Source organism: Pseudomonas sp. NPDC090752, from assembly GCF_055584805.1.
The window spans coordinates 111,206-167,609 of the sequence record NZ_JBVJLI010000012.1 but is presented as its reverse complement, the minus strand read 5'-3'; the positions used below and the strand labels follow the sequence as shown (position 1 = coordinate 167,609).

Annotated in this window: 50 protein-coding genes (2 of these 50 cut by a window edge); 20 read left to right on the top strand and 30 right to left on the bottom strand. The window is 63.0% G+C overall.

Annotation, left to right across the window (positions count from 1 at the left end):
- Together ACZ6YA_RS17585 and ACZ6YA_RS17580 are read right to left on the bottom strand one after the other, a co-directional pair.
- Positions 1 to 63 carry the 5' portion of an acyl-CoA dehydrogenase family protein gene (locus ACZ6YA_RS17585; RefSeq protein ID WP_465898375.1) on the bottom strand. 1,101 nt of this gene lie to the left of the window's left edge, so the window shows 63 of its 1,164 coding nt (coding positions 1-63); it begins with the start codon at positions 61 to 63; its stop codon lies beyond the left edge, outside the window.
- 21 nt (positions 64 to 84) lie between these two features.
- Positions 85 to 912 (bottom strand): HTD2 family dehydratase, encoded by an 828-nt coding sequence (locus ACZ6YA_RS17580; RefSeq protein WP_465898374.1) that lies wholly within the window; start codon positions 910 to 912, stop codon positions 85 to 87.
- Positions 913 to 1,039: 127 nt separating this feature from the next.
- On the opposite strand from ACZ6YA_RS17580, the gene ACZ6YA_RS17575 reads away from it, so the two are divergent.
- A complete protein-coding gene (locus ACZ6YA_RS17575; protein ID WP_465898373.1) occupies positions 1,040 to 1,927 on the top strand; it encodes a LysR family transcriptional regulator in 888 nt (295 codons plus the stop codon).
- On the opposite strand, the gene ACZ6YA_RS17570 is transcribed toward ACZ6YA_RS17575, so the two are convergent.
- On the bottom strand, positions 1,924 to 2,643 hold the full coding sequence (locus tag ACZ6YA_RS17570; protein WP_465898372.1) for a TorF family putative porin: 720 nt from the start codon (positions 2,641 to 2,643) through the stop codon (positions 1,924 to 1,926). The two genes, ACZ6YA_RS17575 and ACZ6YA_RS17570, sit on opposite strands and share 4 nt — an antisense overlap.
- Before the next feature lie 72 nt (positions 2,644 to 2,715).
- Complete coding sequence (locus ACZ6YA_RS17565) at positions 2,716 to 2,967, bottom strand: hypothetical protein (RefSeq protein ID WP_465898371.1); 252 nt, start codon at positions 2,965 to 2,967, stop codon at positions 2,716 to 2,718.
- Between the two features lie 181 nt (positions 2,968 to 3,148).
- Here ACZ6YA_RS17565 and ACZ6YA_RS17560 point away from each other — a divergent pair, with 181 nt between their 5' ends.
- Together ACZ6YA_RS17560 and ACZ6YA_RS17555 are read left to right on the top strand one after the other, a co-directional pair.
- Positions 3,149 to 4,504: a DUF3300 domain-containing protein gene (locus ACZ6YA_RS17560; RefSeq protein ID WP_465898370.1), complete on the top strand. Its 1,356-nt coding sequence runs from the start codon at positions 3,149 to 3,151 to the stop codon at positions 4,502 to 4,504.
- Positions 4,501 to 5,397, top strand: coding sequence for a DUF2950 domain-containing protein (locus ACZ6YA_RS17555; protein WP_465898369.1), 897 nt, complete (start codon positions 4,501 to 4,503; stop codon positions 5,395 to 5,397). The genes ACZ6YA_RS17560 and ACZ6YA_RS17555 overlap by 4 nt, the downstream gene beginning before the upstream one ends.
- Before the next feature lie 4 nt (positions 5,398 to 5,401).
- Here the strand turns inward: ACZ6YA_RS17555 and ACZ6YA_RS17550 are convergent, their stop codons facing one another.
- Positions 5,402 to 6,256, bottom strand: coding sequence for a LysR family transcriptional regulator (locus ACZ6YA_RS17550; RefSeq protein ID WP_465898368.1), 855 nt, complete (start codon positions 6,254 to 6,256; stop codon positions 5,402 to 5,404).
- A 93-nt stretch (positions 6,257 to 6,349) separates the two neighbouring features.
- On the opposite strand from ACZ6YA_RS17550, the gene ACZ6YA_RS17545 reads away from it, so the two are divergent.
- The 5 genes from ACZ6YA_RS17545 (at position 6,350) to hemB (ending at position 11,038) form a co-directional block, all read left to right on the top strand.
- Complete coding sequence (locus tag ACZ6YA_RS17545; RefSeq protein ID WP_465898367.1) at positions 6,350 to 6,781, top strand: multidrug/biocide efflux PACE transporter; 432 nt, start codon at positions 6,350 to 6,352, stop codon at positions 6,779 to 6,781.
- 155 nt (positions 6,782 to 6,936) lie between these two features.
- Complete coding sequence (locus ACZ6YA_RS17540) at positions 6,937 to 8,145, top strand: MFS transporter (RefSeq protein ID WP_465898366.1); 1,209 nt, start codon at positions 6,937 to 6,939, stop codon at positions 8,143 to 8,145.
- 114 nt (positions 8,146 to 8,259) lie between these two features.
- Entirely contained in the window at positions 8,260 to 8,940 is a 681-nt protein-coding gene (locus tag ACZ6YA_RS17535) for a TetR/AcrR family transcriptional regulator (protein ID WP_465898365.1), read from the top strand.
- Positions 8,940 to 9,833, top strand: a complete 894-nt coding sequence (locus ACZ6YA_RS17530; RefSeq protein ID WP_465898364.1) for a PA4780 family RIO1-like protein kinase — start codon at positions 8,940 to 8,942, stop codon at positions 9,831 to 9,833. Before ACZ6YA_RS17535 ends, ACZ6YA_RS17530 begins: the two co-directional genes overlap by 1 nt.
- Positions 9,834 to 10,063: 230 nt before the next feature.
- On the top strand, positions 10,064 to 11,038 hold the full coding sequence (hemB, locus tag ACZ6YA_RS17525) for a porphobilinogen synthase (RefSeq protein ID WP_465898363.1): 975 nt from the start codon (positions 10,064 to 10,066) through the stop codon (positions 11,036 to 11,038).
- Between the two features lie 63 nt (positions 11,039 to 11,101).
- Here hemB and ACZ6YA_RS17520 read toward each other — a convergent pair whose 3' ends face one another.
- Positions 11,102 to 12,436, bottom strand: a complete 1,335-nt coding sequence (locus ACZ6YA_RS17520; RefSeq protein WP_465898362.1) for an MFS transporter — start codon at positions 12,434 to 12,436, stop codon at positions 11,102 to 11,104.
- Positions 12,437 to 12,473: 37 nt separating this feature from the next.
- Positions 12,474 to 13,793, bottom strand: coding sequence for an NAD(P)/FAD-dependent oxidoreductase (locus ACZ6YA_RS17515; RefSeq protein ID WP_465898361.1), 1,320 nt, complete (start codon positions 13,791 to 13,793; stop codon positions 12,474 to 12,476).
- A 241-nt stretch (positions 13,794 to 14,034) separates the two neighbouring features.
- Between ACZ6YA_RS17515 and proP the strand changes: the two genes are divergently transcribed.
- The 3 genes from proP (at position 14,035) to ACZ6YA_RS17500 (ending at position 17,268) form a co-directional block, all read left to right on the top strand.
- Positions 14,035 to 15,537, top strand: coding sequence for a glycine betaine/L-proline transporter ProP (gene proP, locus ACZ6YA_RS17510; RefSeq protein ID WP_465898360.1), 1,503 nt, complete (start codon positions 14,035 to 14,037; stop codon positions 15,535 to 15,537).
- 34 nt (positions 15,538 to 15,571) lie between these two features.
- A complete protein-coding gene (locus ACZ6YA_RS17505) occupies positions 15,572 to 16,465 on the top strand; it encodes a LysR substrate-binding domain-containing protein (protein WP_465898359.1) in 894 nt (297 codons plus the stop codon).
- A gap of 98 nt (positions 16,466 to 16,563) precedes the next feature.
- Complete coding sequence (locus tag ACZ6YA_RS17500) at positions 16,564 to 17,268, top strand: SDR family oxidoreductase (RefSeq protein ID WP_465898358.1); 705 nt, start codon at positions 16,564 to 16,566, stop codon at positions 17,266 to 17,268.
- On the opposite strand, the gene ACZ6YA_RS17495 is transcribed toward ACZ6YA_RS17500, so the two are convergent.
- From ACZ6YA_RS17495 to ACZ6YA_RS17485, 3 genes are all read right to left on the bottom strand, one after another.
- The gene (locus ACZ6YA_RS17495) at positions 17,269 to 17,886 is read right to left on the bottom strand and encodes a riboflavin synthase subunit alpha (protein ID WP_465898357.1); all 618 of its coding nucleotides are present in this window, start codon (positions 17,884 to 17,886) and stop codon (positions 17,269 to 17,271) included.
- 196 nt (positions 17,887 to 18,082) lie between these two features.
- On the bottom strand, positions 18,083 to 20,149 hold the full coding sequence (treS, locus tag ACZ6YA_RS17490) for a maltose alpha-D-glucosyltransferase (RefSeq protein WP_465898356.1): 2,067 nt from the start codon (positions 20,147 to 20,149) through the stop codon (positions 18,083 to 18,085).
- Positions 20,150 to 20,326: 177 nt separating this feature from the next.
- Positions 20,327 to 21,244, bottom strand: coding sequence for a LysR family transcriptional regulator (locus ACZ6YA_RS17485; protein WP_465898355.1), 918 nt, complete (start codon positions 21,242 to 21,244; stop codon positions 20,327 to 20,329).
- Positions 21,245 to 21,363: 119 nt separating this feature from the next.
- On the opposite strand from ACZ6YA_RS17485, the gene ACZ6YA_RS17480 reads away from it, so the two are divergent.
- The 3 genes from ACZ6YA_RS17480 to ACZ6YA_RS17470 all read left to right on the top strand — a co-directional run bounded on the left by ACZ6YA_RS17480 (position 21,364) and on the right by ACZ6YA_RS17470 (position 24,072).
- A complete protein-coding gene (locus tag ACZ6YA_RS17480) occupies positions 21,364 to 22,122 on the top strand; it encodes a 5-oxoprolinase subunit PxpA (protein WP_465898354.1) in 759 nt (252 codons plus the stop codon).
- A 94-nt stretch (positions 22,123 to 22,216) separates the two neighbouring features.
- Complete coding sequence (locus tag ACZ6YA_RS17475) at positions 22,217 to 23,104, top strand: 5-oxoprolinase subunit B family protein (protein WP_465898353.1); 888 nt, start codon at positions 22,217 to 22,219, stop codon at positions 23,102 to 23,104.
- Entirely contained in the window at positions 23,101 to 24,072 is a 972-nt protein-coding gene (locus ACZ6YA_RS17470) for a 5-oxoprolinase subunit C family protein (protein WP_465898352.1), read from the top strand. The genes ACZ6YA_RS17475 and ACZ6YA_RS17470 overlap by 4 nt, the downstream gene beginning before the upstream one ends.
- A gap of 116 nt (positions 24,073 to 24,188) precedes the next feature.
- On the opposite strand, the gene ACZ6YA_RS17465 is transcribed toward ACZ6YA_RS17470, so the two are convergent.
- From ACZ6YA_RS17465 to ACZ6YA_RS17425, 9 genes are all read right to left on the bottom strand, one after another.
- Positions 24,189 to 24,971 carry a peptidylprolyl isomerase gene (locus ACZ6YA_RS17465; RefSeq protein WP_465898351.1) on the bottom strand — a complete coding sequence of 261 codons (783 nt, stop codon included), beginning with the start codon at positions 24,969 to 24,971 and terminating at the stop codon, positions 24,189 to 24,191.
- Positions 24,972 to 24,983: 12 nt separating this feature from the next.
- Positions 24,984 to 25,664, bottom strand: a complete 681-nt coding sequence (narI, locus tag ACZ6YA_RS17460) for a respiratory nitrate reductase subunit gamma (protein WP_465898350.1) — start codon at positions 25,662 to 25,664, stop codon at positions 24,984 to 24,986.
- Between the two features lie 13 nt (positions 25,665 to 25,677).
- Positions 25,678 to 26,409 (bottom strand): nitrate reductase molybdenum cofactor assembly chaperone, encoded by a 732-nt coding sequence (gene narJ / locus ACZ6YA_RS17455; protein WP_465898349.1) that lies wholly within the window; start codon positions 26,407 to 26,409, stop codon positions 25,678 to 25,680.
- Positions 26,402 to 27,958 carry a nitrate reductase subunit beta gene (gene narH / locus ACZ6YA_RS17450; protein ID WP_465898348.1) on the bottom strand — a complete coding sequence of 519 codons (1,557 nt, stop codon included), beginning with the start codon at positions 27,956 to 27,958 and terminating at the stop codon, positions 26,402 to 26,404. Before narH ends, narJ begins: the two co-directional genes overlap by 8 nt.
- The gene (locus ACZ6YA_RS17445; protein WP_465898347.1) at positions 27,955 to 31,719 is read right to left on the bottom strand and encodes a nitrate reductase subunit alpha; all 3,765 of its coding nucleotides are present in this window, start codon (positions 31,717 to 31,719) and stop codon (positions 27,955 to 27,957) included. Before ACZ6YA_RS17445 ends, narH begins: the two co-directional genes overlap by 4 nt.
- A 31-nt stretch (positions 31,720 to 31,750) precedes the next feature.
- Positions 31,751 to 34,387, bottom strand: coding sequence for a nitrate/nitrite transporter (locus ACZ6YA_RS17440; RefSeq protein ID WP_465898346.1), 2,637 nt, complete (start codon positions 34,385 to 34,387; stop codon positions 31,751 to 31,753).
- Positions 34,388 to 34,709: 322 nt separating this feature from the next.
- Positions 34,710 to 36,812: a TonB-dependent siderophore receptor gene (locus ACZ6YA_RS17435; protein ID WP_465898345.1), complete on the bottom strand. Its 2,103-nt coding sequence runs from the start codon at positions 36,810 to 36,812 to the stop codon at positions 34,710 to 34,712.
- A 335-nt stretch (positions 36,813 to 37,147) separates the two neighbouring features.
- On the bottom strand, positions 37,148 to 37,990 hold the full coding sequence (locus ACZ6YA_RS17430) for a TIGR03915 family putative DNA repair protein (protein WP_465898344.1): 843 nt from the start codon (positions 37,988 to 37,990) through the stop codon (positions 37,148 to 37,150).
- Positions 37,981 to 39,201 carry a putative DNA modification/repair radical SAM protein gene (locus ACZ6YA_RS17425; protein ID WP_465898343.1) on the bottom strand — a complete coding sequence of 407 codons (1,221 nt, stop codon included), beginning with the start codon at positions 39,199 to 39,201 and terminating at the stop codon, positions 37,981 to 37,983. Before ACZ6YA_RS17425 ends, ACZ6YA_RS17430 begins: the two co-directional genes overlap by 10 nt.
- A gap of 141 nt (positions 39,202 to 39,342) precedes the next feature.
- On the opposite strand from ACZ6YA_RS17425, the gene mqo reads away from it, so the two are divergent.
- On the top strand, positions 39,343 to 40,920 hold the full coding sequence (gene mqo / locus ACZ6YA_RS17420; protein ID WP_465898342.1) for a malate dehydrogenase (quinone): 1,578 nt from the start codon (positions 39,343 to 39,345) through the stop codon (positions 40,918 to 40,920).
- A gap of 152 nt (positions 40,921 to 41,072) precedes the next feature.
- Entirely contained in the window at positions 41,073 to 42,119 is a 1,047-nt protein-coding gene (locus ACZ6YA_RS17415; RefSeq protein WP_465898341.1) for a class I SAM-dependent methyltransferase, read from the top strand.
- Between the two features lie 45 nt (positions 42,120 to 42,164).
- Here the strand turns inward: ACZ6YA_RS17415 and ACZ6YA_RS17410 are convergent, their stop codons facing one another.
- The 9 genes from ACZ6YA_RS17410 to ACZ6YA_RS17370 all read right to left on the bottom strand — a co-directional run bounded on the left by ACZ6YA_RS17410 (position 42,165) and on the right by ACZ6YA_RS17370 (position 53,194).
- Positions 42,165 to 43,409: a saccharopine dehydrogenase family protein gene (locus ACZ6YA_RS17410; protein WP_465898340.1), complete on the bottom strand. Its 1,245-nt coding sequence runs from the start codon at positions 43,407 to 43,409 to the stop codon at positions 42,165 to 42,167.
- A gap of 33 nt (positions 43,410 to 43,442) precedes the next feature.
- A complete protein-coding gene (locus ACZ6YA_RS17405) occupies positions 43,443 to 44,540 on the bottom strand; it encodes a carboxynorspermidine decarboxylase (RefSeq protein ID WP_465898339.1) in 1,098 nt (365 codons plus the stop codon).
- Between the two features lie 268 nt (positions 44,541 to 44,808).
- Entirely contained in the window at positions 44,809 to 45,726 is a 918-nt protein-coding gene (locus ACZ6YA_RS17400) for a pyridoxal-phosphate dependent enzyme (RefSeq protein WP_465898338.1), read from the bottom strand.
- Positions 45,727 to 45,812: 86 nt separating this feature from the next.
- Entirely contained in the window at positions 45,813 to 47,516 is a 1,704-nt protein-coding gene (locus ACZ6YA_RS17395) for an amidase (RefSeq protein ID WP_465898337.1), read from the bottom strand.
- Positions 47,517 to 47,653: 137 nt separating this feature from the next.
- On the bottom strand, positions 47,654 to 48,493 hold the full coding sequence (gene yghU, locus ACZ6YA_RS17390; RefSeq protein ID WP_465898336.1) for a glutathione-dependent disulfide-bond oxidoreductase: 840 nt from the start codon (positions 48,491 to 48,493) through the stop codon (positions 47,654 to 47,656).
- A gap of 224 nt (positions 48,494 to 48,717) precedes the next feature.
- Positions 48,718 to 49,923: an NAD(P)/FAD-dependent oxidoreductase gene (locus tag ACZ6YA_RS17385; RefSeq protein ID WP_465898335.1), complete on the bottom strand. Its 1,206-nt coding sequence runs from the start codon at positions 49,921 to 49,923 to the stop codon at positions 48,718 to 48,720.
- Between the two features lie 83 nt (positions 49,924 to 50,006).
- Complete coding sequence (locus ACZ6YA_RS17380; RefSeq protein ID WP_465898334.1) at positions 50,007 to 51,062, bottom strand: GlxA family transcriptional regulator; 1,056 nt, start codon at positions 51,060 to 51,062, stop codon at positions 50,007 to 50,009.
- Positions 51,063 to 51,131: 69 nt separating this feature from the next.
- Entirely contained in the window at positions 51,132 to 51,725 is a 594-nt protein-coding gene (locus tag ACZ6YA_RS17375) for a sugar O-acetyltransferase (RefSeq protein WP_465898333.1), read from the bottom strand.
- 71 nt (positions 51,726 to 51,796) lie between these two features.
- The gene (locus ACZ6YA_RS17370) at positions 51,797 to 53,194 is read right to left on the bottom strand and encodes a purine-cytosine permease family protein (protein WP_465898332.1); all 1,398 of its coding nucleotides are present in this window, start codon (positions 53,192 to 53,194) and stop codon (positions 51,797 to 51,799) included.
- A gap of 235 nt (positions 53,195 to 53,429) precedes the next feature.
- Here ACZ6YA_RS17370 and ACZ6YA_RS17365 point away from each other — a divergent pair, with 235 nt between their 5' ends.
- The 4 genes from ACZ6YA_RS17365 to ACZ6YA_RS17350 all read left to right on the top strand — a co-directional run bounded on the left by ACZ6YA_RS17365 (position 53,430) and on the right by ACZ6YA_RS17350 (position 55,461).
- Complete coding sequence (locus ACZ6YA_RS17365; RefSeq protein WP_465898331.1) at positions 53,430 to 54,317, top strand: EamA family transporter; 888 nt, start codon at positions 53,430 to 53,432, stop codon at positions 54,315 to 54,317.
- Between the two features lie 51 nt (positions 54,318 to 54,368).
- Complete coding sequence (locus tag ACZ6YA_RS17360) at positions 54,369 to 54,689, top strand: YbjQ family protein (protein ID WP_400803349.1); 321 nt, start codon at positions 54,369 to 54,371, stop codon at positions 54,687 to 54,689.
- Between the two features lie 141 nt (positions 54,690 to 54,830).
- Positions 54,831 to 55,019: a hypothetical protein gene (locus ACZ6YA_RS17355; protein ID WP_465898330.1), complete on the top strand. Its 189-nt coding sequence runs from the start codon at positions 54,831 to 54,833 to the stop codon at positions 55,017 to 55,019.
- A gap of 142 nt (positions 55,020 to 55,161) precedes the next feature.
- Positions 55,162 to 55,461, top strand: a complete 300-nt coding sequence (locus ACZ6YA_RS17350; protein WP_465898329.1) for a hypothetical protein — start codon at positions 55,162 to 55,164, stop codon at positions 55,459 to 55,461.
- A gap of 57 nt (positions 55,462 to 55,518) precedes the next feature.
- Here ACZ6YA_RS17350 and ACZ6YA_RS17345 read toward each other — a convergent pair whose 3' ends face one another.
- Both ACZ6YA_RS17345 and ampC read right to left on the bottom strand, forming a co-directional pair.
- Positions 55,519 to 55,851 (bottom strand): hypothetical protein, encoded by a 333-nt coding sequence (locus tag ACZ6YA_RS17345; RefSeq protein ID WP_400803356.1) that lies wholly within the window; start codon positions 55,849 to 55,851, stop codon positions 55,519 to 55,521.
- Positions 55,852 to 56,150: 299 nt separating this feature from the next.
- On the bottom strand, positions 56,151 to 56,404 hold the 3' end of the coding sequence (ampC, locus tag ACZ6YA_RS17340) for a class C beta-lactamase (protein WP_465898328.1). It continues 895 nt past the right edge of the window; the window shows 254 of its 1,149 coding nt (coding positions 896-1,149); its start codon lies beyond the right edge, outside the window; it ends in the stop codon at positions 56,151 to 56,153.

The following is a 56,404-nucleotide window of genomic DNA, read 5'->3' as shown; positions in this document are numbered from 1 at the left end:
AGCGCACAAGGCGCGCACGCCTTCGCGGATGGCATTGAGGTCATCGCTGTCGTACGTATGCATGCGGGGTTCCCTGTACAGGTGTCAGTCGAAAAGCACGTCGGCGCTCTGCGCCACGCCGTCGCCATTGCCAGCCCATAGCTGCGCCTGACCTGGCTCGCTGATGTGGCCGGCCAGTTCGAATGGCGTGGGGACGGTCAGTGGCCGTACGCCGCGGTAGGCGAAGTGGCGCACACGCTTGCCGGGGTTGGCGCGGATGAAGGCGCGCAGGTTGAGGGTGGCGATCAGCGGGCCGTGTACGACCAAACCGGGATAGCCCTCGGTTTCGGTAACGTAGGGGTGGTCATAGTGGATACGGTGGCCGTTGAAGGTCACGGCGGAGTAGCGGAACAGCAAGGTCGGGGAGGGCGTGATGGCCTCGCTCCAGTCGGCTGCAGCAGTTGGCGCGGCGCTGTTCAATTTTGGGGAATTAGGTTCGCGGTAGACGATGTCCTGCTCTTCACGCACGCACAGCTCGCCGTGTTGCGAGTACTCGTGGCGCACCGTGACGAAAAGCAACGCGCCGCTGCGGCCGAGTTTTTCCTCGATGTGTACGATGGTCGAAAGACGCTGTGCCTCGGCGCCGACCTTGAGCGCAGCGATGAATTCAACCCGCCCCCCGGCCCACATGCGGTTGCGGTTGTCGGCGGGGGGCAGGAAACCACCACGCGCCGGGTGGCCGTCGCTGCCCAGTTGCGTTTGGGCCACTGGTTCCTGAAAGAAGCACCACATCCACAAGGGCGGCAGCGGTTGCCCGACGGCGGGCGCGGTTTCGCCAAGGGTGGCGGCGATACGCTTGATCAGGTTGCGGCTGAGCTCGTCGACGGCTTCTTCCGTGCGGCCGATCCAGGCGCTGTAGTCCGTAGCAGTCATAACCATGGGCCTCTGCATTTGTTGTTATGGCCATGATCATGCGAGGCGCCTGGCATTCTGTGAATTTGCATTTTCGTAAGCCGGCGTTCATGTATGCTGAACGCCCGCGCCGTGCAAGGACACCCCGATGCATTTCGACCTGGCAGACCTGAGGCTTTTCATTCATATCGGCGAATCACCCAGCCTGACCCAGGGCGCACGCCGCGCATTTCTCTCTCCGGCCGCCGCCAGCGCGCGGATCAAGGCGCTGGAAGCGCAGCTCGACACACGCTTGCTGTACCGCGACAGCCGTGGCGTTGAGCTCACCCCGGCGGGGCAAAAACTGCTGATGCATGCCCGGCTGATCATGCGCCAGGTGGACTACCTGAAAGCCGAATTCACCCAGTTCGGCACCGATTCGGCCGGGCATATCCGCATCTTCGCCAACACCACCGCCGTCACCGAATTCCTCCCCGAGGTGCTGGCCGGCTTTCTGGCAAAACGCCCCGGGGTGACGGTTGACCTGCAAGAGCGCCTGTCGCGGGATATCGTGCGCGGTGTGCTCGACGGCAGCAGCGACATGGGCATTATCGCCGGGCCGGTTGAGGCCAGCGGCTTGCAGGTGATGCACTTCAGCACCGACCGGCTGGTGCTGATCGTGCCGGCAGGGCATGAGCTGGCGACTTGCAAGCAGGTGTCGCTGAAGCAGACCTTGGCATTCCAGCATATCGGCCTGCACGACGGCAGCACCCTGCTGAGCTTTCTGCGCGACCATGTGGAACGTATGGGCCTGAACCTGTCGTTGCGCATTCAGCTGTCGAGTTTCGAGGCTATTTGCCGGTTGGTGGAGGCGGGGGTGGGGATTGGCATCATCCCCGAGTCGGCGGCGCTGCGGCATAGCCAGACCATGGGGCTGGTCAGCATAACCCTGGATGAACCGTGGGCAGTGCGTGAGCGGAGCATTCTGGTGCGCGAATTGGATGCGTTGCCGGGGACCGTGCGGGCCTTGATTGCGACGCTGATGCCTGACACCTAGAAGAAGCTGCGCTGGGCCTTGAGCGTCACCATGCTTTCGCAGTAGGTGTTGATGCCCGCGTAGGCATCGCAGCTGCCACCGGTGAGGTTGGAGTTGCTGTAGATGAGGTTCAGATCGATGCCCAGCCAGGGCCGCGACAGCTCCAGCGACCAGTCCGAGAACGCGTCCACCTGGCTGCCGTCACCAATGGTGAACGGCGTGCCCAGGCGGTGGTGGGCGAGCTTCACGGTCAAATCGATATCGAACAGCGGCATCTGGCCGAAGTCGGCGAACAGGGTGCCGGTGCGGTTGTCCGCGTTGTCGCGCCAGGCGCCGCCGATGCGGCTGCCCAGAATCGAGATGCCCCCGTACAGGGCATAGCTGTCGGGCCCGGCGATGTTCGGTTGGCTGTAGTGGATCAGCCCGACTTCATAACCCAGGGTGCTGTCGAAATGGTGTTTGTAGCCCAGGTAGCTGTCCAGGCGCAGGGTGGAGTCGGGTGTCACGCCCATGCTCGGCGCATATTGGCCGACGTACCAGCCGCTGGGGTGGCTGAGGTCGAGGCCGCCGTGAAAGGCGCCAGTCGCACTCGGCGAAATCAGCCCTTGGGCCATGCTGCGTGAAGGCGTGGTGCCGAGCTTGAAGTCGAAATCGCCCAGTTGGCGCTGGATCTGCTGCGCCTGCAGTGCCGAGCTGAATAGCAGGGCCGCACTCAGCAACAGAAGGGGCCTGAACATGGTCACCGTCCTGGAAGGCTTGCTCTTGAGCGGGACAGGATACAGCAAAGGCGCTGGGGAATCTCGATCAGGTCAGCCCTTGATGCCAGCCTGTGTCTCGACCACTTCAGTCACTACCTGAGGGCTGGCCGCACGCAGGATCACGCGCTTGCGCAGTTCGTATTCGTCCAGTGAAAGAGCCTGGCGCTGAATGGACTCCAGTTGCAGCTGACGGGTCTCTTCAGCGGTGTAGGGGCGCAGTTCGGGGTGGCTGGCGCAACCGCTGAGCACGGCGATGGCAGTGGCGGTGAGGGCAGCGAGCAGCAGGCGGGCCGTGGTGTTCATCGGGAAGCTCCAGGATTCGGGGATCGAGCGTGTCGAAGCGATGGAGCAAGGTTATTGAGGGCGCGCGATCAGGAGAAATTGCCGTGCTCGATAGTGACTATTGATGTCGTCGGCAGGCGTGTGCAAACCGCAGCCTTTGCTAGGCTTAAGTCCCACCCGGCTTCACTCCGAGGGAACTGTGATGCGCATGCCATTGCTCTGCGTCGTGTCGGCGGTGCTCTGCCTGAGCGGTCTATCAAGCCTTGCACAGGCTGAAACGCCTCCCGCATCTGCCCAACCTGCCGAAGCGGCACCGGCCAAACAGGCGGTGTTCAACCAGGAGCAGTTGGACCAGATGCTGGCCCCCATCGCGCTGTATCCCGATGCCTTGCTGGCGCAGGTGCTGATGGCAACGACCTACCCTGGCGAGGTGGGCGAAGCGGTGGCCTGGTCCAAAGCCAACCCCAAGGCCCAGGGCGATGATGCCGTCAAGCAAGTGGCCAAGCAGCCGTGGGACCCGAGCGTCCAGGCGCTGGTGGCCTTCCCGCAGGTGCTGGTGGTGCTGGGCCAGGACCCGGTCTGGGTGCAGCGCCTGGGGGATGCGTTCCTGGCCCAGCCCGACGATGTGATGGGCGCCGTGCAAAGGCTGCGTCAGCAGGCAAAGGCTGCCGGCAATCTACAAAGCAATCAGTACCAGAACGTTACGGTGCAGGCTGCACCCGCAGCCCCGGCCAGCAGTGCCGCCGCACCCGCCAGTACCATCATCATTCAGCCGGCCGACCCGCAGGTGGTCTACGTGCCCACCTACAACCCGACCACCAGCTATGGCACCTGGGCCTATCCGGCGTCGCCGCCGGTGTATTACCCGCCGTCACCGCTGTACTACGCAGGCTCCGCGCTGGTGGCGGGGCTGGCCTTCGGAACGGGGGTAGCGATCGTCAATTCGCTGTGGGGCGATTGCGACTGGGGGCGCAACGACATCGATATCGACGTCAATCGCTACAACAACATCAACGTCAACAACCGCATCGGCAACAACCAGAACACCTGGCAGCACAACGCCGTGCACCGTGATGGGGTGCCCTACCGCGATAACCGCAGCCGCCAGCAGTATGGCCGCCAACTCGACGGCGCCAGCCAGCGCGCGGCCTTCCGGGGTGACGACGCCCAGCGCGCACAGGCCCGTGACCGTGCCCGCGCGTCGATGGACCGGGCCGGCATCGAACGCCCCGCCACCAGCAACCGCCAGGCTCGTGACCAGGTGCGCGAGGCCCAGGCCAACCGCCCACACGCCACTGATCGCCAGCAGCATGCCAGGGGCAGCCGCGACGCCCAGCAAACTCGCCAGACGCTGCAGGGTAGGCAGAACAATCATGCCGGACGGGCGCGCAACAATGCCTTCGAGGGTGTACGTTCTCCAGCGCGCAGCACCGCTCAAGTCGACCGCGGCCGGACCAGCCAGATGCTTGCCCAGCGGCCCAATTCAGCGCGTGCTGCGGGGCATGCCATTTCCAGGCCCAGTGCGCCGATGCGCCGTGGCGCAGGAGGCCGGCGATGAACAACAATACGATCCTCGGTTTGGGGTTGATTGCCGCCAGCAGTGTCTGGTCGTGCCTGGCCATGGCCCAGCAGGCATTTCCGACACCGGAAAAAGCCGTCGATGCCTTTGTCCAGGCGCTGGGCACCGAGCATGCCGATCAGGCACGCCTGGCCCAGTTGCTCGGCGATGACTGGCGCACCTATATCCCCCGCGAAGGCGTGCAGCGCAACGATGTGGATGCATTCCTGGAGCAGTATCGCCAGCAGCATCAGATTCAAAAGCAAAGCGAGCGCCAAGCCGTTCTGGCTGTGGGCAGCGAGCATTGGACGCTGCCCATTCCGTTGTCGCACAGCGCCAGCGGCTGGCGCTTCGACCTCAAGGCCGGCAGCGCCGAGATCCGCGCACGGCGCATCGGCCGCGATGAGCTGTCGGCTGTGCAGTCGCTGCTTGCCTATCACGATGCACAGATGGATTACGCCTCGCAGGATCGCAACGGCAACGGTGCGCTGGAGTATGCCCAGCAGGTTTTCAGCTCGCCCGGCAAGCACGATGGGCTGTACTGGGAAGCGGATGCGAGCGGCGAGGTCAGCCCCCTGGGCCCATTGTTCGGCCAGGATGTGGTGGGGGACGACTGGTACGGTTATCACTTCCGTATCCTCGATGGTCAGGGCCCGTCAGCCCCGGGTGGCGCCTACAGCTACCTGATCGGCACGCAGATGAGCCGGGGCTTCGCGATGGTCGCCTGGCCGGCCAAGTACGACGACACCGGGGTGATGAGCTTCATGGTCAGCCATGACGGGCAGGTGTTCGAGAAGGACCTCGGGCCGCAGGGTGACAAGCTGGTCAAGGCCATGCAGCGCTTTGACCCGGATGACAGTTGGCAGGTGGTCGCTGTCGACGGCAGTGATTGACGTGCTAGCGCGACAACAGCTGTTGCACCAGCCATTGCCCGGCCGGCCCCAGCGGTTTTTGCCGCGACCAGACCACATCCATGGCGACGCGTCGCGGGTAACCTGCCACTGGCAATTCCACAAGGCCGCTGCCAAAACGCGACACCAGCACCCTGGGCAACTCTGCCCAGCCAAAACCGCGCACGGCAAATTCCAGCAAGGTCAGGTAATCCGGCGCGGACCAGGCTTGACCGCGCCCATGGTGCAGGCTTGGGGCGTAGGTTCTGATGTACAGCTGGCGCTCGTTTTCCAGGTGCTGCGGCTGCAGTGCCGGTTGCTTTGCCAGCAGGTGATCAGTGCTGACGTAAACGGCGAATTCCGCCTGTTCCGCCAGCCGCGCCACGGCCACGTCGGCCGGGTACTGCGGCTGCGCGGCGAGGATGCCGATGTGCGCCATGTCCTGCTGGATCATGTCGATCACGTCGGCGTCTTCGGCCGGTCCGCAGCGCAGTTCGCAATGCGGGTAGCTTTCGGCGAAGCGACTGATCACCGCGCCCTGGAAGGTTACGCTGTAGCTGTCGGACATCACCACCGACACCAGCGGCTCAACCTGCCCGGCCAGTCGCACCGCCAGGGCGTCGAGCCGCGCGCTGGCATCGAGGATCGCCTCGACGTGGCTCAGTACCTGGCGGCCGGCCGCATTGAGGGTGGGATGGCGGCCCGCGCGGTCGAACAGCGGGCAGCCCACGTCTGCTTCGAAATTGGCGATGGCGATGCTGATGGTCGATTGGCTTTTGCGCAGTTTTCGCGCTGCAGCCGAGAAAGAACCGAGCGCGGCGGCTTCGACAAAGGCAACGAGAGCTTCGGGCGAGTAGCGCATAGGTATTGATAAAACCGATAGGAGCTATGTCGCTAGTATCAGTTCCATCAAAGAAAATGTGAAGCACGCGTTAATCACACGATGGAACCTGTCATGAAAAAAGTCGCTTTCTCCGAACGTCTGCTGCATGCCGTCGGCTACGAGTTTTTTGCCGTATTGCTGTGTGCCCCGTTGCTGTCCTGGATCATGGGCAAGTCGCTGGCCACGGCGGGGAGCCTGGCGGTCACCCTGTCGCTGATCGCCATGGGCTGGAACATGCTCTACAACCTGCTGGTCGACCGCTACGTGGCGACCCCGCGCATCCAGTGGACGGCGTCGGCGCGTTTCATTCATGGCCTGGGTTTCGAAGCAGGCCTGGTGGTGTGGTGCCTGCCGGTGGCGGCCTGGATGCTGGACATCTCGCTGTGGCAGGCGCTGATGGTCGAGCTGGGCTTCTTCGTGATCATCCTGCCCTACACCGTGGTCTACAACTGGGCATTCGACCGGGCGCGGCACGTGTGGGTGCAGCGCCGGGCCGCCGCCTGATGTCATCTGCTGCAAGACAGTGAAACGGAAGGAATCGGGCTGAAGAGGCTTTACATACGCTTCGTATGATAATAGGGTTTCAAACATACGCAGTGTATGTATATTTCGTCCAGCGTACTCAAGTGCGATGGGCCTTTCGATAAGGAGTGTCGAAGATGTTCAGCGCCTACCGTGAATTGTTCCAGGCCCGGGGGACCCTGGGGTTCGCCTTGGCTGGCCTGTTGGCTCGGATGCCCCTGCCGATGACTGGCATCGGGATCATCACCCTGTTGTCGCAGATTCGCGGCAGTTACGGTCTGGCGGGGGCCGTGGCCGCCACCTTCGTATTGACCTATGCGCTGTTGTCCCCGCAGATTTCGCGACGGGTCGACCGTTACGGTCAGCGCCGGGTGTTGCCGGCCGCCGCCGGGCTCAGCGTGGCGGGCATCCTCTCGCTGTTGGCTTGCAGCTTTTGGCAGGCGGCGGACTGGACGCTGTTCGCCAGCGCCGCCCTGGCCGGCTTCATGCCAAGCATGTCGGCGATGGTGCGCGCACGCTGGACCGCTATTTACCGCAATAAGCCGCAATTGCAGGCAGCGTTCTCGCTGGAAACCGTGCTCGATGAAGTCACCTTTATCGCCGGCCCGCCAATTTCGGTGGGCTTGAGCGTGGCGGTGTTTCCGCAAGCCGGGCCATTGGTGGCTGCCGTTCTGCTGGCCATTGGCGTGTTCGCCCTGACCGTGCAGGTCAGCACTGAGCCACCCGTCGAGGCATATTCGGCCAACGGCCAGGTCAACGTGTCGGTATTCCGTTTGGCCAATGTGCGGTTGCTGACCTTCCTGATGATCGCCATGGGCGTGATTGTCGGAACTGTCGATATCGTCAGCGTGGCCTTTGCCGAGCAGATGGGCACTCCAGCTGCCGCCAGCGTGGTGCTGTCCTGCTACGCCATCGGCTCCTGTGCGGCGGGGTTGGTGTTCGGCGCGATGGCGCTCAAGACGCCATTGCACAAGCTGCTGCTGATGGGGGGACTGGCGACGGCAGTGACCACGCTGCCGCTGCTGCTGGCCGGTAACATCTTCGGGCTGGCCGGCGCAGTGCTGGTCGCGGGCCTGTTTTTCGCCCCGACCATGATCGTGGCCATGTCGCTGGTGGAGCGGATTGTCCCTGAGAGCAAACTGACCGAAGGCATGACGTGGTTGCTCGCTGGCCTCAACGTGGGCGTTGCAGGCGGGGCTGCGGCATCAGGACAGGTTGTGGACCTGCTGGGCGCCAAGGCAGGTTTCAACGTCGCGCTGTGCGCCGGCGTAGCGGTATCGCTGGTCGCCCTCTGGGGCTACCTGCGCTTGCGCGATAGGCCTGAACACGTGTCCTGTTCAGTTTGATCAGCCTGCGAATGGTCGCTTGTCAGCGTGTCCTGCGATCATGACAATGACACCGGCGTATGAATACCTCAGCACACGCCTGCCTCGCACCGACTGAAGAAATGGAGTAGCTGGATGGTTCGCCGCACCCGCGCCGCAATGGAAGAAACCCGGGCCTTGTTGCTGGCGACCGCACGCCAGGTGTTCACTGAACGCGGATATGCGGACACCTCGATGGATGACCTGACCGCCCAGGCGGGCCTGACGCGGGGGGCGCTGTACCATCACTTTGGCGACAAGAAAGGCTTGCTGGCGGCTGTCGTCGAGCAGCTCGACGCCGAGATGGACGAGCGATTGCATGCCATTACCGATACTGCCGACGATGCCTGGGAAGGCTTTCGTCGGCGCTGCCGCGCCTATCTGGAGATGGCACTGGAGCCACAGATACAACGGATCGTGCTGCGCGACGCGCGGGCCGTGCTCGGCGGTGGGTCACCGGATGCACAGCGACATTGTATAGAGTCGTTGCAGCGTTTGATCCAAAACCTGATAGGGCAGGGCATAGTCGTCGATGCCGACGCCCATGCGCTGGCTTCATTGGTCTATGGCAGCTTGACGGAAGCGGCTGTGTGGATAGCCGTTGCGCAAGATGGCGGAACACGCCTGGCTCACAGCATCACTGCACTGGAGTTACTGCTACGAGGCATTCGTACCGGCTTGCCGCCTGAGCAGACAAACGAGCAAGACGCAGCAGCCTGTGAGAGGATGTCCGCCATCCCAGCCAAAAGGCCAGACAGGACCCCGAAACAAGCCTGATGAAGACGCCAAAACGAATCGAACCGCTGATTGAAGACGGACTGGTCGACGAAGTGCTGCGACCCTTGATGAGCGGCAAGGAAGCTGCCGTCTACGTGGTGCGTTGCGGCGCCCAGGTACGTTGCGCAAAGGTCTACAAAGAGGCCAACAAGCGCAGTTTCCGCCAGGCCGCCGAATACCAGGAAGGCCGCAAGGTGCGCAACAGCCGCCAGGCCCGAGCCATGGCCAAAGGCAGCAAATACGGGCGCAAGGAGGCCGAGGACGCCTGGCAGAATGCCGAAGTGGCGGCGCTGTTCCGCCTGGCCAGTGCCGGCGTGCGGGTGCCCAAACCCTACGATTTCCAGGATGGCGTGTTGCTGATGGAACTGGTGACCGACGCCGACGGCGATGCTGCGCCACGGCTGAACGACGTGCACCTGGAGGCCGTAGAGGCACGTGAATACCACGCCTTCGTCATTCGCCAGATCGTGCTGATGTTGTGTGCCGGGTTGGTGCATGGCGACCTGTCCGAATTCAACGTGCTGTTGGGCCCTGACGGCCCAGTGATCATCGACCTGCCGCAAGCGGTGGATGCCGCGGGCAACAACCATGCGTTCAGCATGCTGCAGCGCGACGTGGCGAACATGGCCCACTATTTCGGCCGCTTTGCCCCGGAGCTGAAAGACACCCGCTATGCCCAGGAAATGTGGGCGCTGTATGAGGCGGGCGAGTTGAAGGTGGACAGCCCGTTGACGGGTGAATTCGCGGATGACGAGCACCTCGCCGATGTGGGCGGTGTGATGCGTGAAATCGACGCGGCGCGGCTCGACGATGCCCGTCGTCGCGCGGCGCGGGCCGAAGCCGAGCATGGGCCGGTCAAGGGTGAAGAGCCACCGCCGCCTTGGTTGCAGTGATTTAGCGCCAGCACTGGCCTCTTCGCGGGCAAGCCCGCTCCCACAGGTATTCCACTGACCTTGAGAACGGTGGGGTATCTGTGGGAGCAGGCTTGCCCGCGAAGAGGCCGGTACACACTGCGCCAATGTCAGCTGTTGCCCCTGATGCACGACACAATCTCACCCCCCGCTCTTTCCCCCAGAGCCCAACAGGCATAAGGTATACGCCGTCCATATCCCCTGGAGCTGTCATGTCCAACCGTTTCCCTTCCGTTCGTCCCCGCCGTTTGCGCCAGAACGAGTCCCTGCGCACGATCTTCCAGGAGACAGAATTCCGCCTTGAAGACCTGATCCTGCCGATCTTCGTCGAGGAAGGCATTGATGACTTCGTGCCCATCAGCAGCATGCCGGGGGTCAATCGTATCCCCGAGAAACTGCTGGCCCAGGAAATCGAGCGATACGCCCGCGCCGGCATCAAGTCGGTGATGACCTTCGGCGTTTCGCACAACCTGGACGCCACCGGCAGTGATACCTGGAACGAGAACGGGCTGGTCGCGCGCATGGCCCGCATCTGCAAGGACAGCGTGCCGGAAATGGTGGTGATGTCCGACACCTGCTTCTGTGAGTACACCAGCCACGGTCACTGCGGCGTGCTGCACGAGCATGGCGTGGACAACGACGCCACCTTGGCCAACCTGGGCAAACAGGCGGTGATCGCCGCCGCCGCTGGCGCCGACTTCATCGCGCCGTCGGCGGCGATGGACGGCCAGGTCCAGGCCATCCGCAGCGCACTGGACGGTGCCGGCTTCCACGACACCGCGATCATGGCGTACTCCACCAAGTTCGCTTCGTCGCTCTATGGCCCGTTCCGTGAAGCCGGTGGCACCGTGCTCAAGGGTGACCGCAAGAGTTACCAGATGAACCCGATGAACCGCCGCGAAGCCGTGCGCGAGTCGCTGCTCGACGAACAGGAAGGGGCCGATGTGCTGATGGTCAAGCCGGCCGGTGCCTACCTTGACGTAATCGCCGACATCCGCGCTGCGTCGCGCTTGCCGTTGGCGGCGTATCAGGTGAGTGGCGAGTACGCGATGATCAAGTTCGGCGGTTTGGCCGGCGCCATTGACGAAGGCCGTGTGGTGCGTGAGAGCATCGGCGCGATCAAGCGGGCCGGTGCCGACCTGATCCTGAGCTACTTCGCCATGGACCTGGCGCGCGACGGTATTTGATACAAAACCATCCGATAAAAAGCCGCTGCGTCTGCAGCGGTTTTTTTTGCCCCAAACTTGCATCTACAGCGCTGCTGCTTCCTGCAGGCTCATCGACTTGGTCTCCGGCGCCAGCACCAGCGATACCGCAAGCCCCAGCATGGTGATCGCTGTTGCCGCGAACATCGTGTTGGCAATGCCGAACTGCTCCAGCGAAATCGGTACCAGCCAGGTGCCGACGGCCGAGCTGAAAGCGGCCAGCGATGCGCCCATGCCGACCGCGAAGGCGCGGATTTCGGTGGGGAACAGTTCATTGGGGTAGACGAACTCCAGCACCTGCGCACCGCCGATGAACAGCGCATAGGCGCCAAACAGCGATAACACCACCCAGCCCTTGGCATCCGGGAACAGCCCCAGACCCAGCAACGCCAGTCCTGACCACAGGAAGCTGTGGATGATGAGGGTGCGCCGGCCCAGGTAGTTGATCAACCAGGTGGCGACGCAGCAGCCGAGCACCAGGATCAGGGTGATGCCCATCGAGCCATAGGCGGCCAGGTTGCCAGTCAGCTTGAGGGCCTGGAACAGCTTGGGCACGAAGGCATATACGGCGAACAGCGGAATCACCGCGCAGGCCCAGAACATCACCACGAACAGGATGCGTTTGCCGTAGCCCGCACGCAGCGCGTCGATAAATGACATCGCTTTGCCTGAGCCACCGTCATCGCTGATGTTGCGCAGCGAGAAGTCGGCGCCGTACACCTCGCGGATCACCTGCTCGGCTTCCGTGCGGCGGCCTTTGCTCAGCAGCCAGCGCGGTGATTCTGGCGTGCCGAGGCGAGCCAGCAACAGCAGGCCGGCGATGATCGCCGGGCTGGCCATGACCGTGCGCCAGTGTTCAGGGCCGGCATCGGCCAACATGAAGTTGCCGGCGATGTAAGCCAGCGCGGCGCCGACGAACCACAGTACGGTCAGCAGCGATAGCCGCGAGCCACGGGATTTCTGCGGGATGAACTCGGTCAGCAGGGAGCCGGCGGCGGTGTATTCGATGCCCACCGCCAGCCCGCACAGCAGGCGCAGCAGCGACAGGGCCAGCGGGTCCTGAACCACGAGCATGCCCAGCGACGACAACAGCACGATCGCCGGGGCGACGAAGAACAGCTTCTGTCGGCCCATGCGGTCGGTCAGCCAGCCACCGAAGAAGCCACCGGCGAACACGCCGAGCAGGGCCATGGCGGCGACCATGCCTTGCCAGAAGCCGCTCAGTTGAAGTGCGGTGGACATTGGGATAGTGGCCACGCCGATGATGCTGAGGATGTAGCCGACCATCACCCAACCCAGCCCGGTGCGCAGGGTGAGCAGTTGGTGGAAACTGTTGATTTCAACGTCATCGATCATGACGGGTTGCGAAGTGGAACGCATGATTCTCTCTTGATAGGTAGTTGAAGCAACGCTGGTTTCAGACTTCCAAGCCGGCGCGGAACTGGCCCCACTTGAGCACTGAGTTCACGCCAATCGACAGGAACGGCTGGGGCGGATTCTTGTTTGGGCCGGGCGAGGACAACAGGAAGTCGATGTGCTCGTTGCGTTCACCAGCCAGCCAGTCGGCCAGCAGCTTGCCGGTCGCGGTGCCGCGGGTGATGCCCAGGCCGTTGCAGCACAGGGCGCCGTAGACGTTAGGCGCCAGTTGGCCGAAAAAGCCTTCGTGATTTTCCGACAGGCAGATCGCGCCGCTCCAGGAGTACTCGAATTCGACATTGCCAAGCATCGGGAAGCGCCGCTCGAACGACTTGCGGTGGGTCGGCAGGTGGCCCTGCAAGGCGTTGGCGCGTGGGCGGCCGTCGGGGTAGAAGTTGAAGCTGTTGCGGATCAGGATGCGGTTGTCGGCGGTGCGGCGCACAGTGCTGCCAAACGGGTGTGCGGGGATCACGCCCCAGACCGGCTGGCCGCCCAGGCGTGCCTGTTCTTGCTCGGTCAGTTGGCGGCTGAGGCTGGCATACAGGAAGGTCGGCAGCAGCCGGCCCTTGAGGAAGCCGAACGCCGAAGCGAAACCGTTGTTGGCCAGGATCAGCTTGTCGGTGACGATAGTGCCCCGGTCATGCACCAGGGTGATCTTGTCGCCCTGGTCGATCGAGGTGATCGGTGTGTGTTCATACAAGGTGACGTTGGCCGGCAGGTGGTCGGCCAGGCCCTTGACCAGCGCCGAAGGTTGCACCAGCAGGGTGCCGGGGATGTGCAGGGCCTTCTTGTAGTACGACGTGCCAATGTGTGCCGGCAGGTCCTTGGCGTCGATCAGAGTGGATTGGCAGCCGATCTTTTCCAGGCCGCTGCGGTAGGCCTCGAGAATGGCGATGCCCTTGTCGCCGACCGCGGCCTGGTATTTGCCGGAAGCGGACATCTGGCAGTCGATACCTCTGCGCTCGACGATGTCGCGCAGGTAGTCCTGGCCCAGGGTGTTCAGGCGCAGAATCTTGGTGGCGGTAGTGACGTCGCCGATGTAGTCCTTGGCGCCAATGTCGTGTGGCACGTCAATGGCGAAACCGGCGTTGCGCCCGGCGGAACCGAAGCCGACTTCCTGCGCCTCGACCAGCACGATCTCTTCATCGGGGAAGTTCAACGCCATCTGGCGCGCCGCAGCCAGGCCGGTCAGGCCGGCGCCGACAATGGTCCAGCGCGCTTCCTTGCGGCCCGAATGGCCCGGGCGTGGCTGACGCTGGGGGCTGGTGTAGTACCAGCCTGGGCGGGCGTCATCACCCGGCAGCGAAGTTATTTTTTGCATTTTTATACTCCGGTTCACGTTCTTGAGCGCATTCATGTCGCAGGGGCCACAGGCCGTGACGTGCGACATTTTGTCATTGTCCGGTTGTTGTATACAAATTGTCTACTAATGGTTTTTGGCAGAGTTCAGAAAAATTCGTTAAGCGCTGAATTATTTAGTGTCCTGTTGTATCTGATGCCTTAGAGCCACTAGCCCGTCGAACGCCGGCCAGTGGCGAACCGTCAAGTGAAGGGACACAGGCATGAAATCTCGCAAGAAAAGCGTCAAGCCGATCGGCTTGAAAGACATCACCATCGTCGATGACGCCAAGATGCGTAAGGCGATCACCGCCGCCGCGTTGGGCAATGCCATGGAATGGTTCGACTTTGGCGTGTACGGCTTCGTCGCCTACGCCCTGGGCAAGGTGTTCTTCCCCAACGCCGACCCCAGCGTGCAGATGATCGCGGCCTTGGCCACCTTCTCGGTACCGTTCCTGATTCGCCCGTTGGGCGGGTTGTTCTTCGGGGCCCTGGGCGACAAGTTCGGGCGACAGAAAATCCTTGCTGCTACGATCGTGATCATGTCGCTGAGCACCTTCGCCATCGGCCTGATACCGTCCTACGCCTCCATCGGCATATGGGCGCCAATCCTGCTGTTGCTGGCGAAAATGGCCCAGGGCTTCTCGGTGGGTGGTGAATACACCGGGGCTTCGATCTTCGTCGCCGAGTACGCGCCAGACCGCAAGCGCGGTTTCCTTGGCAGCTGGCTGGACTTCGGCTCAATTGCCGGGTTCGTGCTCGGTGCGGGGGTGGTGGTGCTGATTTCCACCTTCCTCGGCGAGGAGAAGTTCCTCGAATGGGGCTGGCGTCTGCCGTTCTTCCTGGCCTTGCCGCTGGGCCTCATCGGCCTCTACCTGCGCCATGCGTTGGAGGAAACCCCGGCGTTCCAGCAGCATGTCGAGAAGCTTGAGCAAGGTGACCGCGAAGGCCTGGCGTCAGGGCCCAAGGTATCGTTCAAGGAGGTGGCCACCAAACACTGGCGCGGCCTGGTGACCTGCGTCGGCGTGGTGATCGCGACCAACGTCACTTACTACATGCTGCTCACCTACATGCCCAGCTACCTGTCGCACAACCTGCACTACAGCGAAGACCACGGGGTGCTGATCATCATCGCGATCATGGTCGGCATGCTGTTCGTGCAGCCGATCATCGGCCTGCTCAGCGACAAATGGGGCCGCCGCCCGTTTATCATGGTCGGCAGTGTTGGCCTGATCGTACTGGCCATTCCGGCGTTCATGCTGATCAACAGCGGCGTGCTCGGGTTGATCTTCGCCGGCTTGCTGATCATCGCCGTACTGCTCAACTTCTTCATTGGTGTGATGGCATCTACGCTGCCAGCGATGTTCCCCACCCACATCCGCTATAGCGCTCTAGCCAGCGCCTTCAACATCTCGGTGTTGATCGCCGGCCTGACCCCAACCCTTGCTGCCTGGCTGGTGGAGAGCACCGGCGACCTGTACATGCCGGCGTACTACCTGATGGTGATTGCCGCCATCGGCCTGATCACCGGGCTGACCATGAAAGAAACCGCCAACAAGCCGCTGCGTGGCGCCGCGCCAGCCGCCTCGGACATCGAGGAAGCACGCGAGCTGCTGCAGGAGCACCACGACAATATCGAGCAGAAAATCGAGGACATCGATGAGCAGATCGCGGAACTGGAGGCCAAGCGCAAGCTGCTGGTGCAGCAGCATCCGCGAATCGAGTAAGGTAGAAGGCCTGATCACTCAGTAGATTATCTATATGGCCGAGGGTTTTTCCGCGTTGCCGCCGCTCAATGGGCTTCGGGTATTCGAGGTGGTGGCGCGGCACCTCAACTTTCGCCTGGCGGCCGACGAGCTGGGGGTTACCCAGGCGGCGGTGGCACAGCAAATTCGCGGGCTTGAAGCGAACCTGCGGATCAAGCTGTTCGAGCGGCTGCCCCGAGGCTTGGCGCTGACGGGGGCCGGCCTGCGTTATAGCAGCGATATCCGTGGCGCCTTCGCCTTGATCAGCAGCGCCACCCAGGCGCTGCGACCCGATGGTGCGCAACTGACGATCAGTGTGACCCCGACCTTTGCGGCGAAGTGGCTGATTCCCAGGCTTTCGTCTTTTGCCGAAGAGAATCCCGGCATCGACCTGCAGGTGCTTGCTACCGAGCGTCTCTCACAGTTTCGCCCGGAAGGCGTGGACATCGCCGTGCGCTATGGGCGGCCACCGTTCGGTCCGGCCTTGCACACCGAGTTGTTTCTGCAGCAGCGCATCGTTGCGGTAGTCAGCCCAGCGCTATTGCAGGTTCAAGGCGTACCGACGAATTTGCAGGAACTGCAGCGCTACACCTTGCTGCATGACGCTCACAACTTCTGGCCCGATTTCATCAGCGACGTCTTCCAGCAGCCGCTGCAGACGTCCGCGCGCAATGTGCGCTTCAACCAGACCGCGTTGGCAATCGACGCTGCGATTGCCGGGCAGGGGCTGGCGCTGGCCAGTTATCACTTCGTGCAGAGCGATATCGCGGCGGGGCGGCTGGTCCTGGCGTTCCACCATGCGCTGAGCCTGGACCAGGCATTTTATCTGCTATGGCCGAGAAATGCCTATCAGCCACCGGCATTGGCCACGGTGCGAACGTGGTTACTTCAACAGGCTGTTAGCCAGTAGATTTTCTATCGTCAATAAGAAGCTTTGCTGCCTCTCTGTCGCGTGGAGCACGCTGCTAGTCTGGCTGCATCACTCATGCAGGAAAACCAGGAGGCTTCATGTCCATCGATAAGGTAGCAATCGTGATCGCAGGTGGCAGCGGCATGGGCGCAGCGGCAGCGCGGCGCCTAGCTGCCGATGGTTTCAAGGTCGGTATTCTGTCGTCGTCCGGCAAAGGCGAGGCCCTGGCTGAGGAACTGGGGGGCATTGGGGTGACCGGCAGCAACCAGTCCAATGACGATATCCAGCGCCTGGTCGATGCCGTGGTTGCCAAGTGGGGCCGCATCGACGTGCTGGTCAACAGTGCGGGGCACGGCCCGCGTGCGCCGCTTCTGGAAATCAGCGACGAGGATTGGCACCAGGGCATGGAAACCTACCTGCTCAACGTGATCCGCCCGGCCCGCCTGGTGACGCCGATCATGCAGCGGCAAAAGGGTGGGGTGGTGATCAATATTTCCACCGCCTGGGCCTTCGAGCCCAGCGCGATGTTCCCCACCTCGGCGGTGTTCCGTGCGGGGCTGGCGGCGTTCAGCAAGATTTTCGCCGACGAGTATGCCGGTGACAACATCCGCATCAACAACGTCCTGCCAGGCTGGATCGACAGCCTGCCGGCCACTGACGAGCGCCGCGACAGCGTCCCGCTCAAACGCTATGGCAAAAGCGAGGAAATCGCCGCGACCGTGGCTTTCCTGGCCAGCGATGGCGCGGCGTACATCACCGGGCAGAACATCAAGGTCGACGGCGGCCTCACGCGCAGCGTCTGATCAGAGGCGGGCGAGGGTGCCTTTGAGGGTACGTTCGACCACATCGACCAACACCATGGTCTGGTGGTCGACTTCGATGTTGAGCAGCTCCCCGGCCTTGTAGCGGGCGAAGGTGGTCTGGCGCAGGGTTTCGGGGATCAGGTTGATGGTGATCAGCGTGTCGTCCACGTCGGCGACGGTCAGGCTGCAGCCGTTGACACCGAGGAAGCCGCGCGGGAACACATATTTGGCCCACTCAGGCGGCATGCGAAATTTGATGTAGGCGCCAGTTTCCTCGATCGACAGCTCGACGATTTCGGCGGTGGTGGCGACGTGGCCGGCCATCAGGTGGCCGCCGATTTCGGCGTTCATCTTCGCCGAACGCTCGATGTTGACGCCCTGGCCAGCCTTGAAGCAGCGCAGGTTGGTGCGCTCCAGGGTCGCGGTCATGGCGTCGAATTTGACTTGAGTGCCGTCAATTTCGGTAACCGACAGGCAGGTCCCCTCGACACTGACGCTGGCACCGATCTTCAGTTCGTCGAGCAGTTCGGGGGTGAGCTCGATGGTGAACTGGTTGTGGCCCGGGTAAGTGGTCACAGCAAGGAGGGGGCGGACGGCCTGAACGATGCCGGTGTACATGGAGAGGCTCCTGGGCTTGGAAAAACAATGCCCGGAAACTAAGCCTCTGCTGACCTAAATGCAAGGTGACTGTGCCGGCCTCTTCGCGGGCAAGCCCGCTCCCACAGAGTTTATATAGACCTTGAGACCTGTGCAGATCACTGTTGGCAGGACCATTGTCGGCGGGCTTGCCCCGCGAAGAGGCCGGCGCACTGCCTCAGACATGCCCGCTACTGTTCACGATCCTCAGGCACAACGCCTCATAAGGATCCAGATTCACCGTCAGCCGCCCATCCTCGGTCAAGTCACCCTCGACCGTCTCATTGATCATGTCCACCACCGTCCCCGGCGTGAAACCCGTCAGCACAAGCTCCTCGGCAATCACCTCCTGGCCAAAATTCAGTGCGCTGATCTGAATGCCGCGCCCCGCCGGCAGCTCATGCACCATCACCAACAACCCTGGGCTGCTGACTTCCGGCACCAGCACCTGGCGGCTGCTGGCGATGCCGTAGGCCTGGCGCACGGCGAGCAGTTTCTTCACCTTGCTGGCGAATGAATCGGCATGCTCCAGTTGGCTGTCGAGGCTGCCGTATAGCGAGCGGGCGCGAGGCATGCCGCGCACCGACGCCTCTGCTTGCGGGTCGAGCCCGGCCAGGTCGTAGCCGCCCCGGTGTATCCAGCGGGTATCGCCATCTACCATCTTTTCGGCTACCGCCTCGGCCGGCAGCGGCAGGGCACCGACCAGGTCCCAGCCCGACAGCGCAACCACCCCCGGTTGCATGGCGTTGTACATCACCAGCAGCAGGTGCACCTTCTGGATCAGCTCGATCTCGGTCGGGCCGATCTGGTCCAGGTCGCGGATCCCCAGCGCCGCAGTGATCAGGCTGGCGGTGGTGCAGGAGATGCCGTTGGTGACGAAGCGCAGGTTGTACGGTGCATGCTCACCCGACAGGCGTTCGTAGATTTCCTCGCGGATGTGCTCGCGCAGGATGTTACCGGGCAGCGTCTGGCCCTTGAACAGGTACATGTCATGGGCGTGCAGGGTCCAGAAGTGCACCAGCTCGACGGTCAATTCGTCGTGGTTCTGCAGGGCGTGAATCAACGACGCAGGGTCGATGCCCAAGCCGTGCATCTCCTTGAGCATCAGGCGCAGGAACTCGGTGTCGCCGGTCAGCAGCGCATGTTGATAGGCCGGGCGGGTGATGAAGTCGTAGGACAGGTCGGCGCCGCCCTTGGACATCTGCGCGATGTCGTCCAGGGTGAGGTTCAACTCCTGGAAACTGAAGCCGCCAGCCTTGCGGATCATCCCGCCGATCAACTGGTTGCCGACGATCGACAGGGGGTGGCTTTCCGACCAGGCGGGGCCATCGGCGCGGGTCTCGACGCCGAGAAAACCGTTGGCGTCCAGGCGCAGGCCGCGCGCGCCCAGGCAGTCCAGCGCGTGCAGGGCATCGCCGATGATCATTTGCTGGGCGGTAAAGCTGGGGTCGAGCCAGTTGAGTGACGGTTGGCCCTCTTTGAAGTAGTGCAGATAAACCCAGCGCCGCGTCTTGCCGTCGACGCCGGTGATGGGCGGGGTCACGCTCCAGTCGGTTTCCTTCACCCCGGGCTCGAAGAAGATCACCCGTTGCAGCTGGCCGACGATGTAGTGGCGCGCCTTGAGCTCGTCGCACAGTGCCGGCAGCAGGTTGACCGCATCGCGACCTGGCGGCACGTCGGGCAGTAGCGGCCAGTCCTCCTCGCGGATTTCGACCATGTGATACAGCCCTGGGTAGGCGCCATGGCCCAGCTCGGCCAGACGAAAATCGGCGCCTTTGCCGGTGTGCGAGGGGATCAGGTCGTCGATGGTCACGGCGTTGTGAGCGGCGGCCATGCGGCTCATCTGCACCAGCTCCTGCTCGTTGCCGTAGAGCGGGTCGATGTCGAAACTGATGCGGTCGAAGTTGCCGTCGACGCTGGGCGTGAAGTCGCGCCCGCTTACGCCGCCGGATTGCTTGATGGGGCCAGTGTGGATGCCCTGCACGCCGATGTCCGACAGGCGCTTCCACAAAGCTTCATGGCCCAGGGCACCAAGCACCGAGCAGCCTTCGGGGGCGATGATCGCGTCTGGGTAGACGGTCAGCCACACCGAAGCGATATCGGTGGCGCGTCGCGGTTGCGCTTCGGCGTAGGGATTGAGCCACAGGCGTGACTGGCCGGAATAGAGGCGGGCCCGCTCCTGTGAGGCCTTGAGCATGGAGCGGTCTTCGAGCCATTTGACGTATGACGGGTCTGGTTGAGTCATTTCGCGTCCTCTCTGCGTGGCGGCACCGGCTCAAGGTATGACGGCATTGATGGCTGAACGTTCGGCTGAGGTTGGTGGGGACCCCGTGGGAGCAACTGTCTTGTTCAAAATTTGGAAAGATGCGCGATCCCTGTGGGAGCGGGCTTGCCCCGCGAGCATGGGCGAAGCCCGTGCCATTCAGCGCCGCGCTGAAAGCTGTTGCGGCGCCAGGAAGGCATCATGGAAGTAGTTGCGAAGCGCCTGCATCGCCGGGCTGAAGGCCCGTTCGCGGTGCCATGCCAGGCCAACGCTCATGGGCGTTACCGGGTCGCTGATGGTAACGGTTTCGATGCGTTTGCCTTCCAGCGACCAGGGCCGGTGCACCAGGTCTGACAGGATCGCCACGCCGCTGCCGTTGGCAACCATGCTGCGCACCGCCTCCACCGAGCTGGTGCGCACGCGCACGCTGGGCCGCTGGCCGGCCTGTTCCCAGTAACGCATGGCGCTTTGTTCGGCTTCGTCCACGGTCAGCAAAATGAACGGCTCGCGGCCGACGTCGGCCAGGCTCACGGCAGAGCGCTCGCACAGCGGATGGTGGCTGGGCAGCCACAGCCGGCGCTCGGAGTTGAACAAGGTTTCCGAAACGATATCCGGGTGGGTAAGGTTGGCGGTGAGCACCACGGCCATGTCGAAACGGCCTTCCAGCAAGCCCTGCTCGATGGCGCTGCGCTCCTGCTCGTGCACCTCCAGCGTCACATCCGGGTGCCAGTGCTCAAGGCGCTGCAGATGGTGCGGTAGGAAATAACCGATCACCGTGTAGCTCGCGGCAAGGCGCAGCAGGCCGCTGGCACGTATGTCCGGTAATGGGCTGTTGAGCGCATCGTCGACGCTGCGCAGGATCACATAGGCGCGGTTGAGAAAGTGTCGGCCCGCGTCGGTCAAGCTCATGCCCTGGGGCGAGCGCTGGAACAACAGCGCCCCGAGCATCGCCTCCAGCTCCTTGATCGCAGTGGTCACCGCCGACTGGGAAATATTCAGGTGGATCGCCGCCTGCGAGATCTGGCCGATCTCGGCGGTGGCGACAAAATAGCGGACCTGGCGCAGGGTCAACGACACGGAGCACTCCTGGAGTATCTGATTTTCCGAAGACACCCTATCTGTTTATAAATCTTCCCAAGGGGTGGCAGAGAATCTAACGTGGCCTGCACACAGTCACAAGCACCAGGAGCTCAGGCATGCAGGCAGTAGACTTCAACTCTGACATGGGCGAGGGCTTCGGCCCATGGACCATCGGCGACGGTGTCGACAACGAACTGATGGCCTTCATCAGCTCGGCCAACATCGCTACCGGCTTCCACGCCGGCGATCCCGGCACCATGCGTCGCACGGTGGAGCGCGCCAAGGCGCTGGGCGTGGCGGTGGGTGCGCACCCGGGCTTTCGTGACCTGGTCGGTTTCGGTCGCCGGCACATCAACGCGCCGGCTCAGGAACTGGTCGACGACATGCTTTACCAGTTGGGCGCGTTACGCGAAATCGCCCGTGCGCAAGGTGTCAGCCTGCAGCACATCAAACCCCACGGTGCCCTGTACATGCACCTGGCCCGCGACGAAGAGGCCGCGCGGCTGCTGGTGCAGAACTTGCGGGTCATCGAGCCTGAGCTGCTGCTGTATTGCATGCCTGGTTCGGTGATTTGCCGGATAGCCCAGGAACTCGGCCAGCCGGTGGTACGTGAGTTCTATGCCGACCGCGAGTACGACTTAAGCGGCTCCATTGTCTTCACCCGCAATGTGCGTGGCTACGAGCCGCAAGCGGTCGCCGAGCGCGTGCTGCGCGCCTGCCAGGAAGGCGTGGTGCGCACCGTCGAGGGGCAGGACCTGGCCATCACGTTCGACTCCATCTGCCTGCACAGCGACACCCCCGGCGCACTGTGCCTGGTCGAGGCCACCCGCGCAGCACTGGATGCCGCAGGCATCGAGGTGCGTACGCCGCGTTGAGTTTCAAGGGCATCCGGTGCACAGACACCGGCGCCGCTGTACAGCATTGTTTTTGCCTGCCTTACGATAAAGATTCCAAGAAAAAGGAGCAGACATGGCCGAGCCGCTTGCCAGTACCCCGATCCGCTACAGCTTCGGTGCCGACGAGCACCTGTTTGCCGAGGTCAGCGACAGCATGTCGCTCGAGGCCTTTTTCAAGGGCATGGCCGTCACTCGCGCGGTGGAGCGCCTGGCGCTGGAGGGCGTGCTCGACATCTGCCTGGCCAATGCCTCGTTCCAGATCCGTTTCGACCCCGACCGCATCGGCCCTGACGCCCTGCTCGACGCTGTGCGCGGCGCCGAAGCCGAAGCGGTGGCCGAGCGCTCGCTGCACACCCGCATCATCGAGATCCCGGTGCTATACAACGACCCCTGGACCCACGAAACCCTGATGCGTTTTCGCGACCGCCACCAGGACCCGCACAGCACCGACCTGGAATACGCGGCGCGGATCAACGGCCTGGCCGATGTCGAGGCGTTCATCGCCGCGCACAGCGGCGCACCGTGGTTCGTGTCGATGGTCGGCTTCGTCGCCGGGTTGCCGTTCATGTTCCAGATGGTCGAGCGCGAGCGCCAGTTGCAGGTGCCCAAGTACCTGCGGCCACGCACCGACACGCCAAAACTGACCCTCGGCCACGGGGGGTGTTTCGGGTGCATCTACTCGGTGCGCGGGGCCGGGGGCTACCAGATGTTCGGCGTCACCCCCGCACCGATCTACGACCCACAGCAGACCCTGAGCTACCTGAAGGAACACATGGTGTTCTTCCGCCCAGGCGACATCGTGCAGTTCAAACCCATCGATCGCCAGGCCTACGACCAGGCAGTGGCGGAAGTCGAGGATGGCCGATTCGACCTGCGCATTCGCCAGGTGGAATTTTCCCTGGATGCATTTCTCGCCGACCCGGTCGGTTATCCCAAGACGTTGCAGGAGGCGCTGGCATGATCAAAGTACGCAAACCCGGCCTGGCGACCTCGGTACAAGACCTCGGACGGGAAGGCTATTACCACCTGGGCATCCCGCCCTCCGGCGCGCTCGATCAATATGCATTGCGAGCGGCCAATCAGCTGGTCGGCAACCCCGCGGGCGCGGCGGGCCTTGAATGCGCGCTGGTAGGGCCGGAGCTGGAGTTTCTGCAGGATGCCCTGGTAGCGGTATGCGGCGCGCAGATGCCGGCGCTGCTCGATGAACGCGAACAACGCCCTGATACTGCGTTTGCGGTCAGGGCAGGGCAGGTGCTGCGCTTCGGCTTCCCCACGGCGGGGGCGCGTGCCTACATTGCGGTAGCCGGCGGCATCGATGTGCCCGAGGTGCTGGGCAGCCGGTCCACATACGCCCTGGGGGCACTGGGTGGTTTCAATGGCCGCAAGCTGGTGGCCGGTGATGTGTTGCCGGTCGGTGTGCCGAGCGGCAAGACCCGTGCCGGGGCCAGCCTCCCCATGGCCCTGCGCCAGGCGTTAGGTGGTGAAGTGGTGTTGCGGGTGGTGCCGGGCTTGTACTTCCATCGCCTGACCGAGGCCGCTGCGAAAAGCTTCTTCACCGATGCCTGGACAGTCGGTTCCGAAGCCGACCGCATCGGCTACCGCTACCGAGGTGGCAGCGCGCTGAGCTTCCAGCCGCGTGAGCAGCCGTTTGGTGCAGGGTCGGACCCTTCCAACATCGTCGACAGCTGCTACCCGATCGGCTCGATCCAGGTGCCGGCGGGGCTGGAGCCGATCATTCTGCACCGCGATGCGGTGTCGGGTGGGGGGTATGCCATGATCGGTACGGTGATCAGTGCCGACCTGGATTTGATTGGGCAGATGCAGCCCAATCAGCAGGCGCGGTTCTTGCCGGTGAGCATGGAGCAGGCGCTTGAAGCGCGGCTTTCTTACAAGAAGAAGCTGGGGTATCTGGGTAAGTTGTTTGGTTGATGGGTGTCTGTACCGGCCTCTTCGCGGGCAAGCCCGCTCCCACGGAATTTGCTCAGCATTCAAGATCTGTGGAGATCCTGTGGGAGCGGGCTTGCCCGCGAAGAGGCCGGTACAGGCTATGAAGAGCCCGGATCTTCAAGCCTGAATCCCTCAACCCCAAATTCCGCTTCCAGCGCCAACAGATACTCGCGCAACGCCCGTCGCGTCGCCTCTTCGCGCAAACACTGGCGCACCCGCTCGGCTACCTGCTCATAGGGCAGCGGCATCCGCTCCACCCGCTCATCCACACTCACTACATGCCAGCCATAGCGCGACGCCAACGGCCGGTCATGCAAGCGCACTGGCAAACGCTGCAGCACCTGGTCCAGCTCGGTCACTGTCTGCCCTGAACTGACCCAGCCCAGCTCGCCGCCCTGATCCTTCGAAGGGCAGCCCGAGTGACGCTGGGCCAGCTCGGTAAAGCGCTCGGGATGTTCGACCAGTTCCGCCAGCAACTGCTCGCCCAACCGGTAGTGGGCATCCCGCGCCCGGGCATCCTCCGGCGCGGCGGGCAGCAGGATATGCCGTACCTTGATCCGCGCTGGTTGGCAAAAGCGTTCGCGGTGGTTGTTGAAATACCGCTGGCTGTCCGCCTCGCTCGCCTCGGGCACCTTCAGCTCGCTGTCCAGCAACTGCGCCACCGCGTCTTCACCTGGCTGCAACCCGAGCACCGCTGCCCGTTGACTCAGCAGCTCACGCACCACCAGCGCCCGGGCAGCGCTGCGCTGTGCTTCGAGCAATGACGCCGCCGGATGAAACGGCGTTTCCTTGGCAATGTCTGCTTCGCTGAGCAACGTGTCGCCCACCCGGATCACCACTGCCGGGTTGTCCGGCAGCGTCTCGACTGCAATCATCTCCATGCTCGTCACTCCTCAGCGCCGTCGAACGATCTGATAATTGCGCCCCAGGTACCCCAGCGGGATGCTCCACACATGCACCAGGCGGGTGAAGGGAAACAGCAGGATGATGGTCAGGCCCAGGAAGATATGCAGCCTGAAGATCAGCGGCGTGTCATTCAGGTAAGTGGCCGCGTCGCCGTTGAAAAGCACGATGGCCTGCGCCCAGTTGGCCAGGGTCAGCATCATGGCGCCGTCCAGGTGGCCATAGGAGAAGAAGATCGTCACCAGCCCCAGGCACGCCTGCAACAGCAACAGGATGAGAATCGCGTTGTCCATGGTGCTGGACGAGGCTTGCACCCGCGGGTTGAACAGCCGCCGCCAGAGCAGCATCGCACCACCGACCACGCACAGCACCCCGGCCACGCCGCCGATGATGATCGCCATCAACTGCTTGTGCCCGGCCGAGAGGAACGGGCCGTACACCCAGTGTGGCGTCAGCAGGCCGAACAGGTGGCCGAAGAAAATGGTCAGGATGCCGATATGGAAGAGGTTGCTGGCCAAACGCATGTTTTTGCCCGAGAGCATCTGGCTGGAGCCGGTCTTCCAGGTGTACTGGCCGTGGTCGTAGCGGTACAGGCTGCCGAGCAGGAACACCGTGCCTGCCAGGTAGGGGTAGTAGCCGTAGACCAGGTGAAGCAGATATTCCTCGAACATGATGCACCTCCGTTCATTGGCCGCTGGGCGGCATGACCTGGATGACCTGGGGGATGGCCTGGTACTTGCGCTCGGCCAGGCGCCGGCCCTCGGCTGACTGCAGGCTGCAGTCCTGGTCGGACTGGGCCTCGAAACGCACCGCTTCCTCTTCCCACACGGCGTCCAGGGCCTGGGGCGTGTTGTCGGGCACCTCGGCACTGGCAGCGGGGCGCTGGGCGGCGATGCTGTCGCTGGCGCCGATCAGCGTCAGCAGGGCGCGCGGAACCAGGGCGTAGCGGCTGTTGCGCTCCTCCAGGCGCGCGCCGAGCAGGGCGAGAATCGGCTGGATCTCGCCCAGCCATTGGCCGATTTCGGCTCCCGGGCGGGTGGAGAGGTATTCGAGAAACAGCGGCAGGTGGTCGGGCAATTCGCGAGCGTCAAGCTTGAAACCCGCCGCTGCGTACTCGGCCAGCAGATTGACCATCGCCTGGCCGCGATCGCGGGACTCGCCATGCACGTGCTCGAACAGCAGCAGCGACACCGCCCGGCCGCGGTCGAACATCTCCACGTAGGCTTCTTCGAGGTCGAGCAGCTCGCTGCCCGCCAGCTCGCCGCACCAGTGCGACAGCTCGGCGCGCAAGGGCGCGGGCCAACGCGTTTCGCCTTGAATGAGCGCGACCAGTTCCGGGCCGGCGTCCAGCAGTTCGGCGGTTGGATAGTCGAGCAGGCGCGCCAGCACCCGCAGGCTCAGCAGGCCTTCATCCATGGCGGCTGTCCTCCAGCGGGTCGAAGGTCTGCACCGGCTTGACCAGCGTAGTGGTCTGCTTGCGCCCGCCGAACAGACTGGTTTCGTTGCGCCCGCCATTGCAGCCATCGCCGAAGGTGAAGCCACAGCCGCTGCGCTCGGCGAACACGTCCGGCACCTGTTCGCGGTGGCCGGTGGGGATGACGAAGCGGTCTTCATAGTTGGCGATGGCCAGGTAGCGGTACATGTCCTCGACCTGCTGCTGGCTCAGCCCCACCTGGTCCAGAACCGCAGTGTTCAAGGTGCCGTCGACATGCTTGGCGCGCATGTACACCCGCATCGCCATCAGCCGCTTGAGCGCCAGGACCACTGGCGCTTCTTCGCCAGCGGTGAGCATATTGGCCAAATAGCGCACCGGAATGCGCAGCGACTCGATCTTGGGCAGGATGCCGTCGAATTCGACGTGCCCGGCCTCGGCAGCGGACTGGATGGGTGACAACGGTGGTACGTACCACACCATTGGCAGCGTACGGTATTCCGGGTGCAGTGGCAGGGCTAGTTGCCAGTCGATGGCGAGCTTGTAAACGGGCGAGGCCTGCGCCGCGCTGATCACGTTGTCGGGCACCCCGTCCTTGCGCGCCTGGGCGATCACCGCCGGGTCGTGCGGGTCGAGGAAGATCTCGCGCTGGCGGTGGTAGAGGTCGCGGTCATCGGCTGAGGCGGCCACCTCTTCGATACGGTCGGCGTCGTACAGCAGTACACCCAGGTAGCGGATGCGCCCGACGCAGGTTTCTGAGCAGACGGTGGGTTGGCCGGTCTCGATGCGCGGGTAGCAGAAGATGCACTTCTCGGATTTGCCGCTCTTCCAGTTGTAGTAGATCTTCTTGTATGGGCAGCCGCTGACGCACATGCGCCAGCCGCGGCACTTGTCCTGGTCGATCAGGACGATGCCGTCCTCTTCGCGCTTGTAGATCGCGCCGCTGGGGCAGGAGGCAACGCAGGCCGGGTTCAGGCAATGCTCGCAGAGCCGGGGCAGGTACATCATGAAGGTGTTTTCGAACTGGCCGTAGATGTCCGCCTGCACCTGGTCGAAGTTGATGTCCAGGCGGCGCTTGGCGAACTCGGTGCCGAGCAGTTCCTCCCAGTTGGGGCCCCATTCGATCTTCTTCATGCGCTGGCCGGAAATCAGCGAGCGAGGTCGGGCCACTGGCTGGTGATCGCCGCTCTTGGCGGTGTGCAGGTGCTCGTAATCGAAGGTGAAAGGTTCGTAGTAGTCGTCGATTTCCGGCAGGTCAGGGTTGGCGAAGATGTTCGCCAGCACCCGCCACTTGCCGCCGATGGCGGGGTTGATCGAGCCGTCGGGATTACGCACCCAGCCGCCACGCCACTTTTTCTGATTTTCCCACTCCTTGGGGTAACCGATGCCGGGCTTGGTCTCGACGTTGTTGAACCAGGCGTATTCGACGCCTTCGCGGCTGGTCCAGACGTTCTTGCAGGTGACCGAGCAGGTATGGCAACCGATGCACTTGTCGAGGTTGAGGACCATGCCCACCTGGGAGCGGATTTTCATTTTACGGCCTCCTGCTTGTAATCGTTGCCTTCGCCGTCGAGCCAGTCGACCCGGTGCATCTTGCGCACGATGACGAATTCGTCGCGGTTCGAGCCCACCGTGCCGTAGTAGTTGAAGCCGTATGAAAGCTGGGCGTAGCCGCCGATCATGTGGGTCGGCTTGGGGCACACGCGGGTGACCGAGTTGTGGATGCCACCGCGGGTGCCGGTGACTTCGGAACCGGGGATGTTCACGATGCGTTCCTGGGCGTGGTACATCATTGCCATGCCCGGACGCACCCGCTGGCTGACCACCGCGCGGGCGGCAATGGCGCCGTTGGCGTTGTACAGCTCGATCCAGTCGTTGTCGGCCACGCCGATGCTGCGTGCGTCGTCCTCGCTGATCCACACGATCGGGCCGCCGCGCGACAGAGTCTGCATCAGCAGGTTGTCGCTGTAGGTGGAATGGATGCCCCATTTCTGGTGCGGGGTCAGCCAGTTCAGGGCGATTTCCGGGTTGCCGTTGGGCTTGGGCGCGGCGACGCTGGCGGCGGCCTTGGTGTCGATTGGCGGGCGATAGACCATCAGGCTTTCGCCGAACGCGCGCATCCACGGGTGGTCTTGGTAGAACTGCTGGCGGCCGGTGAGGGTGCGCCACGGGATCAGTTCGTGGACGTTGGTGTAGCAGGCGTTGTAGCTCACGTGCTCATCTTCCAGGCCCGACCAGGTGGGGCTGGAGATGATCTTGCGCGGTTGTGCGACCAGGTCGTGGAAGCGGATTTTCTCCTCTTCCTTGCGCCGGGCCAGGTGGCTGTGTTCGCGGCCGGTGATCTTCGACAGCGCCTCCCAGGCCTTGACTGCCACCTGGCCGTTGGTTTCCGGGGCCAGGGTGAGGATCATCTCGGCGGCGTCCAGCGCCGAGGCCAGGCGTGGGCGGCCGGCGGCCGAGCCTTCGTGCTTTTGGTAGTTGAGCTTGCCGAGCAGTTCGACTTCTTCCTCGGTCTTCCAGGCGATGCCCTTGCCACCATTACCAAGCGTATCGAGCAGCGGGCCGATCGAGCTGAAGCGCTCATAGGTTTCGGGGTAGTTGCGCTTGACCTCGATCAACGACGGCATGGTCTTGCCGGGAATCGCCTCGCATTCGCCCTTTTTCCAGTCGCGCACTTCGGGCTGGGCCAGTTCGCCCGGGCTGTCGTGCTGCAGGGGCAGGGTGACCAGGTCGGTTTCTTCGCCCAGGTGGCCTACACACACGCGGGCAAAAGCCTGGGCTATGCCGTCGTAGATCTGCCAGTCGCTGCGCGCCTCCCAAGCCGGGTCGGTGGCGGCGGTCAGTGGGTGTATGAAGGGGTGCATGTCGGAGGTGTTGAGATCGTCTTTCTCGTACCAGGTGGCGGTGGGCAGCACCACGTCCGAGTACAGGCAGGTGGTGGACATCCTGAAGTCCAGGGTCACCACCAGGTCGAGCTTGCCCTCGATGGCGTCGTCCTTCCACACCACCTCTTCGGGCTTGTGCCCGCCGACCTCGCCGAGGTTTTTGCCGAGCACGCCGTTGCGCGTGCCCAGCAGGTACTTGAGCATGTACTCGTGGCCCTTGCCGGAGGAGCCGAGCAGGTTCGAGCGCCAAACGAACAGGTTGCGCGGGTGGTTCTGAGGGTTGTCCGGGTCTTCGCTGGCAAAGCGCAACTGGCCGCTTTTCAGCTGGCTGACGGTGTAGTCGGCGGTGCTTTGGCCAGCGGCTTGCGCGGCAGCGGCCAGGCGCAGCGGGTTGATACCCAGTTGCGGCGCCGAGGGCAGCCAACCCATGCGCTCGGCGCGCACGTTGTAGTCCACCAGGCTGCCGCTGAAGTCCTCGCTGCGCGCCAGCGGTGAGAGCAGCTCACTGACCTCAAGCTTCTCGTAGCGCCACTGGCTGGAGTGATTGTAGAAGAACGAGGTGCTGTTCATGTGGCGCGGCGGGCGGTGCCAGTCGAGGGCGAAGGCCAGGGGCGTCCAGCCGGTTTGCGGGCGCAGTTTTTCCTGGCCGACGTAGTGTGACCAGCCGCCACCGCTTTTGCCCACGCAACCGCAGAGGATCAGCATGTTGATCAGCCCGCGGTAGTTCATGTCCATGTGGTACCAGTGGTTCATCCCGGCACCGACGATGATCATGGAGCGGCCGTGGGTCTTGTCGGCATTGCTGGCGAACTCTCGGGCAATGCGGATCATCTGCTCGGCCTTGACCCCGGTGATCGCTTGTTGCCAGGCCGGGGTGTAGGGCTTGAGCTGGTCATAGCCGCTGGCGCCGTCGTCCGTACCACTGCCGCCGACAGTGGCCGCCAGGCCGCGGTCGATGCCGTAGTTGCCGGCGGTAAGGTCGAACACCGTGACCGCCAGCACTTGGCGGCCATCGGCCAGGCGCAGGCGCTTGGCAGGGATGTGGTGGTAGAGCACGTCGCGCACGGGTACATGGGCGAAGTGTTCGCGCTCGATGCCGCCGAAGTAGGGGAAAGCCACCCGCGCCACTTCGTCGTGGCGGCCCAGTAGTGACAGGCACAGCTGCACGTCGCTGCCCTCTGCATCGACAGGTTCCAGGTTCCAGTGGCCGCTTTCGCCCCAGCGGAAGCCGATCGAGCCACGCGGTACCACCAGACGCTCGCTCTGCTCATCCCAGGCGAGGGTTTTCCACTCGGGGTTGTTGGCCTGCTCCAGGTTGCCGGCAATATCGCTGGCGCGCAGTTGTTTACCGGGCACCAGGGTGCCGTCCTCGCGTTGCTCCAGCTCGACCAGAATCGGCATGTCGCTGTAGCGGCGAACGTAATCGGTGAAGTAGGCGCTGGGGTTGTCGAGGTGGAATTCCTTGAAGATCACATGGCCCATGGCGATGGCCAGGGCGGCGTCGGTGCCTTGCTTGGCGCTCATCCATTCGTCGCAGAGCTTGGCTATTTCGGCGTAGTCAGGGGTGATGGCGATGGTCTTGGTGCCCTTGTAGCGCACCTCGGTGAAGAAGTGCGCGTCGGGGGTGCGAGTCTGCGGGACGTTGGAGCCCCAGGCGATGATGTAGCCCGAGTTGTACCAGTCGGCCGATTCCGGCACGTCGGTCTGCTCGCCCCACACTTGCGGCGAGGCGGGTGGCAAGTCGCAATACCAGTCGTAGAACGACAGGCACACCCCGCCGATCAACGACAGGTAGCGGGTGCCGGCGGCGTAGCTGACCATCGACATTGCCGGGATCGGTGAAAAGCCTGCCACGCGGTCGGGGCCGTATTGCTTGACGGTGTAGACGTTGGCGGCGGCCACCAGCGTCTGCAGTTCGTCCCAGTCACTGCGCACGAAGCCGCCACGGCCACGGATCGATTTGTATTGCTGGGCTTTGACCGGATCCTCGACGATGCTGGCCCAGGCCAGCACCGGGTCGGGCTGCTCGGCCAGCGCAGCGCGCCACAGCTGGATCAGGGCCTTGCGCACCATCGGGTACTTGAGCCGGTTGGCGCTGTACAGGTACCACGAATAACTGGCGCCGCGCGGGCAGCCCCGCGGTTCGTGGTTGGGCAGGTCGGGGCGGGTGCGCGGGTAGTCGGTCTGCTGGGTTTCCCAGGTGACCAGGCCATTCTTGACGTACACCTTCCAGCTGCACGAGCCGGTGCAGTTCACCCCGTGGGTCGAGCGGGCGATCTTGTCGTATTGCCAGCGCTGGCGATAACTGTCTTCCCAGCTGCGGCTCTCGTCGCGGGTTTCACCATGGCCGTCGGCGAACTCGGGTGGGCGTTTGACCAGGTAGCGCAGGCGGTCGATGAAGAAACTCATGGCTATCCTCCGTGAAGGTTACGCACAACGGTTAGCAGCGCACCTCGGCATGGGCGCGGGTGTAGTAGAACCAAGTCAGCACGATGCACAGCAGGTAGAACACGATGAACCCGTATAGCGCCCACTGCGGGCCGCCAGTGAAGTCGAACGAGCTGCCGAATGACTTGGGAATGAAGAACCCGCCGTAGGCGGCCACGGCCGAAATGAAGCCCACCGCGGCGGCGGACTCTTTCTCGCTCATCAGGGCCTGTTCTGCCTGTGGCAGCTCGGGGAACAGGCGCGGCGTCTGTACGCGGAAGATCGCCGGGATCATCTGCGTGGTGCTGGCATTGCCGACACCGGAGAAGAAGAACAGCAGCAGGAACATCGCCAGGAAACCCCAGAAGCTGCCCAGGGCGATGAACCACAACACCCCGCCGACGCACGCGGCCATCGCCACATACACCCACAAGCTGATGCGCCCACCGCCGAAGCGGTCGGCCAGGCCGCCGGAAAACGCCCGTGAAAGGGCGCCGATCAGCGGGCCGAGGAAGGCATATTTGAGGATGTCGACGTCGGGGAACAGGTGCCCGGCCAGCAGCGGGAAACCCGCCGAAAAACCGATGAAACTGCCGAAGGTACCGGTGTAGAGCACGCTCATCAGCCAGGTATGTTTACGCTTGAAGATCGCCAACTGGTCACTGAACGACGACTTGGCACTGGCGATATCGTTCATGCCGAACCAGGCGGCGACGGCAGCGGCGATGATGAACGGCACCCAGATGAACCCGGCGTTCTGCAACCACAGTGGCGTGCCTTGCGCGGTGACTTGTGGCGCCCCACCCAGGCTGCCGAACACCCCGGCGGTGATCACCAGCGGCACCAGAAACTGCATGACGCTGACACCCAGGTTGCCCAGCCCGGCGTTCAGGCCCATGGCGCCGCCTTTGGCCTGTTTGGGGAAGAAAAACGAAATGTTGGCCATGCTCGACGAGAAGTTGCCGCCGCCCAGGCCGCACAGCAGGGCGAGGATCAGCATCACCAGGTAGGGCGTTTGCGGGTTTTGCACGGCGAAGCCGATCCACAGGGCAGGGACCAGCAGCGAGGCCGTCGACATCGCAGTCCAGCGCCGGCCGCCGAAGATCGGCACCATGAAGCTGTAGAAAATCCGCAGAGTGGCGCCCGATAAACCGGGCAGGGCGGCCAACCAGAACAGCTGGTTGGGGGTGTAATCGAAGCCCGCTAGCGGTAGCTTGGCTACTACCACCGACCAGACCATCCAGATGGCGAAGCCTAGCAGCAGGTTGGGGATCGAGATCCACAGATTGCGGGTGGCGATACGTTTACCGGTTGCCTCCCAGAACGCTGGGTCTTCCGGGTGCCAGTCACGCAGGACGAAGCTGCTGGGCGTGGACAGCTCCGGCAGGTCGCGGGACTCGCTGCGCTCGGCCCATTCCACGCGCTCGGCCATGCGGATCGCGTAATGCATCCAGGCCAGCGCGCCGGCAGCGATCAGGAACAGCAGCATGAAGCAGCTTTGCCAGATGCCGACCACGTCGTTGAGCATGCCGAAGGTCAGCGGCAGCAGGAAGCCGCCCAGGCCACCCATCATGCCGACCAGCCCGCCGACCACGCCGACGTGCTGCGGGTAGTAGCTGGGGATGTGCTTGAACACTGCGGCCTTGCCCAGCGACATGAAGAAACCCAGGACCATGATGATCAGCGTGAAGCCAACCAGGCCCAGGTGCATGGCGAAATCGATCTCGCCACGCACGCCGGTGATGCTGTAGCGAGTCGGCGGGTAACTGAGCAGGAAGGTGCACAGCACCGACATGCCCAGGGTCCAGTACATCACCTTGCGTGCGCCGTGGCGGTCAGACAGCCAGCCGCCGAGGATGCGAAACAGCGACGCCGGCACGGTGTACAGCGCCGCTACCACGCCAGCGGCGGCCAGGCCCAAGCCGTAGACTTGCATCAGATAGTGCGGCAACCACAAGGCCAGGGCGACGAAGGCGCCGAACACGAAGAAGTAGTACAGCGAGAAACGCCATACGCGAAGTTCAGCCAGCGGTGCCAATTGCTCGCTCAGCGGCACCGGGTGGGCCTGGCGTGAGTCACTCTGCGGGTCGTTCTTGGCCAGCAGGATGAACAGCACGCCCATGATCGCCAGCACGCTGGCATACACCAGCGCCGCCCCGCGCCAACCCAAAGCCAGCATCAGCAGCGGTGCGGCCAGGTTGGTCAGGCCGGCGCCGACGTTGCCGGCACCGAAGATGCCCAGCGCCGTGCCCTGGCGGCCGGGCTCGAACCAGGTGGCGGTGTACGCGGTGCCGACGATGAACCCGCCGCCAGCCAGGCCGACGCCGAGCGCGGCTACCAGCAAAAGGGCGAAACTGTCGGCGAAGGTCAGCAGGTAGACGCACAGCGCCGACGCCAGCATCAGCAGGCCGAATACCCAGCGGCCGCCGTAGCGGTCCGTCCACAGGCCGAGGAAGATCCGTGAGATGGAACCGGTCAGCACCGGCGTAGCCATCAGCAGGCCCAGTTGGGTATCGGAGAGGGAGAACTCGTCCTTGATCTGCAGGCCGAGGATGGAAAACAGTGTCCAGACGGCGAAGCACAAGGTGAAGGCCAATGTAGACAGGCCTAGGGCGCGGTACTGGTCTCGGGCTGGGACATTCGTGGCCATGCAAGCACTTCCCTGTGGGGTGCGAGAGTGACGGATGTGGGTCAGCCGAGAGCGTACCTGGGGCAGGTCATGCCCCTGTCGGGTAAACGCCACTCGCCAGCTGCTTCACGGTTGGTACTGCACTTTCTCGTTATAGGGGTGCTGCTATCTGGGGGTACAGGCTAGATTGCAATGGTGCGGATCGCCAATTTACCGTGCGTTTGCAGTGTGTCGTGGAGGGATTTTGCTGGAGTGAGAGCGGGCTGGAAACTGACATTTTTATCAGGTGGGGTAGGGGCTAGAGGCCCTGAATCGATGGCGCGTCCCTGCGCCAGAAGAGCGATCAGAAGCTGTACTTGGCTGTCAGCATCATATTGCGCGGAGAGCCCCAGGTGTCGCCGGCATAGTCCACCGAACCGGCAACGGCCGAGTAGAACTTGCGATCGAACACGTTGTTGGCATTGAGCTGCAGGTCGAGGTTCTTGTTGACCTGATAGCCGGCCATCAGGTCGGTAACGGCATAGGAACCCTGGATCAGGCGATACTCGCTGCCATCGGCCACGGTGAAATCGTTGTAGATACGGCTCTGCCAGGAGATATTGCCACCGACGCGCAGTTTTTCCAGCGGGCCTTCAAAGCGATAGGTGGTGGTCAGCTTGAACATGTGCTCCGGGGTATCGGTGTCGAAGCGCTGGTTCACGTTGGCGGGGTTGGCGGCGTCCTTGATGGTGTGGGCGCGGGCGTAGGTGTAGCCGGCCCCGACCTGCCAGTTGCGGGTCAATGCACCTTGCAGCTCCATGTCGATACCCTGGCTGCGCACTTCGCCGGAGGCGACGTAGCAGTTGGTAGGGTCGTTACAGCCGGTCAGGTCGGTCTGTGCGACGGCACGGTTTTCCTGGTCGATACGGAACAACGCGATGCTGGCGTTCAATGCGCCGTCGAAGTACTCGCCCTTCACACCGATTTCGTAGTTCTTGCCCTCGATCGGCTTGACTGGGCTGCCTGACGCATCTTTGGAACTCTGCGGGTTGAAGATGTCGCTGTAGCTGACATACACCGAGTGATGATCGTCCAGGTCATAGATCAAGCCGGCAAAGCGAGTAACGTTGCGGGTGACCTTGTAGTCGGCGGTGCTGCTTTCCTTGTTGTCATAATCGTACCAATCCAGGCGGCCACCGAGGATCAGCTTCAGCGGGTCGGCCAGGCTCAGGCGGGTGGTCATGTACACGCCTTCCTGAGTGGTGACCTCACGGGTGTTGCCGGTGTGCACGAAGTTCGGCTTGCCGCCATTGAGCGGCCAGTTGGTGTCGTAGGGGCTGTAGTTGCGGGTGTCCATGTCGTAGATGCGCTTGCTGGCGCCCACCACCAGTTCGTGGGTGCGGCCGAAGGCTTCGAACGGGCCGCTGACGAAGCCGTCGACGCCGGCCTGGTTTTCCTGATGTTTGGACTGATAGACCGTGCGCGACAGCGGCGCATCCAATCCGGCCCAGCGCGACTGGTAGGAACCGGTGAAGGTGGCGTCCTGCTGGGAATAGTTGGTGTTGACCTGCAACTTCCAGTCATTGGCCAGGCGATGGCGCACTTCGGCGAAGACGGTGTTGATCTCCTGGTCCTTGTTTTCCCAGTCGGTGCCGGGGTTGTAGGAGCGCGAAAAGCCCATGTGGTGGCCGTCCAGCGCAGTGGGCATGGCGCCCCAGAAGTAATTGGTCTTGTCCTTCTGGTGGGAGAAGCCGAGGGTCAGCGTGGTGTCTTCGGACAGGTCCGCTTCGGTGATGCCATAGAACAGGCCGTGGTCTTCTTCCACATCATCGATGAAGCTGTTGGCATCGCGATACGACGCCACCACGCGACCGCGCAGCGTGCCGCTGTCGTTGAGCGGGCTGGAGGCATCGATTTCGCCGCGGTAGTTGTCCCAACTGCCGGCGGCGCCGGTCAGGGTGACTTTTTGCTCGGCCAGCGGGCGCTTGCGCACCAGGTTGATCGCCGCCGATGGGTTGCCGGAGCCGGTGACCAGGCCGGTCGCACCGCGCACGACTTCGACCCGGTCGAACATGGCCAGGTTGGGTTGCGCGCCAACGGTCCAACCTTGATAGCCACTGGGGATCCCGTCGTACATCAGGTTATCGATGTCGAAGCCGCGCGCCGAATAGGTCTGCCGACCCGGACCGCTGGAGTAGTCGAGGTACAGCCCCGGCGTGGCCTTGACCACGTCGTTGATGCTGGTCATCGCCTGGTCGTCCATGCGCTGGCGGGTGATCACGGTGACTGCTTGCGGCGTTTCACGCAGGCTCAGCGGCAGCTTGGTAGCGGTGGACATGCTGCCAGTTGTGTAGGAATTCGAACCTTCGGTAGTGCTGCCCAGTTGGTTGGAGCTGATCTCGGTGGCGCCCAGTTCCAGGGTCGTGGGCTGGTCATTCTCGGCCAGAGCCGGGGAGGCGATGGCCATGCAGACGGCCATGGCGAGGAGGTTTCGGGCTGGGAAAGGGCGCGTGGGCGCGAAGGACGACTGCATGGGGAACAAGTTCCTATTGTTAAACGTTATTAAAATTGCGTATGAGAACGATTAACAATAAGTGTGTCAGGATTTGTCGCAGCATGAAAGTCTGGTATGCCAGATTTTTTACATTTTTTTCACAATTGGGGTGCGGACTAGAGCCTGTTGTGCCTTTGCCGGCCTCTTCGCGGGGCAAGCCCGCTCCCACAGGCACTCCACTGCTTTTGGATTCGGTGAGTTAACTGTGGGAGCGGGCTTGCCCCGCGAAGAGGCCCGGAAAGGCACCCTCAATCGTTGGGCTGGGTAATCTGCTTGCCGCGCTGGCTGGCCACTTCAACCGCCTGCCCATCGCGCTGCTTGCCCTGACGCGCTAATCCCTCAAGTTGGGGAATCAGCATCCCTTCGGGCAAATGCCGCCAGAACCGCCCAGGCATGTGCAGACGCAAAGCATCCGGGTTGAGACGCGCGGGGTTGAAGATGTGCCGGTAATAGGTAAGCCACAATTCGGCGCCAGGATCATCAGCATTGCGTGCCCATTGCCGCCAATCGTCTGGGCAACTGCGCCGATAATCGAAATCCTCGCCGTCATAGCGAATACCATCCTGCGGCGTTGCGATCAACCAGCGTTGGCGCCCAAGGCGATCGGCGAAATGCGCGCTGGCACTGTGCAAAATGTCATGGGCTGGTTCGTGATAAGCCACCAGATCCAGTTGCAGCTGTTCGGCAAGCGCCTCCGGTAATGGCACGAAACGCACGAATGCATGCAGGTGGTGCGCTTCCCGGCTGACCTGCTTGATGCGCCGGTGCAATTCACTGCCCAACCGGTCTCCCGCAAGCATCGCCGTGCGGTCGCCATGGGCTACTCGCCATAGCACGTCGTACAGCAGGTTCCACCGTTGCTCGCCACGGTAGCGTGCGGCTTGCTCCAGCAGGCTCAACAGCGCTGCCGGCACCTTGGCGCGAAAAGGGCCGGGGCCGTCAGGCAGCGGTTGCGGCACCGCCAGCAGGTCGTCGATCGGCCCCTGCGCCCAGCTCACTTCGGCCGGGTCTACACCGTGGCCGAGCAGCGTGCGCGCCTGGTCGCGCCAAGTGGCAAACAGATCATCGCAATCGAGCGCTATCACCCCCACAACCCCATCTGCACGGGGGCCTGCGGCTCGCGCAGGCGCGCCCGTAGCAGGCCGCTGCGCAGCTCGCCCTGGGCCGGACGGTAATCGCTGGTGATGATGAAAGGCCGCGCTTTGTCGAGCACGCAGCGCAACTGGATCAGGTCGTCGTAGCGCACTCGCCGTTCGCGGCGCAGCGCCACTAAGCGCTGCACGCTACGTAGGCCAATGCCGGGGATGCGTGCCAGCAGTGCAGGTTCCGCGCGGTTCACATCCAGTGGGAACACCTCGCGGTTGGCCAGCGCCCAGGCGAGCTTCGGGTCGATGTCCAGGGCCAGGTTGCCTTCCTGGCCAAGCAACTCTCCGGCCTTGTAGCCATAGCCGCGCAGCAGGAAGTCCGCCTGGTACAGTCGGTGCTCGCGCAACAGCGGTGGCGCTGCCAACGGCACGCTGTTGGGACTGTCGGGGATCGGGCTGAACGCCGAGTAATAGACGCGCTTGAGGCCGTAGCCTTGGTACAGCGATTCGGCGTTGCGCAACAGCGTGCTGTCGTCGGTGGCATCGGCGCCGACGATCACCTGGGTGCTCTGCCCAGCCGGCGTGAAGCGCGGTGCTTTCGGCTCGTTCGCCACAGCCTGTTGGCCCTGGTGGATGACGCCCATGGCCTGGCGGATGGTGTGCGCGTGTTTTTCCGGGGCCAGGCGCTTGAGGCTGGCATCGGTGGGCAGCTCGATGTTGACGCTGAGGCGGTCGGCCAGGCGCCCAGCTTCCTCGATCAATAGCGGGTCGGCGTCGGGGATGGTCTTGAGGTGAATATAGCCGCGGAAGTTGTGCTCTTCGCGCAGCAGTCGGGCGACGCGGATCAACTGCTCCATGGTGTAGTCGGCCGAGCGGATGATACCGGAGCTGAGAAACAAGCCACTGATGCAGTTGCGCCGATAGAAATCCAAGGTCAGGCGCACTACCTCTTCAGGCGTGAAGCGCGCCCGCGGCACGTTGCTGGAGCGGCGGTTGACGCAGTATTGGCAGTCGTACAGGCAGAAGTTGGTCAGCAACACCTTGAGCAGCGATACGCAACGACCGTCCGGGGTGTAGCTGTGGCAGATGCCCATGCCATCGGTGGCGCCCAGGCCCTCGCTGCCGCGCGAGCTGCGCTTGGGCGCGCCGCTGCTGGCGCAGGAGGCGTCGTACTTGGCGGCGTCAGCGAGGATGCCGAGCTTGGCGATAAGCTGCATGGGGAGGGCTCACGATACTGAATATTCATACAGTATTTTGAGAATGGCTTGATTGCAAGTGGCGGTGATCGGCGGCTCCCGATACTTGACCAAATCCGTCAGCTAAGCTTGTGCTGGACTTTACGGATAGCGGGAGACGTCATGAACATCACGCACAAATCGAAGCTTGCCTTGGCCGGCCTTACGCTGGTCTTCGGCATGGTCAATGCCCAGGCTGCCGAGAGCAAGAAGGTCGATGTGCTGCTGGTGGGCGGGGGCATCATGAGTTCGACCCTGGCAGTCTGGCTCAACGAGCTGGAACCTGGCTGGTCGATGCAGATGGTCGAGCGCCTGGACAAAGTGGCCGAGGAAAGCTCCAACGGCTGGAACAACGCCGGTACCGGCCACTCGGCCCTGGCGGAACTCAACTACACCCCGGAGAAGGACGGCAAGATTGATATCAGCAAGGCGGTGGAGATCAACGAGTCGTTCCAGATCACCCGTCAGTTCCTCGCCTGGCAAGTGAAGCAGGGTGTATTGACGGACCCGCATTCCTTCATCAACACCACCCCGCACATGAGCTTTGTCTGGGGCGACGACAACATCAAGTTCCTGAAGAAGCGTTACGAGGCGCTGCAAGCCAGCCCGCTGTTCAAGCCCATGCAGTACTCCGAAGACCACGAGCAGATCCGCAAGTGGGTGCCGCTGATGATGGCGGGCCGAGACCCCAACCAGAAGCTGGCCGTGACCTGGACGCCCATCGGCACCGACGTCAACTTCGGCGAGATTACCCGCCAGTACGTGGGTTACCTGAAGAATCGGCCGAACTTCGATCTCAAGCTTTCCAGCGAGGTCGAGCACATCACCCGCAATGATGATGGCTCCTGGCACGTCGAGTACAAGAACCTCAAGGACGGCAATACTGCCAGCACCGATGCCAAATTCCTGTTCATCGGCGCCGGCGGTGCGGCGCTGCCGCTGCTGCAGAAGTCGGGCATCGACGAAGCCAAGGATTATGCCGGCTTCCCGGTCGGTGGTTCGTTCCTGGTGACCGACAACCCGGCCATTGCCCAGCAGCACATGGCCAAAGCCTACGGCATCGCCGCATCCGGGGCGCCGCCCATGTCGGTCCCGCACCTGGACACCCGCGTGCTCGACGGCAAGCGGATGATCCTGTTCGGGCCGTTCGCAACCTTCTCGACCAAGTTCCTCAAGCAGGGCTCGCTGCTCGACCTGTTCGCCAGCGTCAGCGTGCACAACACCTGGCCGATGGTCCGCGTCGGCGTGCGTGAGTTCGATCTGGTGCAATACCTGGTCGGCCAGGTGCTGCAGTCGGATGATGACCGTTTCGAGGCCTTGCGCACCTACTTCCCAGAGGCGAGGAAGGAAGACTGGCGCCTGTGGCAGGCCGGCCAGCGGGTGCAGATCATCAAGAAGGACGACAGCCAAGGCGGGGTGCTCAAGCTGGGCACTGAGGTGGTGACGTCCAAGGACGGTAGCATCGCTGGTCTTCTTGGCGCTTCGCCGGGCGCTTCGACGGCGCCGCCGATCATGCTGGACCTGATGGGCAAGGTGTTCAAGGACAAGCTGGCTTCGCCGCAGTGGCAGGCCAAGATCAGGCAGATCATTCCGTCTTATGGCATGCGCCTGAACGATCATCCGGATGAGGTGCAGAAAGAGTGGGCGTATACCAATGAGGTGTTGCAGTTGAACCCGCCGGGTATGGCTGATACGCAGTGATCGGGGTCGCCTCGCTCCAACATGACATCTAAACTTACAACCAGCCCGCCGCTGCTCCCCCAGCGGCGAGCCCTCACCATCCATCCGACCATCGCCTCACCGGACCGGACATCCCTTGCTGACGGTGGCCTTCTTGCAGAGGAGGGCAGGTCATGGACGAGGCAAGGCTTCACGACTTCATGGGCAAGCTGGTCGGCGACATGGGCGCTGCGGCGACACTGGCCAATGTGATTCTCGGTGACGAGCTGGGGTTGTATCGAGCCATGGCCGACAGCCAGCCGATCACCCCTGAAGCGCTGGCAGCGAAGACCGGCTGCCACCCTCGGCTGGTGCGCGAATGGCTCAACGCCCAAGCGGCGTCGGGCTACATGGTCCATGAACAGGGCAATTTCGTGTTACCCGAAGAACAGGCCATGGCGCTGGCGTTGGAAGACTCGCCGGCCTATATGGCCGGAGGCGCGGCGGTGGTGGCCGCGCTCTTTCACGACAAGGACAAGCTGGTGGCGGCCATGCGCGGTGACGGCGGGCTGGCCTGGGGCGACCATCACCCGTGCATGTTCAGCGGCACCGAGCGGTTCTTTCGGCCAGGTTACAGAACCTTCCTGGTGGCGCAGTGGTTGCCAGCGCTCGAAGGCGTAGTCGACAAGCTGCAGGCTGGGGCGAAGGTAGCGGATGTCGGTTGTGGGCATGGTGCTTCGACGCTGGTGATGGCCCAGGTGTTTCCAGCCTCTACGTTCTCAGGATATGACTATCACGCACCGTCGATCACCACGGCTCGGGAGCGTGCTTGCGAGGCTGGCGTATCGCAACGCGTAAGCTTCCAGCAGGCGTCGGCCAAGGATTATCCGGGGCATGACCACGACCTGGTGTGTTTCTTCGACTGCCTGCACGATATGGGCGATCCTGTCGGCGCGGCCCGGCATGCATACAAGGCGTTGAAGGCTGACGGCACGGTGATGTTGGTGGAACCCTATGCCGAGGATTCACTGGACGGCAACCTGACACCGGTTGGGCGCCTGTTCTATGCGGCGTCGACATTCATCTGCACACCGAACTCGCTGTCTCAGGAGGTGGGGCTGGGGTTGGGCGCCCAGGCTGGAGAGGCGCGCTTGCGGGCGGTGTTCGAGGAGGCGGGGTTCACGCGGTTTCGGCGGGCGACGCAGACGCCATTCAATCTGATTTTGGAAGCCAGGAAATAACCGGCCAAAAAGAAGGGGCGCCCTGTTGGCGCCCCGTCTTACTGCTTAGGCTTCAGCGTCCCACGGACGATCGCCTTTTTCATCTTTCACGCGGGTCGGCAGGCCCATGACGTCCAGCGCCTTGAGGAACGGCTCGGCAGGCAGTTCCTCGACGTTGACCATGCGCTTGGCATCCCACTCGCCACGGGCAACCAGCAGGGCCGCAGCCACTGGCGGTACGCCGGCGGTGTAGGAAATGCCCTGGCTGTCGGTCTCGGCAAAGGCTTCTTCGTGGTCGGCCACGTTGTAGATGAACACTTCACGCGGCTGGCCATTCTTGGTGCCTTTGACCAGGTCACCGATGCAGGTCTTGCCGGTGTAGCCGGGGGCCAGGGAGGCTGGATCAGGCAGCACGGCCTTGACCACTTTCAACGGCACCACTTCCAGGCCTTCAGCGGTCGTGACCGGCTGCTCGGAGAGCAGGCCCAGGTTCTTCAGGACGGTGAACACATTGATGTAGTGCTCGCCGAAGCTCATCCAGAAGCGCACGTTTGGCACGTTCAGGTTCTTCGAGATCGAGTGGACCTCGTCGTGACCGGTCAGGTACAGGTTCTGCGAACCCACCACCGGCAGGTCGTCGGTACGCTTGACTTCGAACATGGTGTTGCTGGTCCACTGGCTGTTCTGCCAGCTCCAGACTTGCCCGGTGAACTCGCGGAAGTTGATTTCCGGGTCGAAGTTGGTGGCGAAGTACTTGCCATGGGACCCAGCATTGACGTCGAGAATATCGATCGAATCAATGCTGTCGAAATACTGTTGCTGCGCAAGTTTTGCGTAGCTGTTCACCACACCTGGGTCGAAACCGACACCCAGAATGGCGGTGATGTTCTTCTCTTGGCATTCTTCGAGGTGTTTCCACTCGTAGTTGCCGTACCAGGGCGGCGTCTCGCAGATCTTGCCCGGTTCTTCGTGAATTGCGGTGTCCAGGTAGGCGACACCGGTATCGATGCAGGCACGCAGCACCGACATGTTGAGGAAGGCGGAGCCGACGTTGATCACGATCTGCGATTCGGTCTCGCGGATCAGAGCCTTGGTCGCCTCGATATCGAGGGCGTTGAGCGAGAAGGCCTGGATGTCGGCGGGTACCTTGAGGCTACCCTTGGCCTTGACGCTGTCGATGATGGCCTGGCATTTGGAGATGTTCCGTGACGCGATAGCGATACGACCGAGTTCGTCGTTGTGCTGCGCGCACTTGTGGGCCACCACCTTGGCGACACCTCCTGCACCAATGATAAGAACGTTCTTCTTCAATTTACCTTTAGCTCCTTACTTTAAAGGCCTGTCTTACGACAGGCTGGAAACGTAGTCTTCGAAACCGAACTCGCGCACCACTTCGACGCTGCCGTCGAGTTGCTTGACCGCGATGGACGGCATCTTCAAACCGTTGAACCAGTTTTTCTTGACCATGGTGTAGCCCGCCGTGTCAATGAACGACAGGCGATCGCCGATGGCCAGCGGACGATCGAATTGGTACTCGCCGAAGATGTCACCGGCCAGGCACGATTTGCCGCAGACCATGTAGGTGTGCTCGCCATCGTTGGGAGCCATCTTGGCGTTGAGGCGGTAGATCAGCAGGTCGAGCAGGTGGGCTTCGATCGAGCTGTCGACCACGGCCAGGTGCTTGCCGTTGTACAGGGTGTCGAGCACGGTCACTTCCAGCGAGGCGCTGTTGGTGATGGCGGCTTCGCCCGGCTCCAGGTAGACCTGCACGCCGTATTGCTGCGAGAAGGCTTTCAGGCGTGCGCAGAAGGCATCGACAGCATAGTCCTCGCCGGTGAAGTGGATACCGCCACCCAGGCTGACCCACTCGACCTTGTGCAGCAGGTGGCCGAAGCGTTCTTCGATGTGCGTGAGCATCTTGTCGAACAGGCCGAAGTCACCGTTCTCGCAGTTGTTGTGGAACATGAAGCCGGAGATCTGCCCGATGACTTTTTCGATCTTCTCCGGGTCCCACTCGCCGAGGCGGCTGAACGGGCGGGCCGGGTCGGCCAGCAGGTAGTCGGAGCTGCTCACCTGCGGGTTGACGCGAAGGCCGCGGACCTTGCCTTCGGACTGGTCGGCGAAGCGCTGCAACTGGCCGATCGAGTTGAAGATGATCTTGTCGCAGTTATCGAGCATTTCCTCGACCTCGTCGTCGGCCCAGGCCACGCTGTAGGCGTGGGTCTCGCCGGCGAACTTCTGGCGGCCGAGCTTGAGCTCGTACAGCGACGAAGAAGTGGTGCCGTCCATGTACTGCTGCATCAGGTCGAATACCGACCAGGTGGCGAAGCACTTGAGGGCGAGCAGCGCCTTGGCACCGGAGTGTTCACGCACGTAGGCGATCTTCTCCATGTTGCTCAGCAGCTTGGTTTTATCGATGAGGTAGTACGGCGTCTTGATCATTTAAAGGCCCCCGGCCAGGCCGGCCAAAAAAAGGACACGCATTGTGCCTTCACTTGATACAGATCGAAAGGGCGAGATAAGCATTTCGTCGTAGTCTTTACCGTTGGGCGGGGATTTTTCCCTGGGCGGCGGGCTCATTGGAACAGGCCTGTGTGACGATCCTGCTGTCCCGGCCCTTTCGCGGGGCAAGCCCGCTCCCACAGGACGGGGTGCGCCTCAATTTTTGTGGGAGCGGGCTTGCCCCGCGAAGAGGCCGGAGCAGGCAGCCTCAGTCGAGCTTTTTCAACCACTCCTGAATCTGCCCCAGCGTCGCCGTAGCGCCGCCGCAAACCACGATCAGCACATTCTCGTAGCCGTGCAAATTGCCTGCCTCATAAGCCAACGCCAGCGCCGCACCACAAGCCGGCTCAACCAACACCCGATGGTCAGCCAAGAAGCGCTCGCACGCCTCCAGCGCCGCGCGATCACTGACCAGCACGCTGTGCACCGGATGCGTACGCACGCAGACCAACGCCTGGTCGGCCACACGCTTGGCGCCCAGCGAGGTTGCCACCGAAGCGAGACGCTCCAGCTCCACCGGCTGGCCGGCCTGCACTGCAGCATGCAGCGAGGCGGCCCCTTCGGTTTCCACCGCCAGCACCGGCACATCGTTCCAGCCATTGCGCTTGAGGCCTTCGACCACGCCACTGAGCAAGCCGCCGCCGCCAACCGACAGCACCACCGCATCAGGCTTGTACCCGCTGGCAGCGACTTCATCGACCAGGCTGGCATGTCCCATCCACAGCAGCGGATCATCGAAGGGGTGAATAAAGGCATCGTCAGGCCCGACCAGGGTTTGCGCCAGCGCGTTGGCCTCCTGCCAGGAACTGCCATGCACGATCACCTTGGCGTCTTCTTGCTGCAACAGCTCCTTGGCGCGTGCAGTGGTAGTCTCCGGCACCACTACGGTGACCGGTACGCCCAGCTTGCGCCCGGCATAGGCAACGGCCAGGCCGGCGTTGCCACCCGACGAGGATACGAAGTGGCGGGCGCCACGGGCATGGTGAACTTCGCAGGCATGGCCCACCCCGCGCAGCTTGAACGAGCCGCAAGGCTGCAGAGCGTCGAGCTTGAGCCAGACCGTTCGGCCGGCAGCCAGCGACAGCGGGCGGGATTCGATCAGGGGGGTGTGGATGTGCAGGGTCATGGCAGCCTTCCGTTTGCTTGATACCAAAAGAAGGAGGTCATACCAGTTGGCCCCACTGCCGGCAAGCGGCAATGGGGCCAGGACGGTCAGCCCAGCGCAGGCGTACGCGGCGGGACCATGCGGCGTGAGCCGGTCGCCTCGAAGGCCGCAGCAAAGCTCAGCAGGTTGTTGTCGCTGTAGGCGCGGCCGGCAAACGTCAGGCCTACCGGCATGCCGATGTCGGCCATCACGCCCATCGGCACGGTGACGGTCGGCACGCCCAGGTGGCGGATGGCGAGGTTGCCGTTGGCTACCCAGATACCGTTGCTCCAGGCGACATCCGCCGAGGCCAGGTTGACGTCGGCATCGGCCGGGCCCACGTCGGCCACGGTGGGGAACAGCACCGCGTCCAGGCCTTGGGCGTCCATCCAGTCTTCCAGGTCGAGCTTGCGGGTGGCTTCCAGGCCACGCAAGCCGTCGGGCAGGGTTTCGATCTGATCCCAGGTCTTCAGGCCGCGCTTGGCCATGTTGACGTATTCATCCATGCCCGCTGCCAGGTCATCCTCACGGTTGGGCAGGGTGCCGGGATCATGGGGGAAGATCTTCGGGCCATCGACGTCGGCCAGGCGGTTGAGCTTGGGATCGTTGTTGGCGCGCAGGAAGTCATCGAAGCCCCAGCCGGACAATTCCCACAGTTCGTCGTGAAGAAATTCCTTGCTGACGATCCCGCGGTTGTACACGGTCGGTGCGCCCGGGCGGTCGCCTTCGCAATTGGAGACCAGCGGGAAGTCCACTTCCAATACTTCGGCGCCGGCCGCTTCCAAGGCTTGACGCGCTTGCTTCCACAGGTCGATGACGCTGGCGCGGGTGTTGATGCGTTGGCCGGTCGGGCCACCGATGCCGGGCTTTTCGGAAGTGCCTGCCTGATCATCGGCATTGATGTACATGCGCGGCACGCCGAAACGCTTGCCCTTGAGCGAGCTGGCATCAGCTGCCAGGGCCAGGTAGGACGCCGGGCGCACGTCGGAGGCGGCTGGAATCGGCACCCAAGGCTGCAGGCGCCACAGGTCGCCACGTGGGTCGGCATCGTCGGCGACTACGACATCGAGGATTTCCAGCAGGTCGGTCATGGTCCGGGCGTACGGCACCACCACGTCCATGGTCGGCGTCAGCGGCCAGTTGCCACGTACCGAGATCACCCCGCGCGAAGGCGTGTAGGCACACAGCCCGTTATTCGAAGCAGGACCACGACCGCTCGACCAGGTTTCTTCGGCCAAGCCGAAGGCGCTGAAGCTGGCCGCGGTGGCGGTGCCGGCACCATTCGATGAGCCAGAGGCGAACGGTGCGGTCAGGTAGTTGGCGTTATACGGGCTTTCGGCGCGGCCATAGACGCCACGTTGCATGCCGCCGTTGGCCATGGGCGGCATGTTGGTCTTGCCCAGGCAGATGGCGCCGCCGGCGCGCAGGCGCTCGACGGTGAAAGCGTCGCGCTGGGCGACCAGTTCCTTGAACGCCGGGCTACCGGAAGCGGCGGTCAGGCCTTTGACCAGGTAGCTGTCCTTGGCGGTGTAGGGGATGCCGTCGAGCGGTCCGAGCAGTTCGCCACGGGCGCGGCGGGCGTCGGAGGCTTCGGCCTCCTTGAGTGCTTCTGGATTGCGCACTACCACGGCATTCAAGGCAGTGGCGGTATCGGCTCCATCGTAGGCATCGATACGCGCCAGGTAGGCCTTGACCAGCTCGACCGCCGTCGTGCGGCCTGCTGCGAGCGCGTCGCGCAGCTCGGCAATGGAAACCTCGGTTACCTCGATCATGCGTTCACCAAAAATTGTGCAGGTGGGGGCTTTTGCGAGGAGTGTACAAGAAGGGCGCGGGGGACGCAGGTTTGCGCGGGGGCAAACGGATTTTTGCAACAGGGCATTGTTGGGGCCGCAAGACGGCCCCGTTTGCATCAGTCCAGATCTGCCGCCGAATGCCGTTCTGGTACCTGAGTGCCTTCATCACCCCAGGTGCGGTTGACCCGCGTACCCCGTTGCACGGCTGGCCGCTGGGCAATTTCTTCAGCCCAGCGCTGCACGTGCGGGTACTCCTCTACCGCGAGAAATTCCGCAGCGCCATACAGGTTGCCGCGCACCAGTTGCCCGTACCATGGCCACACGGCGATGTCGGCAATGCTGTATTCGTCGCCACCCAGGTAGCGGCTTTGCGCCAGACGGCGCTCAAGCACGTCGAGCTGACGCTTGGCCTCCATGGTGAAGCGGTTGATGGCGTATTCGATTTTCTCTGGGGCGTAGACGTAGAAATGGCCAAAGCCACCACCCAAGTAGGGTGCCGAACCCATCTGCCAGAACAGCCAGCTCAAGCTTTCGGTACGTGCGGCGGGATCTTTTGGCAGGTAGGCGCCAAACTTTTCAGCCAGGTACAGCAGGATCGAGCCCGATTCGAACACCCTTACCGGCGGCTCTACGCTGCGGTCGAGCAGGGCGGGGATCTTCGAGTTGGGGTTTACCGCCACGAAGCCGCTGGAGAATTGATCGCCTTCGCCAATGCGAATCAGCCAGGCATCGTACTCGGCGCCGTTGTGGCCAAGGGCGAGCAGTTCTTCAAGGAGAATGGTGACTTTGACACCGTTGGGGGTAGCCAGGGAGTACAGCTGCAGCGGCTGCTTGCCGACGGGCAGCGCCTTGTCATGGGTAGGGCCGGCGATCGGGCGGTTGATGCTGGCGAACTGGCCGCCGGAGGCTGCGTCGTTGCGCCAGACCTTGGGCGGGACGTAGGGGGGCTTGCTCATGCCTGGAACTCCTTGAAGGGCGAAATGCGGTTCATGCACAGACTGGACCTGCATCTATGCCATGGGTTCTGGGCGATGTGCAAATGCATTGGGCGCGGGCATTAGGTGCTTAGTGCCGCACGCGTGTTTAGCCTCTTCGCGGGCAAGCCCGCTCCCACAGGTATTTCACCGTTCTCGAAAGCGGCGGTGTACCTGTGGGAGCGGGCTGCCCGCGAAAGCGCTAGTCAGGCCACCGGAATGGTCGGGTCTGCCGCTGCCAGTGCCGCTGCACGGTCCACGGCCGCTGGCGGATAGATCCAGATTGAGTTGATATGCGACTTCAGCACCTTGGCCTCGGCCTTGTCGGTCGGTGGCGACACGGCCCGCTCCCAGCCTTCGGTATACACCGCGCCCCAGGCACCCAGGTCGAGGCAGGTCACGTACTTGGGCTGGTTGTAGGTCATCGGCGCCACGCCGATCAGTTCGGCTGCCGCGTTGTTGCCAGCGTAGCGCCCCAGTGGGATGGCATGCTGGCAGGACATCACGGCGTAGTTGCCCACGTCATCGCACGCCGCATAAGCCACATCACCGGCCGCGTACACCGCATCGTTGCCCTTGACCTTGAGGTTGCCGTCCACATGCAGCCGGCCCTGGCGGTCGCGTTCGCCACTGATCTGCTCGGTCAGCGGATTGGCCCTGAAGCCCACGGTCCACACCACGGTTTTTGCGTCGATGCGCTGGCCGTTGTCCAGCAGCACACCGTCGCGGTCCACCGAGGCCACGGTGGCCCCGCAGATCCATTCGATGCCAAGCTCCCTGGATGCCTCTTCGATGGCCGGGCGGATGCCGTCGCCCAGGGCTGCACCAATTTTCGCGCCACGGTCGATGACCACCACGCGCAGCATTGCCTCATCCCCCAGGATGTTGCGCAAACGCGATGGCAGTTCGGTAGCGGTTTCAATACCGGTAAAGCCGCCACCCGCAATGACCACGGTATTGCGCGCGGGGGTGTCGGGCAGATCGACCAGCGACTTGAGGTGAGTTTCGAGGCGCGCGGCGCTGTCGATCTTGTCGACATCGAAGACATGCTCGATGCCAGCCATGGCAGGACGGTTGAGCACGCTGCCGCAGGCCATGATCAGGCGGTCATAGCCCAGTTCGCACTCGGTGCCACTGTGGGTACGGTACTTCACCTGCTTGCGGTCTTCGTCGACCTTGAATGCCGTGCCTTGCACGAAACGCACGTTCACTGCTTCGAACAGCTCCTGCAGGGGGGCGGCCATGGTATGCACTTCGGGTTCATAGAAGCGTGGGCGCACATGCAGCTCGGCCTGCGGCGCAAGCACTGTCACCGTTACATCCTTGCGGTCATGCAAGTCCAGTTGGCGGATGGCGCTTAGAGCGCTCCACAGGCCTGCGAAGCCTGCGCCAATGATCAGGATGTTTTTCATCGTTGTGCTCCTGGAAGGACCGGATAGAACAAGGTAGCCCTTGTTGGCGGACAACGATGCTACGGGCGACGAAGCAACACACCCTAGGCCAAAGAACCCTGAATTTCGGCCAGCGGCACACTGCGGGCGAAGCGGGCGCGGTAGTCGCGCGGGGTGACCGCCAGGTGACGCTGGAAGGCCAGGCGCATGCGCTCTTCATTACCGAACCCGCATTGCCGGGCCACTTGCTCGATGTGTTTGTCGGTGTTTTCCAACTGGCGCCGGGCGGCTTCCAGGCGAAACACCTCGATGGCCTTGGCTGGGGTGCGGCCGGTCTTCACCTTGTACACACGGGTGAAGTTTCGCAGGCTCATGTGCGCCTGTTCGGCGAGGCGCTCGACGGTCAGTTGCGGGTCGCCGAGGTGATTGTTTAGCCACAGGTGCAGGGCCTCGAACTCGGCGCAGTCCTGGCCTTGCAGTTTGAGCAGTTCACTGAACTGCGCCTGCCCGCCCGGGCGCTTCAGAAACACCACCAGCTCGCGCGCCACCTGCATGGCCACGTCCCGTCCACAGTCCAGTTCGACCAGCGCCAGGGCCATGTCGATGCCGGCGCTCACGCCCGCCGAGGTCCACACCGTGTCCTGCTGGACGAAGATCGATTCGTGGTCCACCTGCACTGCCGGGAAGTCGCGCCGCAGCACCTCGCACATGGCCCAGTGGGTAGCGGCGCGGCGGCCGTCGAGCAGGCCGGCGCTGGCCAGCAGAAAAGTGCCGCTGCACACCGAGGCGGTACGTTTGGCGTGCAGGCTGGCGCGGCGTAACCAGGCGATCAGCGGGCCATGGCCGGGCAGGGCGCGGATGATGTCCGGGGCGCCGGGCACGATCAATGTGTCGACCGCCTGGGCCATTATGTCATCCAGGCGTTCGGTGGCGACGGTCAAGCCTTCCGCGGTTGGCTGCAGGCCACCTTCGAGGCTGGCGGTGTGCAGGCGGTAACCCGGCAAACCGCGCTCGGCCATGGCTTTGGTGGCAGCCCAGAACACGGTTTGGGCGCCACTGAGGTCGAGCAGGCCCATGGCCTCGTAGGCCACGAAGACCACCACTCGTGGAGGGTCGACGGGCTTGAGCGGCGGGTCTAGCTGGCCTGCGATATCGGTCATGGTTGTGTCTGTGCATCGCCAAAACCGCAGTATGTGCAGCCTCGGGGCGCCTAGGCAACCACCAGCTTTTCAAGGCATGTAGCCAGTCTTGTCTGCTTCGGTGATAGGGCGTAACACGCGGCAGGGAACACCGGCTGCAATGACGTTGGGTGGAATGTCCGATGTCACGACACTCCCGGAGCCGATGATGGCCCCCTCGCCAATGGTCACCCCTGGGTTCACGTGCACGCCTGCGCCAATCCAGACCCTGTTGCCAATGCTCACCGGCCTGGCGAAGCAAGCGCCCGCTGCACGTTCGGCCGGGTCTATCGCATGGTTGGACGTGTAGATTCCGACACGCGGCCCCAGTAGCACGTTGTCACCGATGGTGATGCCGCCGCCATCGAGCATGACGCAGTCGAAGTTTGCGTAGAAGTGGCTGCCGATATGAATGTGGCGACCAAACTCACAGCGAAACGTTGGCTCGAAATGCACGGCGGTACCCATGCTGCCCAGCAAGCCCCGCAGGATTTCCTCTCGCTCACCAGCAGGCCTGGAAAATGCGTCGTTGTACTGGCTCGTCAGCAGAACCGCCTGCTCCCGAGCTGCAATCAGTTCGGGAGTGAGGTCATTGTAGATCTGGCCCTGGCGGATCTGCTTCAGTTGCGATTCAAGGTCCGGCATCTGTTCCTCATATCAAGGTGGGGCAACGGCCCACCATACGCACCAGGCCTGCTTCGCATCAACTCTGCACTTCAGCGTGCCTGCGGCACGATCAGGCTGGCCGGTGCATCAGCGGCGCGGCGCCGTGCCACCCAGTAATACAGCACACTCGGCACCACCAGGCCGATCAGCCAGGACACGTCCACGCCGCCCAGGTGCGCGACCATCGGTCCGGTGTACAGCTTGGTGTCGATGAATGGCATCTGGATCAGTACGCCAACGGTGTACACGCTGATCCCAGGCCAGTTCCAACGGCCATAGCGGCCTTCGGGGTCGGCCAGGGCAGGGATGTCGTAGCGTTCCTTGGTGATGAAGTAGTAGTCCACCAGGTTGACCGCGCTCCAGGGCACGAAGAAGGTCAGCAGGAACAGGATGAACGACTTGAATGCAGTGAGGAACGAGTGCTGGCCGAGCAAAGCCACCAGTGTGGCAGCACCGACGATGGCCAGCACGAACACCAGGCGCTGGGTGCGGCTGATCGCCAGGTGGCCACGAAAGCCGCTGATGATGGTGGCGATGCACATGAAGCTGCCATAGGAGTTCAGTGTCGAGATGGTCACCTTGCCGAAGGCGATGCAGAAGTAGAGCAGCGCCGCAGTGCTGCCCGCGCCACCCAGGCCGACGATATACGCCACTTCGCGCCCGGTGAACTGGCCGCCGGCGATGGCAGCGGCGAACACACCCAGGACCATCGAGGCCTGAGCACCGATCACCGAGCCCAGGCCTGCGGCGAGGAAGGTCCTGACCGGCGACGTGCTGCGCGGCAGGTAGCGCGAATAATCGGCCACGTACGGACCGAAGGCGATCTGCCAGGACGCCGCCAGCGACACGGCCAGCAGGAACGATGCCCAGCTGAAGTGGCGGTTGTCGAGCAACTGGCCAATGTCGGCGAGCATCAAGATGCGGCTGAACAGGTAGACGAAGGCGATGATGCCGAGCACGCTGGCGACCCGGCCGATCCAATGGATGACTCGGTATCCCGCCAGGGTGGCGAGGACGATCACGGCGGCGAAGATGAGGATCCCGGTACTGTCGCTGACACTGAGCAACTGGCCGATGGCCTGCCCGGACAAGACCGTGCCAGTGGCGGTGAACCCCAGGTACATCAGGCACACCAGCACCATCGGAATTGCCGCGCCGTACACGCCAAATTGCACGCGGCTGGAGATCATCTGCGGCAGGCCCAGGCGTGGGCCCTGAGCGGCATGCAGCGCCATCACCGTGCCGCCGATCAGTTGCCCCAGCAGCAGGCCGATCAGCGACCAGAACACGTCGCCGCCGAGCACCACGGCCAGTGCGCCGGTGACGATGGCGGTAATTTGCAGGTTGGCTCCAAGCCATAGGGTGAACTGGCTGTACACCCGTCCATGGCGTTCAGCTTCGGGGATGTAGTCGATCGAACGCCGTTCGAGCACGGATTTGCTGGACATTGAGGGCTCCGCTTCATTGTTTTTGTGTCGGGGAGTTAGCCATTGGCGGCACGTAGCACAACGGGCTTCCACTCGATATGAACATGTCTATACAAGTCCGGTCAAGCGGGACGATTTCCGCTAATACGACGCTACTGTTGCGCAAGGGTTGGCCGGAACTGTGCTGGTCCCATGCTCGAAAATGGCCTTATGCTGTTACGAAATGTGTCTAGATCGCCAGAAGAAGGAAGTTGCAATGCCGCTCAAGGACCTGCTGATCGCCCTGGTGGTGATCGTCGCCTGGGGAGTCAATTTCGTGGTCATCAAGGTAGGCCTCGATGGCCTGCCGCCGATGCTGCTGGGGGCATTGCGCTTTCTGCTGGTGGCCTTTCCGGCCGTGCTGCTGGTCAAACGGCCGAAATTGCCGTGGCGCTGGTTGATCGCCTACGGTGCGACCATCTCTCTGGGGCAATTTGCCTTTCTGTTCCAGGCCATGTACAGCGGCATGCCACCGGGGCTGGCGTCGTTGGTGCTGCAGTCACAGGCTTTCTTTACCCTCGGTTTCGCTGCGTTGTTTCTGGGGGAGCGCCTGCGCCCGGCAAGTGTGCTGGGGTTGCTGGTGGCGGCCAGTGGTCTGGCTTTGATCGGCAGCGAAGACAGCGGCCATGTGCCGCTGGTGGCACTGTTGCTGACCCTGTGCGCAGGCGCCATGTGGGGCATGGGCAACATCATTACCCGCCGTTTCGGTTCGGTTGACCTGGTGGCGTTGGTGATCTGGGGTGGGTTGATTCCGCCGCTGCCGTTTCTGGCCTTGTCGTGGTGGCTGGATGGGCCCGAGCGTATTGGCCATGCGCTGGCCAACATCGGCTGGAGCTCGGTATTGGCGCTGATCTACCTGGCGTTTGTCGCCACCATGCTTGGCTACAGCCTGTGGAGCAAACTGTTGTCGCGTCACCCGGCGGGCAAGGTGGCGCCGTTCTCTTTGTTGGTGCCAGTGATCGGGTTGAGCTCTTCGGCCTGGTTACTGGGCGAGCGGCTGACGGCGGTGCAGGGGTGGGGTGCGCTGCTGGTCATGCTTGGGTTGCTGGTCAATGTATTCGGGTCGAAGCTTACGCAGCGGTTGCGGGCGGCGAGCGCAAGCTGATCGACGGGTTTGTTAGACTTGGCTCTTTTGCCAAGCCAACGGAGCCTCCCGATGATCATCTCTACCACCAGCCAGCTCGAAGGCCGCCCGATCGCCGAATACCTTGGCGTGGTCAGCTCTGAATCGGTGCAGGGCATCAACTTCGTGCGCGATTTCTTCGCACGCTTTCGCGACTTTTTCGGCGGCCGCTCACAAACGCTGGAGAGCGCGCTGCGCGAGGCACGCGAGCAGGCCACCGAAGAGTTGAAAGTGCGGGCACGGCAGTTGCAGGCCGATGCGGTGGTGGGCGTCGACTTTGAAATCAGCATGCCCTCGGTGCAGGGCGGCATGGTGGTTGTGTTCGCCACAGGCACGGCTGTGCGCCTGAAATAAAGGCGAAGTGCCACTGGTCGGTTCTAGATGATTTGTCCCGGCAGTCTGCATGTGACCGGCTAGTCTCACTTTCACAGGTCGCGTTTTTCCCAGGCAAAGCTGTACAGGCCGACGCGGTCGCCACTGAAAGGAGAGCAGGGCATGAGTGAGTCCTTTTTCGAAGACATGAATGATGCATTCCCGATCAACAGCCAGGTGCGTTGCGGTCAGTCGGCATTTCGCCTGGGCGTTGGCCACATGACCCTGGACGATTCGGAACAGTTGCAGCCAGCACATCTGCAGCGCAGCAAAAAGGGCCGCTTCACGCCGCGCATTCCGTTGAAAAAGTGATCCCGTTCACATTACCCCGCCCTCTGGCGGGGTTTTTGTTGGCTCGGGTTGATCCTGCTCATGGCATCGATGGGTTGCGCTCGCCGAATCGATGCCGGTGTGCTTTTCTGACGCTATCTCAGGAAAGGAGGTGTGTTTTTCCATGCGAGTCAGGGAAGAAACCTATTGGCAGTGGGCCGATGCGCAATTGCACAGCCGCAGCCACGATGAAGCGTTGAGTGACGGCACTACCCTCGATGTACAGGTACGCCTGTCGCGGCTCGGAGCCACGCAGTTGTTCCTCGGGCTGTATAGCCAGGAGGGCAAGGCGCTGGTGGAAGAGTATTACCCGGCACGGCCCGGCGAGACCATGACTCGCGCCCTGGTGTGGGGTGTCGACCGGGCGAGGGCGCTGGCGACCGGTGCGCTGGCATTGCCACTGCGCCAGCGTCGCCAGGCATGAAAAAGCCCGGCTTATGCGGGCCGGGCTCATAAAGTGGTGTGGCTGCTCAATGACGCATCAGTTGAGCGGCTCGATCACCTTGACTGCCTGCCGCTCACGGGCGGCGGGCCATTCTTGTTGCAGGGTCTGCAGCACGCGACCGACGAACTCGGTGTCGGCGGCGGCTTTCTTGCCGACGTAGCCCTGGCCACGGCGGTAGACCTTGAAGCGGGCGCGCATGCTAGGCAAGTGCGCTTCGAATTCATCTTCGACCGTGTTCGGCGGCAGGCGGTCGAGGCGCACCTCGCCGGTCTGGTTGACCCACAGCAGGTGGTCGTCGAGGCTGTCTTTGCGCGCGGCGAACAGCTGGGCCAGTTGGTCGATGGTCGGATTGTTGTTCAAGTTCATCATAAAGCCCCCATTACCCATTTTTTGTTGGTGATTTTCACAGTTGGCGCCACAGCATGTAGCGCACTACCAAGGCTGCTACAGCAGCATCGCAACAGGGGCTTTCTTACACCTGCCTTTTGGACAGTTCCCTCTCCACGGGCGGCCTGCGTTACCGCGCAAGCCGCCTGGAACACCCTTGCCACCGCTCCCGATCGGGGAGACGGCCTCATCATGCCCAAGGGCGATTGGCGGCGTCAATGGTTTTGTAGTGAAAATTTTTAGTCACTACATATTGTCCGACAATCCCGTATGACGGCCTATCAGCGGTCTATGCTCGACAGGATTCGGTAGGCTGCGCGCACGCGTTCTTCGTTGGGATAATTGCGATTGGCGAGTAGAACAATGGCCTTGCCTGCGGAGGGGATGAACACGGCATAGGCCCCAAAACCATTGGTGGAGCCGGTCTTGTTGTACCAGGCTGCACGAAGCGCTGGCAGGGCGGGGTCGAGACGCTGCGTGGCCTGTGGCTCGCGGATAAGCCGGAGGCTGTTGCCATCGACCAGAGTGTCGAGTG

Excerpts from the sequence above, each read along its gene's own strand:
- ACZ6YA_RS17380 (WP_465898334.1), bottom strand. The coding sequence starts at position 51,062 with ATGACCGATATCGCAGGCCAGCTAGACCCGCCGCTCAAGCCCGTCGAC.
- ACZ6YA_RS17405 (WP_465898339.1), bottom strand. The coding sequence starts at position 44,540 with ATGATCAAGACGCCGTACTACCTCATCGATAAAACCAAGCTGCTGAGC.
- ACZ6YA_RS17415 (WP_465898341.1), top strand. The coding sequence starts at position 41,073 with ATGGACGAGGCAAGGCTTCACGACTTCATGGGCAAGCTGGTCGGCGAC.
- ACZ6YA_RS17435 (WP_465898345.1), bottom strand. The coding sequence starts at position 36,812 with ATGGCCATCGCCTCCCCGGCTCTGGCCGAGAATGACCAGCCCACGACC.
- ACZ6YA_RS17425 (WP_465898343.1), bottom strand. The coding sequence starts at position 39,201 with ATGCAGCTTATCGCCAAGCTCGGCATCCTCGCTGACGCCGCCAAGTAC.
- ACZ6YA_RS17580 (WP_465898374.1), bottom strand. The coding sequence starts at position 912 with ATGACTGCTACGGACTACAGCGCCTGGATCGGCCGCACGGAAGAAGCC.
- ACZ6YA_RS17465 (WP_465898351.1), bottom strand. The coding sequence starts at position 24,971 with ATGGAGATGATTGCAGTCGAGACGCTGCCGGACAACCCGGCAGTGGTG.
- ACZ6YA_RS17540 (WP_465898366.1), top strand. The coding sequence starts at position 6,937 with ATGTTCAGCGCCTACCGTGAATTGTTCCAGGCCCGGGGGACCCTGGGG.
- ACZ6YA_RS17570 (WP_465898372.1), bottom strand. The coding sequence starts at position 2,643 with ATGTTCAGGCCCCTTCTGTTGCTGAGTGCGGCCCTGCTATTCAGCTCG.
- ACZ6YA_RS17365 (WP_465898331.1), top strand. The coding sequence starts at position 53,430 with ATGCCGCTCAAGGACCTGCTGATCGCCCTGGTGGTGATCGTCGCCTGG.
- ACZ6YA_RS17345 (WP_400803356.1), bottom strand. The coding sequence starts at position 55,851 with ATGATGAACTTGAACAACAATCCGACCATCGACCAACTGGCCCAGCTG.
- ACZ6YA_RS17515 (WP_465898361.1), bottom strand. The coding sequence starts at position 13,793 with ATGCAAAAAATAACTTCGCTGCCGGGTGATGACGCCCGCCCAGGCTGG.
- ACZ6YA_RS17505 (WP_465898359.1), top strand. The coding sequence starts at position 15,572 with ATGGCCGAGGGTTTTTCCGCGTTGCCGCCGCTCAATGGGCTTCGGGTA.
- ACZ6YA_RS17575 (WP_465898373.1), top strand. The coding sequence starts at position 1,040 with ATGCATTTCGACCTGGCAGACCTGAGGCTTTTCATTCATATCGGCGAA.
- ACZ6YA_RS17495 (WP_465898357.1), bottom strand. The coding sequence starts at position 17,886 with ATGTACACCGGCATCGTTCAGGCCGTCCGCCCCCTCCTTGCTGTGACC.
- ACZ6YA_RS17545 (WP_465898367.1), top strand. The coding sequence starts at position 6,350 with ATGAAAAAAGTCGCTTTCTCCGAACGTCTGCTGCATGCCGTCGGCTAC.
- ACZ6YA_RS17480 (WP_465898354.1), top strand. The coding sequence starts at position 21,364 with ATGCAGGCAGTAGACTTCAACTCTGACATGGGCGAGGGCTTCGGCCCA.
- mqo (WP_465898342.1), top strand. The coding sequence starts at position 39,343 with ATGAACATCACGCACAAATCGAAGCTTGCCTTGGCCGGCCTTACGCTG.
- ACZ6YA_RS17375 (WP_465898333.1), bottom strand. The coding sequence starts at position 51,725 with ATGCCGGACCTTGAATCGCAACTGAAGCAGATCCGCCAGGGCCAGATC.
- ACZ6YA_RS17350 (WP_465898329.1), top strand. The coding sequence starts at position 55,162 with ATGCGAGTCAGGGAAGAAACCTATTGGCAGTGGGCCGATGCGCAATTG.
- ACZ6YA_RS17550 (WP_465898368.1), bottom strand. The coding sequence starts at position 6,256 with ATGCGCTACTCGCCCGAAGCTCTCGTTGCCTTTGTCGAAGCCGCCGCG.
- ACZ6YA_RS17440 (WP_465898346.1), bottom strand. The coding sequence starts at position 34,387 with ATGGCCACGAATGTCCCAGCCCGAGACCAGTACCGCGCCCTAGGCCTG.
- narJ (WP_465898349.1), bottom strand. The coding sequence starts at position 26,409 with ATGGATGAAGGCCTGCTGAGCCTGCGGGTGCTGGCGCGCCTGCTCGAC.
- ACZ6YA_RS17355 (WP_465898330.1), top strand. The coding sequence starts at position 54,831 with ATGAGTGAGTCCTTTTTCGAAGACATGAATGATGCATTCCCGATCAAC.
- narI (WP_465898350.1), bottom strand. The coding sequence starts at position 25,664 with ATGTTCGAGGAATATCTGCTTCACCTGGTCTACGGCTACTACCCCTAC.
- ACZ6YA_RS17370 (WP_465898332.1), bottom strand. The coding sequence starts at position 53,194 with ATGTCCAGCAAATCCGTGCTCGAACGGCGTTCGATCGACTACATCCCC.
- ACZ6YA_RS17565 (WP_465898371.1), bottom strand. The coding sequence starts at position 2,967 with ATGAACACCACGGCCCGCCTGCTGCTCGCTGCCCTCACCGCCACTGCC.
- ACZ6YA_RS17560 (WP_465898370.1), top strand. The coding sequence starts at position 3,149 with ATGCGCATGCCATTGCTCTGCGTCGTGTCGGCGGTGCTCTGCCTGAGC.
- treS (WP_465898356.1), bottom strand. The coding sequence starts at position 20,149 with ATGACTCAACCAGACCCGTCATACGTCAAATGGCTCGAAGACCGCTCC.
- yghU (WP_465898336.1), bottom strand. The coding sequence starts at position 48,493 with ATGAGCAAGCCCCCCTACGTCCCGCCCAAGGTCTGGCGCAACGACGCA.
- narH (WP_465898348.1), bottom strand. The coding sequence starts at position 27,958 with ATGAAAATCCGCTCCCAGGTGGGCATGGTCCTCAACCTCGACAAGTGC.
- ACZ6YA_RS17530 (WP_465898364.1), top strand. The coding sequence starts at position 8,940 with ATGAAGACGCCAAAACGAATCGAACCGCTGATTGAAGACGGACTGGTC.
- ACZ6YA_RS17470 (WP_465898352.1), top strand. The coding sequence starts at position 23,101 with ATGATCAAAGTACGCAAACCCGGCCTGGCGACCTCGGTACAAGACCTC.
- ACZ6YA_RS17445 (WP_465898347.1), bottom strand. The coding sequence starts at position 31,719 with ATGAGTTTCTTCATCGACCGCCTGCGCTACCTGGTCAAACGCCCACCC.
- ACZ6YA_RS17400 (WP_465898338.1), bottom strand. The coding sequence starts at position 45,726 with ATGACCCTGCACATCCACACCCCCCTGATCGAATCCCGCCCGCTGTCG.
- ACZ6YA_RS17520 (WP_465898362.1), bottom strand. The coding sequence starts at position 12,436 with ATGCGTTCCACTTCGCAACCCGTCATGATCGATGACGTTGAAATCAAC.
- ACZ6YA_RS17475 (WP_465898353.1), top strand. The coding sequence starts at position 22,217 with ATGGCCGAGCCGCTTGCCAGTACCCCGATCCGCTACAGCTTCGGTGCC.
- ACZ6YA_RS17395 (WP_465898337.1), bottom strand. The coding sequence starts at position 47,516 with ATGATCGAGGTAACCGAGGTTTCCATTGCCGAGCTGCGCGACGCGCTC.
- ACZ6YA_RS17555 (WP_465898369.1), top strand. The coding sequence starts at position 4,501 with ATGAACAACAATACGATCCTCGGTTTGGGGTTGATTGCCGCCAGCAGT.
- ACZ6YA_RS17360 (WP_400803349.1), top strand. The coding sequence starts at position 54,369 with ATGATCATCTCTACCACCAGCCAGCTCGAAGGCCGCCCGATCGCCGAA.
- ACZ6YA_RS17535 (WP_465898365.1), top strand. The coding sequence starts at position 8,260 with ATGGTTCGCCGCACCCGCGCCGCAATGGAAGAAACCCGGGCCTTGTTG.
- ACZ6YA_RS17385 (WP_465898335.1), bottom strand. The coding sequence starts at position 49,923 with ATGAAAAACATCCTGATCATTGGCGCAGGCTTCGCAGGCCTGTGGAGC.
- hemB (WP_465898363.1), top strand. The coding sequence starts at position 10,064 with ATGTCCAACCGTTTCCCTTCCGTTCGTCCCCGCCGTTTGCGCCAGAAC.
- proP (WP_465898360.1), top strand. The coding sequence starts at position 14,035 with ATGAAATCTCGCAAGAAAAGCGTCAAGCCGATCGGCTTGAAAGACATC.
- ACZ6YA_RS17500 (WP_465898358.1), top strand. The coding sequence starts at position 16,564 with ATGTCCATCGATAAGGTAGCAATCGTGATCGCAGGTGGCAGCGGCATG.